31 protein-coding genes (2 of these 31 cut by a window edge) are annotated in these 40,787 nt (G+C 40.9%); 2 read left to right on the top strand and 29 right to left on the bottom strand.

The genetic code is table 11. The annotated features are described in order from the left end of the window. The 25 genes from ligA to B4V02_RS02560 all read right to left on the bottom strand — a co-directional run. Positions 1–1,631, bottom strand: partial view of an NAD-dependent DNA ligase LigA gene (gene ligA / locus B4V02_RS02670; protein ID WP_094153681.1) — the 5' portion only. It extends 385 nt beyond the left edge of the window; only the first 1,631 of its 2,016 coding nucleotides appear in the window; it begins with the start codon at positions 1,629–1,631; its stop codon lies beyond the left edge, outside the window. Positions 1,632–1,719: 88 nt separating this feature from the next. Further along, positions 1,720–4,044, bottom strand: coding sequence for a DNA helicase PcrA (pcrA, locus tag B4V02_RS02665; protein WP_094153680.1), 2,325 nt, complete (start codon positions 4,042–4,044; stop codon positions 1,720–1,722). A gap of 42 nt (positions 4,045–4,086) precedes the next feature. Then, complete coding sequence (gene pcrB, locus B4V02_RS02660; RefSeq protein ID WP_482811889.1) at positions 4,087–4,779, bottom strand: heptaprenylglyceryl phosphate synthase; 693 nt, start codon at positions 4,777–4,779, stop codon at positions 4,087–4,089. A 275-nt stretch (positions 4,780–5,054) separates the two neighbouring features. Further along, positions 5,055–6,455 carry an undecaprenyl-phosphate glucose phosphotransferase gene (locus B4V02_RS02655; RefSeq protein ID WP_094153678.1) on the bottom strand — a complete coding sequence of 467 codons (1,401 nt, stop codon included), beginning with the start codon at positions 6,453–6,455 and terminating at the stop codon, positions 5,055–5,057. After that, a complete protein-coding gene (locus B4V02_RS02650; protein ID WP_094156927.1) occupies positions 6,452–7,360 on the bottom strand; it encodes a glycosyltransferase family 2 protein in 909 nt (302 codons plus the stop codon). The genes B4V02_RS02655 and B4V02_RS02650 overlap by 4 nt, the downstream gene beginning before the upstream one ends. Before the next feature lie 271 nt (positions 7,361–7,631). Further along, complete coding sequence (locus tag B4V02_RS27170; RefSeq protein WP_413782955.1) at positions 7,632–7,688, bottom strand: hypothetical protein; 57 nt, start codon at positions 7,686–7,688, stop codon at positions 7,632–7,634. Between the two features lie 220 nt (positions 7,689–7,908). Further along, complete coding sequence (locus B4V02_RS02645) at positions 7,909–8,895, bottom strand: glycosyltransferase family 2 protein (protein WP_244188440.1); 987 nt, start codon at positions 8,893–8,895, stop codon at positions 7,909–7,911. A gap of 98 nt (positions 8,896–8,993) precedes the next feature. Continuing rightward, positions 8,994–9,869 (bottom strand): dTDP-4-dehydrorhamnose reductase, encoded by an 876-nt coding sequence (rfbD, locus tag B4V02_RS02640; protein WP_094153677.1) that lies wholly within the window; start codon positions 9,867–9,869, stop codon positions 8,994–8,996. Between the two features lies 1 nt (position 9,870). Continuing rightward, positions 9,871–10,890: a dTDP-glucose 4,6-dehydratase gene (rfbB, locus tag B4V02_RS02635; RefSeq protein ID WP_094153676.1), complete on the bottom strand. Its 1,020-nt coding sequence runs from the start codon at positions 10,888–10,890 to the stop codon at positions 9,871–9,873. A gap of 112 nt (positions 10,891–11,002) precedes the next feature. Next, positions 11,003–11,551 carry a dTDP-4-dehydrorhamnose 3,5-epimerase gene (gene rfbC / locus B4V02_RS02630; RefSeq protein ID WP_094153675.1) on the bottom strand — a complete coding sequence of 183 codons (549 nt, stop codon included), beginning with the start codon at positions 11,549–11,551 and terminating at the stop codon, positions 11,003–11,005. 22 nt (positions 11,552–11,573) lie between these two features. Beyond that, positions 11,574–12,317, bottom strand: coding sequence for a sugar phosphate nucleotidyltransferase (locus tag B4V02_RS02625; RefSeq protein WP_094153674.1), 744 nt, complete (start codon positions 12,315–12,317; stop codon positions 11,574–11,576). After that, positions 12,314–13,135 carry a glycosyltransferase family 2 protein gene (locus B4V02_RS02620; RefSeq protein ID WP_094153673.1) on the bottom strand — a complete coding sequence of 274 codons (822 nt, stop codon included), beginning with the start codon at positions 13,133–13,135 and terminating at the stop codon, positions 12,314–12,316. Before B4V02_RS02620 ends, B4V02_RS02625 begins: the two co-directional genes overlap by 4 nt. Before the next feature lie 19 nt (positions 13,136–13,154). Next, positions 13,155–13,970: a sugar phosphate isomerase/epimerase family protein gene (locus B4V02_RS02615; RefSeq protein WP_094153672.1), complete on the bottom strand. Its 816-nt coding sequence runs from the start codon at positions 13,968–13,970 to the stop codon at positions 13,155–13,157. Further along, positions 13,967–14,749, bottom strand: coding sequence for an NAD-dependent epimerase/dehydratase family protein (locus B4V02_RS02610; RefSeq protein WP_094153671.1), 783 nt, complete (start codon positions 14,747–14,749; stop codon positions 13,967–13,969). The genes B4V02_RS02615 and B4V02_RS02610 overlap by 4 nt, the downstream gene beginning before the upstream one ends. 16 nt (positions 14,750–14,765) lie before the next feature. Next, the gene (locus tag B4V02_RS02605) at positions 14,766–15,740 is read right to left on the bottom strand and encodes a glycosyltransferase (protein WP_094153670.1); all 975 of its coding nucleotides are present in this window, start codon (positions 15,738–15,740) and stop codon (positions 14,766–14,768) included. Beyond that, the gene (locus tag B4V02_RS02600; RefSeq protein WP_244188439.1) at positions 15,737–16,858 is read right to left on the bottom strand and encodes an FAD-dependent oxidoreductase; all 1,122 of its coding nucleotides are present in this window, start codon (positions 16,856–16,858) and stop codon (positions 15,737–15,739) included. Before B4V02_RS02600 ends, B4V02_RS02605 begins: the two co-directional genes overlap by 4 nt. A 35-nt stretch (positions 16,859–16,893) precedes the next feature. Beyond that, a complete protein-coding gene (locus B4V02_RS02595) occupies positions 16,894–17,244 on the bottom strand; it encodes a hypothetical protein (RefSeq protein ID WP_094153668.1) in 351 nt (116 codons plus the stop codon). 975 nt (positions 17,245–18,219) lie between these two features. Next, positions 18,220–18,615 carry a hypothetical protein gene (locus tag B4V02_RS25785; RefSeq protein WP_157739699.1) on the bottom strand — a complete coding sequence of 132 codons (396 nt, stop codon included), beginning with the start codon at positions 18,613–18,615 and terminating at the stop codon, positions 18,220–18,222. 105 nt (positions 18,616–18,720) lie between these two features. Further along, on the bottom strand, positions 18,721–21,735 hold the full coding sequence (locus tag B4V02_RS02590) for a hypothetical protein (RefSeq protein ID WP_094153667.1): 3,015 nt from the start codon (positions 21,733–21,735) through the stop codon (positions 18,721–18,723). Beyond that, positions 21,707–22,819, bottom strand: a complete 1,113-nt coding sequence (locus tag B4V02_RS02585) for an acyltransferase family protein (protein WP_094153666.1) — start codon at positions 22,817–22,819, stop codon at positions 21,707–21,709. The genes B4V02_RS02590 and B4V02_RS02585 overlap by 29 nt, the downstream gene beginning before the upstream one ends. A 156-nt stretch (positions 22,820–22,975) precedes the next feature. Next, positions 22,976–25,315: a glycosyltransferase gene (locus tag B4V02_RS02580; protein ID WP_094153665.1), complete on the bottom strand. Its 2,340-nt coding sequence runs from the start codon at positions 25,313–25,315 to the stop codon at positions 22,976–22,978. Positions 25,316–25,324: 9 nt separating this feature from the next. Further along, positions 25,325–26,821, bottom strand: coding sequence for a protein kinase family protein (locus B4V02_RS02575; protein WP_094153664.1), 1,497 nt, complete (start codon positions 26,819–26,821; stop codon positions 25,325–25,327). Beyond that, positions 26,821–27,810, bottom strand: coding sequence for a class I SAM-dependent methyltransferase (locus B4V02_RS02570; RefSeq protein ID WP_094153663.1), 990 nt, complete (start codon positions 27,808–27,810; stop codon positions 26,821–26,823). The genes B4V02_RS02575 and B4V02_RS02570 overlap by 1 nt, the downstream gene beginning before the upstream one ends. A 4-nt stretch (positions 27,811–27,814) precedes the next feature. Next, positions 27,815–29,119, bottom strand: coding sequence for an ABC transporter ATP-binding protein (locus tag B4V02_RS02565; protein WP_094153662.1), 1,305 nt, complete (start codon positions 29,117–29,119; stop codon positions 27,815–27,817). After that, complete coding sequence (locus B4V02_RS02560; RefSeq protein WP_094153661.1) at positions 29,116–29,919, bottom strand: ABC transporter permease; 804 nt, start codon at positions 29,917–29,919, stop codon at positions 29,116–29,118. Before B4V02_RS02560 ends, B4V02_RS02565 begins: the two co-directional genes overlap by 4 nt. A 157-nt stretch (positions 29,920–30,076) precedes the next feature. On the opposite strand from B4V02_RS02560, the gene B4V02_RS02555 reads away from it, so the two are divergent. After that, positions 30,077–32,533, top strand: coding sequence for an O-antigen ligase family protein (locus B4V02_RS02555; RefSeq protein ID WP_094153660.1), 2,457 nt, complete (start codon positions 30,077–30,079; stop codon positions 32,531–32,533). Between the two features lie 70 nt (positions 32,534–32,603). Here B4V02_RS02555 and galU read toward each other — a convergent pair whose 3' ends face one another. From galU to B4V02_RS02535, 4 genes are all read right to left on the bottom strand, one after another. Then, positions 32,604–33,497 carry a UTP--glucose-1-phosphate uridylyltransferase GalU gene (gene galU, locus B4V02_RS02550; protein WP_094153659.1) on the bottom strand — a complete coding sequence of 298 codons (894 nt, stop codon included), beginning with the start codon at positions 33,495–33,497 and terminating at the stop codon, positions 32,604–32,606. A gap of 194 nt (positions 33,498–33,691) precedes the next feature. Beyond that, the gene (locus B4V02_RS02545) at positions 33,692–36,202 is read right to left on the bottom strand and encodes a U32 family peptidase (protein WP_179030779.1); all 2,511 of its coding nucleotides are present in this window, start codon (positions 36,200–36,202) and stop codon (positions 33,692–33,694) included. Positions 36,203–36,968: 766 nt separating this feature from the next. Further along, positions 36,969–38,885 (bottom strand): stalk domain-containing protein, encoded by a 1,917-nt coding sequence (locus tag B4V02_RS02540; protein ID WP_094153658.1) that lies wholly within the window; start codon positions 38,883–38,885, stop codon positions 36,969–36,971. Positions 38,886–38,933: 48 nt separating this feature from the next. Next, the gene (locus tag B4V02_RS02535; protein WP_094153657.1) at positions 38,934–40,181 is read right to left on the bottom strand and encodes a S1C family serine protease; all 1,248 of its coding nucleotides are present in this window, start codon (positions 40,179–40,181) and stop codon (positions 38,934–38,936) included. A gap of 299 nt (positions 40,182–40,480) precedes the next feature. Between B4V02_RS02535 and B4V02_RS02530 the strand changes: the two genes are divergently transcribed. Next, a protein-coding gene (locus tag B4V02_RS02530; RefSeq protein WP_094153656.1) for a nitrite/sulfite reductase crosses the window boundary here: on the top strand, positions 40,481–40,787 show its 5' end (the start). Its footprint extends 1,319 nt past the window's final position; only the first 307 of its 1,626 coding nucleotides appear in the window; it begins with the start codon at positions 40,481–40,483; the stop codon falls past the right edge of the window.

Below are 40,787 nucleotides of genomic sequence, written 5' to 3'. Positions count from 1 at the left end.
AGTTCTTCCACGGTAGCGGACATGACCTTATGCAAATCGCGGTAATGTTCAGCCAGCATGCGTGTTGTCGCTTTACCGGTATTCGGTATACCCAGAGCGTAAAGGAAGGAAGCCAAATCTCTTTCTTTACTCTTCTCAAGTGCTGTCAGGAGGTTATTGGCTTTTTTCTCACCAAACCGCTCCAGCTTCACTAGATCATCATATTGGAGTCTATACAAATCCGCAGGCTCGCGTACTTCCAGTTCGTCATGCAGTTGGATCGCTGTTTTGTCGCTGAATGTTTCAATATCCATGGCATCACGTGATGCGAAATGGGAAATACGGGCCACAATCTGTGGTTTGCACCCCAGCTTATTGTCGCAGAACAAGTGGGCCCCTCGCTGCTGCAATGGAAATCCGCAGGCCGGGCAATGATCGGGCACGACAATTTCCTCCCCATCATTTTCAGATGTCACCTTTCCCAATATCTCGGGAATGACATCATTGGAGCGGCGAATAAATACACGCGTCCCCAATGCGAACTTCAGATTTTTACGCTCGATATCGCCAGCATTGTTCAGTGTACAATTTTGTACAGTGACTCCTGCCAGCTCTACCGGCTCCACCCTTGCCAGTGGCGTGATCTTACCCGTTCGACCTACATTCCACTCGACCGAGTTAAGCACTGTGGTGGTTTCCTCTGCTTCGAACTTATATGCCACCGCCCAACGCGGAAATTTATCGGTATACCCAAGAACCTCGCGTGTACGCATATCCGTAATTTTCAATACAGCCCCGTCAATAAGATAATCCAACCCGGAGCGAGACTCTTCAATCTCAGCCAGTTGCTCCATAGCATCATCAAAATTATCAAAGTAAGTCAGATATGGGTTCACCTTAAAGTGGTTGTTACGCAGGAAAGACATCATCTCCTGGTGGCTATCAAACTGAATACGGTCCGCAAATCCCACATTGTAGAAAAATGCATTCAGTCGCCGTTCCGCTGTCACTTTAGGATTTAAATTACGCAAAGCACCAGCTGCGGCATTACGTGCGTTTTTAAGAGGGTCCACAGCGGTCTCATTATATTTCGCCAGCACGGACAGATTCATAATGCCTTCTCCCTGCACTTCAATGGTACCATCCTGGAAAGGAATCGTAAGCGGTACGGATTTGATTGTCTTTACCTGTGCCAATATCCCTTCACCCACGACACCATTGCCGCGGGTAGAAGCCTGCACCAGCTTTCCATCCGTATAAGTCAGGTTCAGCGTTAGTCCATCAAATTTAAGCTCTATCGCATAGCTTGGGGAAGGCAAAGGCTGCTCCGGGTTCTTGGTATTGTAATCATTGACCAGCTTCACGACACGCGCGTTCCATGCACGCAGCTGCTCCATATTCTGTGCTTTATCCAGGCTCCATAATGGGGACAGATGACGATGTGGCGTGAAGCCCTTTAGCAACTCCCCACCCACGCGCTGCGTTGGCGAATCTGGCAACACCAGTCCGCTCGTCTGTTCAAGGGCTACTAGTTCGTCATAAAGCACATCATATTCTTTGTCGCTGACCATGGGCTCATCCAGTGTGTAATAATGATAGTTATATGTGTTCAGCTCAGCAACAAGCTGCTCCATCCTGTGCATTGGGTTCATGCAGTCGTATCCCTCCGGGAACTCCATCAGGGCAGAAGCTTAGGCCACTCTGCCGCTGTGAGGCTCGAGATTTATTGATGTGTAAGATTTATTCTACTTTTGTGATAGGCGCAAAGCCAGCCAGCAGACGTTTGACCCCGACCGGAGCCGGGAAGGCGATCTGAAGCTCCATATCATTGCCCGTACCTTTGACAGCCACAATGGTTCCCACTCCCCACTTGCCATGCTGTACCTTGTCTCCAGCAGCAAAAATAGAAGGGCCCCCTGCCGAAGCTGCCGGGGAAGGTTTAGGCGATGAAGATGTTGTTACGGTAACACGCGGCGACGCAGAAGCGGTTGAGCCACTACGGCTCATCGAATCAAAGGAACGCTCTCCTCCAAAGTTACTGCCACTGCTTTTACCCAGTCCACGCCCGCCATAAGAGCCACCTACATTGCCTGAACGACGGTAGCGGTCCTGTCTGATGATCGTATCCTCTTTTAATTCATCCGGAATCTCTTCCAGAAAGCGCGACGGCGGATTGGCCGTTGTACGGCCAAACAAAGTACGCATTTGTGCGCATGTAAGGAACAGCTGCTCCTCTGCACGGGTAATACCGACATACGCCAATCTGCGTTCTTCCTCAAGCTCTTCATTATCCAAGAAGGCCCTGCTGTGGGGGAATACTCCCTCTTCCATGCCGACAATAAATACAATCGGAAACTCCAAACCTTTTGCGCTGTGCATGGTCATCAATACAACAGCATCACTTTGCTCGTCTTCATCGTCATTCATGGAATCTATGTCTGCAATAAGAGCAAGATCAGTCAGGAAGGAGACCAACGATTTGTCCTCTGCTCCTTTCTCAAACTCCATGGTTACCGACAGAAACTCATCAATATTTTCCAGACGCGCGCGTGATTCGAGGGTATTCTCGTTTTGCAGCTCCAGTCGATACTGGGTGGTTTCCAGCATTTTTTCTGTTAGCTCCGTGACCGACAGATAGTCCACCATCCGATTTAAGCCTTCGATCATATCGTAAAATTCCACAAGCGCATTGCGCGTACGTCCGGCAAAGCCCAAATCGTCTACTACTTGTAGCACGCGGAAGATCGAAACTCCACGCTCCGCTGCGGCTGCCTGCAACTTACCAACGGTCGTGTCTCCGATGCTGCGTTTGGGCACGTTAATGATTCGCATCAGGCTGATATCGTCGTCAGGATTGGAAAGCAGGCGCAGATAGGCCAGAAGATCCTTAATCTCTTTACGATCATAGAACTTGATCCCGCCAACGATCTGATACGGTATGTCCGATTTGATCAAAATTTCCTCGACGACCCGAGACTGAGCATTGGTACGATACAAAATGGCATGATGGCTATAGGTTTTACCTGCATTAATATTCTTATTAATTTCAGAGGCAATAAAGTAGCCCTCATCATGCTCCGAATCAGCACGGTAAACCTTAATTTTGGCTCCGCCTTCCTTGTCTGTCCATAGCTTTTTCGGCTTGCGTCCTGTATTTTGCGCAATCACTTCGTTCGCTGCATTCAGTATGTTCGAGGTTGACCGATAGTTCTGTTCCAGCAAAATGGTACGTGCTTCCGGGTAGTCCTCTTCAAAGTTCAAAATGTTGCTGATATCCGCGCCCCGCCATCTGTAGATGGATTGGTCACTGTCACCTACTACGCAAATCCGGTGATGCTTATCGGCCAGCATTTTGCACAGCATGTACTGCGCACGGTTGGTATCCTGATATTCATCGACATGAATGTACTGAAATTTCTTTTGGTAGAAATCCAGCACCTCAGGCACTTCTTTAAAAAGCTGAATCGTCGCCATGATCAAATCATCAAAATCAAGAGAGTTGTTATTTTTGAGCCGTTGTTGGTACTTGGTATATACCTTCGCCACAATTCCCTCAAAATAATCGCCAATCTTGCGCTCATACATTTCAGGAGTGACCAGTTCATTTTTAGCCGTGCTCATCATAGATTGAACCGCTTTGGGTTCAAATTTTTTGGTATCTATATTTAGATCCTTCATGCAGCTCCGAATGACAGACAATTGATCCGTGGAATCCAGAATGCTGAAATTGGAGGTAAATCCGATTCGCTCGATATCCCGACGCAAAATACGTACACACATCGAGTGGAACGTGGATACCCACACATCTCTCCCCTGCGGGCCAATCAGCTTGGATACGCGATCCTGCATCTCACGCGCGGCCTTGTTCGTAAAGGTAATCGCCAAAATACCCCATGGAGCCGTCTTGCGGGTCGCGATGAGGTAGGCTATTCGGTGCGTGAGCACCCGTGTCTTGCCACTGCCTGCGCCAGCCATAATCAGCAGTGGACCATCCACTACCTCTACGGCCTGACGCTGAGGAGGATTGAGGCGGGCTACAGCCTCGTGTATATCTATTGATTGCATGCGTGCATGCTCCTTTCTCCGAGCTTCCATAAAATAAACGTTCTATACTTTCAATTTCACAGCCACCGTCTCCAGCGCTTTCGCCAAGTCGCGGTAAATGATATTTCCTACTACAATGGTGTCACAAACGGCAGCCGCTTGTAACGCGGTAGATTTATCCACGATACCTCCTCCGTATAGGACACGAGAGCGCTCTGTGCTGCGATGTATTTTTTGTACCAGTTCCATATCCCCGAAGGTACCGCTATATTCCACATATACAATCGGCAGATGCATGAGCTTGTCAGCAATCTGCGCATAGGAGGCAGCTGATGAAGCACTCAGCGAAGTCTCCGCCCCGGTAAGCTTAGCGACCGTAGAATCTCCGTTCAAAACAATATATCCCTCTGCCACAAGCAAATCCCAAGGAATCATATAACCAAACTGCTCAATCGCACGCTGGTGCTGCCCTACGATCCAATTACTATTCATGGTATTCAGCACCATGGGAATCATATACAGATCAAACCCCGGCACGACAGCCTCCAGATCAGACACCTCTAGCACACACGGCACCTCATAACGCCGAACCCGCGATAGTAAATCCACCGTATTTTCATAGGTAATGCCTGATGAACCTCCTATCATAATGGCGTCCGTACCAGACATACACACGGCGTCCAGCGCCTCATCGTCCAGTTCCTTGTCAGGATCAAGCTTAAATACATGTTTCCAAGATTGAATTGAATCTGCCAACACACATTCCTCCAGCATCCTATGCTTTTGTCATGATCCGTACAATCCGAATTCGATATCCAAAAGCGTTCTATGCTAAGTCTATGACAGTGCTTAAATGGTGTCAATGTTCGTATTCAATGGGAACACTCAGCTTCCCTGACTGACGCAAGCTTTCCACTAGAGCACCATCCGTCTGCACAGTGGCACAAGCTGTGGCACAATAGGTAACTTTTAATTTCAGCTTATATAGACACAAAAACACCCTCCAGCTGAACCGAAGGGCGACTCTGGGATTAATATGCATTTTTGAAACCGTTGCGAATCGTGCGGAAAATAATTTTAATATCGAATAAGAGCGACCAATTCTCAATATAGAAAATGTCATGCTTAATCCGTTCCTCAATGGACGTATCCCCACGCAATCCGTTGCTCTGTGCCCAGCCTGTAATTCCGGGACGAACATGATGCTTCACCATGTATTTGGGAATTTCCTCACGGAACTGATCCACATAATACGGTCTTTCCGGGCGGGGGCCAACGACACTCATATCTCCCAGCAGCACGTTGAAAAACTGTGGCAACTCATCAAGGCTCGTTTTACGGATAAAGGAACCGAAACGCGTACGCCTTGGATCATTAGCAGTCGTCCATCCTGTATCTTCAGTCCCAGGCGGCAGCACCTTCATGGAGCGAAATTTGTACATTCGGAAGGTACGACGATTCAAGCCTACCCGCTCCTGCTTAAAAATGATGGGACCTCTTGATGTAACCATCACACCAATCGCCACGGCCAGCATGATCGGAGCGGTCAGAATAATCGCGAATAAAGAGAAAAAAATATCGAACAGACGCTTAAATAACCGGTTTCCCGCTATATCCAGCGGAATATCCCGTACATTGATCATCGGCATGCCTGCAAAGTTATCAAAATACGGCCGAGCCGGCAAATAGTCGAAAAAGTCAGGAATAATAAGTGTGCGTACCCCAGCCTTTTCACACATATTGATAATTTTAGGGTACTTATCGTGGGCATCCAGTGGTAGAGCCAAAATGACCTCGTCAATCATCAGGCGAGACAGCGTTGCCTCCAATTGATCTAATCCTCCAAGGATCGGACGGAAACGCGCTTCCTCCTCTTCACTCCATTGGCGGTTATCATCCAGAAATCCCACTACTTCATATCCCAAATCAGGATACTGTCCAAGATTATGATAAAACCGTTGGCCCAGAGAGCCTGCCCCGAGAATGAGCATGAATTGCTTATTGTACCCTTTTTGCCGGAGAGCTTTAAGAATTCGCTTCAAAAAATATCGGTAGAACAAAATCAGCAGCACATTCCCAACCATATAGATCGCTAGGTAGGAACGCGAAATATCGATTTGCTTGACGAAAAACATGACACTCAGTAATACAAACAAGCCAACAATATGGATCTGGGTGACGCGAAATACGTCGTCTGCAAATCGCTTTTTGCGTTTGGGCGAATAAAGCGAGAATAGCATACCTAGCACCACGGCAATTAGACCGTAGATTAAGCTCCAGCCTCCATATACTTGAATAGGAAGCGGCTCTTTATAGGTAATCCATTCACTTTCAAATTTAAAGAACCAAGCGATCAGGAAAGATAACTGAATGACCGCGAAATCCGCCACAATATACAATTGGGTTAAAAATCGTTGATTTCTGCGTATCATGCTTTCACCTCGGTACGAGATTGTTCGCCGCTGTCCGGTTTGACCGGTGCAGACCATTTATTTTTCAAAAAGGCCATTCCAAATTTCACCGTAATCCCCGCGTATACAGCCATGTTGGTGATCCAACTGTACTGCTGTTTGTAATGCTTGCGGTGAAATACCCACATGGCTCTATGAAACTCATAAATTATTTTCAGAGGACGACGACGAGCGCTGCCCCCTTTGATATGAACAATATATGTGCGCGGGTAGTAGTAAATGCCCCATCCTGCTTGTTTAATTCGATAACACCAGTCAATATCCTCACCATACATAAAAAAGGTTTCGTCCAGGCCGCCGACCTGCTCAATTGTCTCCCGACGGACCAGCATAAAAGCTCCAACCAGCACATCCACGGGATACTCATCATCCGGGCTTAGATGTCCAAGCTGATATTGGTTATACTTCGGATTATCGGGGTAACGCTTCGACCAGCCAAAAGCATAGTAAAAGGACGCAGACGGCGTTGGAAATCCACGCTTGCATGCCTTATCCAGCGAACCATCCGGCAAGATGACCTTGCAGCCCGATGCTCCCATTTCGGGATGCGTATCCATAAACTGAATCATTGTATCCAGCGTGTCCGGCTGCACCAGTGTATCGGAATTCAACAGCAATATGTAACGTCCGCTGGCCACTTCCATTCCCTGATTGTTTGCCTTGGCAAAACCTGTATTATCTTCATTCGCTATCAGCCAAATTTCCGGGTATTCAGCACGAATAGCCTCAACAGACCCGTCACTGGAATGATTGTCGATGACAATCACTTCATATCGATATTGCGTCTTGGACGCATACACCGACTGCAAACAATCCAGCGTCAATCGACACGTGTTATAGTTGACGACCAGTATGCTTACATCCATCATTCAAAACGCTCCTGACAAATTCAGTAATCTATTCTACTATCGACTATTATAGCATACCCCACAGACTACGGGGCGCAAAAAAGCACATAACTTGTAACTCACACAGCATGCAGGATTTTGCAAAATTCTTGAGGTCTAAAAATCATCGTGGTAAGATATACATGGAAAAAGGGCCGGTGCCAGCCAGCCCCTGCGCAACCGACGCTCCCAAGAGCGGACGGTTTTGGAACAATCAGGCCGAAAATAGACCCTTCCTTGCGGGGGCGGTCTATTTTCGTTTGTTAAACTCTAACAGTGTGACGATTAACGCCCCGAACGTCAGCATTAAACTGAGCGCCTCAAACACTGTCACAGGCTTCACCCCCCTCCTCGGGAGAGTTAGCCGACCGCCCTTGCCAGCCTATATCGGTTGCACCTCTCAATTATACTATATTTTTCCATAAAGGAACATGCATTCGATGGATTTTTATCTAGTATTCATTTGTACCTTTGATTATTTGACGCTTGTATCTGGAAAAAAGTTTCAATATTTTTTCTTCACACCTCTATAATTTCCCCAACAGGAAAACCAGCTTATAAATCCAGTTGTCTAACCTTGACTGTCTGTAAAAGGGAGACTGCCAAATGTATTTCAGCCGAGGGAATAATCCCTTTTGGTAGCTGTTCAGAAATAGTTCAATATCTTTATGCATCTGAGAAGGCAGGTCTTGTCCATAGAGTTGAATAAATTGCTGCGCTTGTTTGCTTAAAATATAGCGGTTTTTCCCTTTTACAAATCTGTCTAGCCTTTTCCTCCACTTGCTAACCCAGCCGTCCGTAGAGCCTCCCAACACATTGTTTTGATGCTGCCGATACCAAATGGAAGGTATAGGGTCAAATACAACCTCACCAAAAGAGGATGTGCATAAATAAATCCACCAGTCATGCATAATAATGTTTTTCAAAGAAGCTGGCATTCTCTTTTTCACGAGCTGAAGTGTTTCTTTATTGATCACCATGGTACAGCCTACACATACATTTTCAATGAGAGCATTATAAAAGGATAAAGATCGGGCTAGATCTGCTGGCCATACCTTGAGAGGTTCCAAAGTTTGAGAGACCATTTGTGTAGCAGAACAATACATCAGCGGCCGGTTTCCTTCCTTTTTTCTGAGTTGGGCTACAGCTCGAGCAAGCTTGTCTGGCATCCACACATCATCTTGATCGCAAAAGGCGTAAAACTCGAAATTCTCGGAAGATTTTTGTATCAAATCAAAAAAGCTCGCAATAACCCCTACATTCCTCTCGGGGTATAAAATAATCTGTTGAGGATAACGCTGCTTCAGCGCATTCAGCTTGGCAACCGTATCATCTGTTGAGCCATCATCACGAACTAGAATCTGAATATTTACGTCTTTCTGATTGATCAGGCTTTCTACTTGCTCATCTAAATAAGCTGCTCCATTATATGTAGATAACAAAATTTGTACACTGGGCTTTTTCAGAATCACGACCTCCTTATAGCTCCATATATGACGAACTGTCTTATACATTATAATACTCATTGAGCTTGATCGACATATGTCTCTACATAATAAAATCTCCCAATCATTAAAATGATGGGAGATCGCTGCAGATATACACCCTACCTCTACCTACTGGAACTTTCCAGATACTCTTTTAAAAAATCCCGTAATCCTTCACGCCAATTGCGCAAATCATTCAGTCCATTGGTTCGAATCGCAATATGCTCCATAACCGAATTACACGGGCGTTCTGCGGGCCTAGGGAATTGTTCCGTACTACATGGGTCCAGTTTCGCAGTAATCTTAACACCTAATAATTCTGCCGCATCCTGAAAAATAGCTTGCGTAAACTCATACCAGGTGCAAGAACCGCTATTGGATGCATGATATACGCCGTACTTCTCGGTTTGAACCAATTCCGCTAAAAAACGAGCCAAATCCACCGTATAGGTAGGCGAGCCCTTCTGGTCGTTTACGACCTGAAGGTGCGGCTTTTCCTGTCCAAGCTTCAGCATCGTTTTCACAAAATTGTTCCCGTGCAATCCATATACCCAAGAAGTACGAACAATAAAATATTTGGAGGAAAGTGTTTGGGCCAGTATCTCCCCGGCCCGCTTAGACTTTCCGTAAATACTCTGCGGATTTGTATTGTCATACTCATGATAGGGCTGCTCCGCTGTTCCATCGAACACGTAATCCGTACTGATATAAACTAGCTTGGCTCCTACTTTTTCCGCAGCCAACGCCATATTGCGTGTTCCCGACGCATTGACTTGGTAAGCCCCATCAATATCAGACTCGGCTGCATCCACTGCCGTATACGCTGCACAATGGATGACAGCATCAGGTTGATACTGTCCCACAATTTTCACAGCCTGCTGCAAATCCGTGATATCCAATTGTTCCCGATCGTAACCAAGGACATCATGCCCTTGCTCCTGAAAAACCTTTACTACATCTTTGCCAAGTTGACCGGATGCTCCAGTAACCAGTACCTTCATCTTACGCATCCCCCAAGCGGGAACCGTACTGCTTTGCATAGTATTGCTGGTATTCGCCAGATTGAATACGAGTCCACCATTCTTTGTTGTCCAAATACCAGCGGATCGTTTCTTTAATGCCAGTTTCAAAAGAGTGCTTTGGCTTCCAGCCCAGCTCATTCATGGTCTTTGTTGGATCAATGCCATAACGGCGGTCATGACCTGGGCGATCCTGTACATACGAAATCAGAGATTCTGGCTTGCCCAGCTCCTCCAATACCGTTTTGACGATATGCACATTTGTCCGCTCATTATTTCCACCGATATTGTATACCTCACCCAGTTTACCCTGATGAATGACCAGATCAATTGCGCTGCAATGATCCTCTACATACAACCAATCACGGATGTTCAGGCCATCCCCGTATACAGGTAGCTGCTGATCACTTAACGCACGCGAGATCATTAGTGGAATCAGCTTTTCCGGAAACTGGTACGGACCATAGTTATTGGAACAACGCGTGATATTCACAGGTAGACCAAAGGTTTCATGATATGCACGAACCAGCAGATCGCCACCTGCCTTGGAAGCAGAGTAAGGACTATTAGGCTGCAGCGGAGTTTCCTCCGTAAACAAACCTGTTTCACCCAGAGATCCGTACACCTCATCTGTCGATACCTGTACAAACTTGGTCACATTATATTTCTTGGCTGCGTCCAACAGTACCTGTGTACCAAATACGTTTGTTTTCACAAACACTTCCGGCTCCAAAATACTCCGATCCACATGCGACTCTGCCGCAAAATTCACCACCACATCAATTCCCTGCTGCATCAACTGGTCAATCGCTTGCGCATCAGTAATATCTGCTTTCACGAAGGTATGATTGGGATGATTTTCGATGGATTTCAAATTTTCCAGATTACCTGCATACGTAAGCGCATCGATATTCACAATTTCGTAATCTGGATGCTGTTTTAACATATACAATACAAAGTTACTGCCAATAAATCCGGCACCGCCGGTGACAAGAAGTTTCATACAGACCTCCTAAAACTCTCACTAATACATATAGAATATGCCACAAAGCCAACAAAGAACAAAGAAATGCCGCCTATTTTATAAATTGAACCTAGCTTTATTTGTCAGTAATCTATTCAAAATTAATATCTGCATCAGCCAGCGCCGGTTGCTTCTTATCCTTTTCCGAAAGGACTGCATGGGAAGTGGGCCAATCAATCCCCAATGCAGGATCATTCCACAGGATACCACGATCATTTTCAGGTGAATAATACTCATCTACCTTATAAAACACCTGAGTATTAGGCACAAGCGTACAGAATCCGTGAGCAAAACCTTTAGGTACCAGTAGCTGACGTCTATTATGTTCACTTAAGATCACTCCAACCCATTGACCGAATGTTGGAGAACTTTTGCGAATATCCAAAATAACATCGTAGATAGCTCCAGAAAGCACACGAATGAGTTTGGTCTGCGCTTTAGGATTAAGCTGATAATGCAACCCTCGAATCACGCCAGCTTCTGCAGACAAGGATTGATTATCCTGAATAAAAGCATGGTTAATCCCGTTTTGTTTCATGATTTGATCATTGTAGCTTTCCATAAAAAAACCACGGTGATCGCCATGAACTACGGGTTCAATAATTTTTGCACCTTCTAGTTTCAAAGGGATTACCTTCATTCGTCCGTATCCTCCCTTTATTTTAAAGCTTTAGCTTTCCAAATTCTTCACCAAAGACAATATCCTTGGCCAATTCATTAGCTCTTGCAAGAGATGGGTGAGTTCCCGCATCCGTCCACCATCCTTGAAGAATATCATATGTCAATGTTCCATTAGCAATATATGCATTGTTAACGTCAGTTATCTCAAGTTCTCCACGAGCTGAAGGTTCTAGCGTTTTTACAATTTCAAACACACTATGATCAAACATATAAATACCAGTTACAGCGTAATTGCTTTTGGGTTCCTTAGGTTTTTCTTCAATAGACACAATCCGTTCCCCTTGAAGCTCAGCCACTCCAAAACGATGTGGATCTTGTACCTGTTGAAGAAGGATCTTAGCCCCCGTGATTTGATTACGGAAATTATCCACAAAAGGGGCAATGTCGTCTTCAAATACATTATCACCCAAAATAACAACCATTTGATCATCACCTACAAATTGCTCAGCCAAATCAAGAGCTTGTGCGATCCCGCCTGCCTCATCTTGAACTTTATAAGTGAATGTTACGCCCATTTCACGACCACTCCCAAGAAGGTTTACAACATCTCCCATATGTTCTTTGCCTGTTACGATAAGAATATCATGGATGTCAGCTTTCTTGAGCTTGGATACAGAGTGAAAAATCATTGGATACTTACCCACAGGCAGCAGATGTTTATTTGTTACTTTGGTTAAGGGATAGAGGCGAGAGCCTGTACCTCCTGCAAGAATTATACCTTTCATTGCTCCTCCTTACTTACTTTCGGATTATTTTTGAAATCATATTTGCGCAAATATAAGTTTAACAATATTTTCATAAGCAGCATATTCCCTCGCAAAGGGCTAATCTTAGTAGGTACCTTTCCCTTTGGATATGAGCGTTCGACAGGAATCTCCGAAACTTTATAGCCTAATTTGGGCGCTTTAACTGACAAATAGCCCAAAAGCTCGTAAGTCTCAAAAACATCTCTAAAAGGATGCAATTGAGGGTCTTTTAAAAATCGAGCAGAATGGGCCCTAAATCCGTTGGTAGTGTCTGTATAATGATATCCTGCAACTAGTGATATAAACGGTGCATGAATAAGTTTAATAGCAAGTTTTCTCGAGATAGGAGTATTTATTTCCTTACCTCCTGGTACATACCTTGAACCTTGTACAAAATCATAGCCTTCATCAAGTTTCTGAATGAACGCAGGAATTGACTCAACGCTATCTTTATTATTCCCATCTACGGTAATGATCCCCTCATATTGCTCTTGCAATGCGTAAGCGAACCCCATCCGTAGTTGTGCACTTAGCTTACCCTTACCTTTTTTAACTAAAATAGCTCTTACATGATTATCTAAAAGAAATATTTCCTCTAAAGAACCATCGGTGCTCCCACCATCTAAAATAATAATATCAACAGCTTCTGCAAGTGATTTTAACTTGTTGAGTTGTTTTTGAATTTTAATTCCTTCGTTAATAACAGGAATGCACACACAGTATTTACTATTCTTTGACTTGAATTCTTTAAGCTCAAAATTAGGAATTTCCCAATTTTTATTTTTGATAACATTCATTGGCGGGATATTCTCCTTATTAAGCGTAAATTTCTGAAGCGTATATTAGAGCTTGTTCAACATTAGCAACATTCGGATTGTCCCCATTTTTCATTTCAATAGAAACCCAATTTCTGTAGCCTGTTTCTTTAAGCACCTTTGCTATCTCCCTATGCGTTGAAACACTTTCCTTGTTCCCGACCTTATTAAGATAAGGTTCGCTAATATGAAAATGACTTAAACAAGGCATGCTTTTTTCAATAGCTGAAGAAATATTCTCGTTATTTAAGGCAAGGGCACCCGCATCCAGATGCAATTGAAAACCAGGGTGGCTGACTTCCCGAACCAATTGTAAACCTTCTTCACTATTCGTAATGAAATCACATCCATATTGAGAGGGATTGGGCTCTATACACAAGGTTACATTTTCTGTAACAGCAACCTCACCAAGCTCCGCAAAAAATGGAATAGCAATGTTCATTTGCTCATTCTTAGATATTCCATTGGAAAGTCGATTTTTAGGTGATCCAAACACCAGGGCTTTAACTCCTATTTTACCTGCTAAGCCCATAATACCGATTATATAATCTTTTAACTTGTTACGAGATTCAATATCTGAAAACAAGGCCAATCCATGCTGTCCAAATAATAATGATTGCATAGCAATTAAATGAATATTTCTTTGTTCCCAATATTGCTTGAATTGTAGTAGTTCACTAGTTTCGCAATCTAATGGGCGTTCCCAAAATTTAGTAGGGGCAATTTCAAGCCCACGAATGCCAAGTCTATTAAGCAACACAATAATCTCTTCATCCTCATTACTATTCCACGCAATATTGGAAATAGAAAGTTTCATTGAAGCGCCCTCTTTTCTTCCTCAATAAATGCTTTAATCTCCTGTAGAACTTCTTCTTTAGATTTCATATATCCTTTATTGTCACTGCCATTAAAAAGATGTGAGTATAGACTTCTCATATCATATGAGACGGGCTTCTTCCCCGTTTCATTGGAAAAGTTAACATCCAGTCCAGCCTGAGCAATTTCTTTTGCACTTACAGGCTCTGTAGCAAAATTTACTAGACTTAGCGAATTAGCAAGCGCTGTTTGAATATCATCCCACAAATGATTCATATTATAAAATTGAAATTCACTTAGATGATGAGTTAAATGTAAAGCATTATCATGAATTAAATCATAAATAAAATTTTTCTTAAGTCCTTTACCGAATAAGCCAGGGAGACGAATAATCAAATGGTCATGAAAAGTGTTGGTAACGAATTGTTCTAAATAAAAACGATGCTTTCCATAAGGCTCTGTTGTTTCTGTTTGTATATTGGACGACTCATCAACTTTGATAGGAGTACTATATACATCGACTGTAGAAATGAGCACAAACTTTTGAGCCTTGACCTCTTTTAAACAAGAAATCAGTTGATTGATATTAGCAAGATCTTCCTTGGGGGCTTGATTAGCCTTCCATTTGACAGCTGGGGCAGCCGCACATACCACTAAATCATATTCCTTACCTTTAATAGTCTCAATATTGGACGAATTGTACAACTCATCAAATGCTGTCTGTGCAAGTAAAGTGGAGCCTACATACCCGGTAAATCCTACAAGACAATTCTTCTTCACAACGATTTCTCCTTCCTTATTGACCCGAAGCACTCTCTTTTTCTTTAATTAATTCCAGTCTTGGCTTTTTCTCTTTATACATTTCTACAGACTTGGTACTGTAAAAAGGACGATTTTGGATCTCAATTAATATGCGTGAAGTGTACTCTCCAATAATCCCCCCTATAAAAAACAACCCTGCAAAACCAAGAGAGATTAAAATCATAAGTGTAGTCCAACCTTGTACCACTGACTGATTAAAAAAGTAATTATATAAAGCGTACCCCCCCATGAACAAAGAAAACAAGAAAAACACACCCGTAAGAAGATGAGCTGCTCTTAACCCAAAATGGGAAAACGACACCAATGCGTCTACTGCTAACGAAATATTCTCCCTGTTTACTTTCCTACCAGTCAGTCTATTGATAGGCTTATAATTTATCAGGGTTTTAGAATAACCCGTAAGCTCATAAAGTGCTTTTCTATACCTAACTTTTTCCCTAAGATTCAGCATAGCGTTTAAAGCACGGCGTGTCACTAAGCGTACAGTCTCTGTAGAAAGAGATAGATTCAAGTAAGACACCTTATTCAGAATTCTATAAAAGATCCGAGATTTCCAACCAGCTTGCCCGGAAGTAGCAGCAACAATATCAAATCCTTTTCCAGTTGCCGTTTTAAACATGTCATACAGCAAATCTAAATTAAAATCAATAAATAGAGACTCAATTTCAAACACAAAGTCCCCCATAGATTTATTAAGCCCAGCCATCATAGCATGCTCAACACCGTGTTTTCTGGACAGATTAATAATTGTAGTATCCCCGTAAATATTCTCGATTGCACTATGTACGTTCTCCAACGTCTTGTCTTGGCTAAAATCATTAACCAGTATAATCTCATAGTGTTGGAAATATGTCATCATGGTGCGATCTAATTCAGTTAATGCCTGCGCAATTTCTTGTTCATTATTGTGCACATACAGAACAGCAGAAACAAAAACCTGCTCTTTCATAGCACTTCCTCCAAATCATAGATGGTGTTAAACTTCCCAGAAAAAACAGAGACAAATCTCGGGTTTTCTGAAAATTCTTTAATAACGGTAGGTCGAGAATCATCAAGCTCCGAAGCACTAATTAGTGCTTTTACAGCAAATAAAGATTTTTTGTAGGTTATTTGAATTTCAGGATTTAGATACTTTTTAGCCAATTGGTTCATTCTTGTCCAAGCAGTGTAAGGTCTAACCGGACAAGTGTTGCAATTGCTTAATTGCGTTACACTACAAGCATCATTGTATTTTTGACAAGAGAATTCAGGTAAAGCGTTAAAAGACGACTCATGTGGAGTATGTCCAACAGACGTAAGAGAATGATACCCACTTTCTCCAAAAGGCATCAAAGAAAAAAAAGGCCCATCCATTACAGTAATTCCTACGTCTTGAACGTTTTTGGTTACTTCCGTCATAATCACTTCACATATTTCATATTTTGTTGAAAATAACTCATAGTCAAACTTACGTAGAATCTGGTTAATACTCGCATATGTTGCATTAAGTATGTTAGAGGCTGTAAAATTGGATCCATCAGTAAAACGAAGTGCATAGTGCTCTTCTTCAGTGCTAACCTTGTCGATTAGTTTATTGAAAACCAGTGATACATTTTTAAAACCCTGTAACTTCTCCATATACCACTTACGAATTAAATTAGCATCATAGCTATACTCCATCGTTTCAAATGCTGCTTCCACTGTTCCCGGATTGAAATATACTCGGCTATTAACCTCCACGGCGGGTATTTCAACATAATCACAAAAATGCTGAAACTGCTCGGCATTTGTCAAGGAATCATTCGCAGAAATCGCGTATATTTTCTTAAATCTATCGTTGATAGCAAAAGAAAAATCACGGACAAATCGTTCATAATAATGAGCAGATTTGGCAGCGGTAGAAACACTTCTTGGGTAATGATACCCGTTGTGAACTCTGGCCTGGTTAATATAACTTGCACGTTGTAAAGGCTTGTCATCAAATTCAATTACAGCTACATTTAGATCCTTCTTTGCCAATAAGTGAGCAGCATATAGACCGTATATCCCAGCGCCAAAGATAACATAATCGTAATTCAAAAAAGTCATTCCCCTTTTGTTAGTGCCACTTTTTGTATTCTTAGTTAATAAAAAATAATGATAGTACCAATGATCAGCAAGATAATACCGACAAATTTAAAAACAGTTATCGGCTCGTGGAAAATCAAAATAGAGACCGCAACAATACCTAGCGTAGTCAATGCCTGCGACACAGGCGAGATTCTCCCCAATTCACCCCGAGACAAAGCAAAGATATAGAACACAAAGCTAACACCATATAAAATTGCACCAGACCATATATAAGGAGAGGTAGACAACTTTAAAAGTGATTGCAAGCTGATCCCGGTAAAATTCAATATATTGATTCCATGTTTTAAGGTGATTTGAGCGACAATGTTAAAAAGCATTGCTAAAAAGAGCAACAATAATAGCATTATAATCCCCTAACAGTATATTTAATGTTTATTCTATCACTTGTAAAATAATTTTTCATTATGAAGAATTATGTCATACTGATAATTTTCAATTTATCAATATCCAAACAAAAATGAAAAATCTCAATTATTTCGCAGTAAACGAATTTGGAAATTTCAATTTTTGAATATCTTTTTCTTTAAGACTAAGTTGGATCCATGGTCCGTTAACGGAAAAATTCAAAATGTGATACTTATTTCCTTATCTATCAATTAAATTTGTTGGTTTTTTCTCTAATATTTGATTAGTTTCTATATTATTCTCAAGTAAAATTATTGAGTTATGACGATGAAAATTCCTGAATGCCAGCTACTATCTGTTAAGTCTGCTGTCGTAATGTTTAAGTCTTGAAAAGATATGGTTATCTCAAAAATGGAGTTTTCATTTTCTTCGGCTATTTTACTATTTAAATGAATGAATCCTTGAGAAGCTATTTTATAAATCGGTAATAGTTTGTTATTCACTTCCAAGCTAGAAACATTATTGTCTGTCAATAATTTAACAACATTATTATCAATTGGAATCGCACCTTCAATAACATTTTTAGGGATTATTTCTACGATTATAATTTCGCTTTAATTTCGGTCATACATTACAGCATTTTTCCATGTGAACAAACTATTTTTAAGAGATTCACCTAAAAGCCACACAATATTTTTATCTTTAAAGACTTGTACGGCACCATCTGCAAGTTCCTTTCTATCTCGTATTTTTTCATGAATTCCCCTGTGTAGCAGTAAATTTGCGTATCCTCTAACATCTTCATTATTATAAAAAACTGCGTTGTGATACTTATAATTTACATATTCAATTAGTCGGTAGCCTTCAAATAGGTATCTCCAACTAATAGAATTCGTAATGTTGCGTGCAAAAAATCGAGCTTCTAAAGAATTGATCAGTGATTCTGGACCAATAAAGATATTAAAAAAATCAAATTAGACAAATATCCTGTCCATTCTGTAGCCGCTGCACAAAAAGACAAAAAGAAAAACAAAAGATACATGTAGTGTTAAGCCGAATAAACAAAAAAATAGATATGGAATGATAAAACCAAGCTGAGGGAAAGAAGTGTAAAAATAATTTCCTTTTTCGTTAGGAACAGCAGCTCCCCAAGAAATATACTTGTTTCCCACTGACCCCAATGAAACAATAGGCAGAAATAAGTGATCTTTGATTGAATTTTCGTTTAATGCATCTATGGTTAGCAAAACATGATATGAAGCATCAATATTATTTATATTAGAGTCTGGTTTTAGGTTAGAAGTTCTTAATAAACCAGAATTCCTAGATATGTAGCGCATAAGAGCATGAATATATAAAGCATGATTCATGCTCTTATGCGCTTTGAAATCACAACCGATGGATAACCGGTCACCAAAGCTTAACAAGCAACGATAATATTGTGCTTATGCCAGTATAGCTCAACTTCTATCTAGTCATTTTACTAGCCTAACCAATTGAATAGAATTAATTCTAACTTTTACATTAGCCTTATCCCCAATGTCAAATCTTAGCTCATTATGAGTGTTTCTTAGCCAGTCTGGATCTGAACCTAAAGGTATTAATAATTGTCCACCAACCACATTGAATAAGAAAGAATGATCTTCATCATATTTCTCACCTTTTCTGTTACTACTATTCCAAAAAAGTTGGCCTTGGAAAGGCTCCTGCGTTCCTATAATATTAAGATCAATTAATAAAAAGTCAGCATCTTTTCCTTTTACAGTATGATCAAGTTTAAAACTCACATATGGATCATTACCGTTGGTCACTATACTCCCATCCGCTTCTTTGACAATCTCATTAGATCCAGACAATGACATATTGTCCGGTGAAGACTGAAATCGATCCCTCATCTCTTTAAAGTTTCTTCCCCAAGCAACCGGTAACGATTTTAAATCCTTTTGATGAAAAATTGTTCTTAATTCGTTTTCACCAGCATTAGTTGTATCTTCATAAGCTTTAGTTTCCAACATTCTCTGTCTGCTCACCAAAAATTGAAGAGAATTATACTGATAATATACGTAGTCTCTTTCTAAAAACCATTTATATAATCTATAGGCACGTATTGATGCAGGGCCTCCATCATGCCGGATTGCTGGACCAATAAAAACTAATGGCGGTTCTTCTTTATCAAGATTTTTTATCATTTTTTCTTGTATCTCTTCATTGGCAGCAAGATAATCAGCAGAATAAAAAGTAGGAACTCTTTTGTTCGTTATTTCATAAAAAAGTGTTCTATTTGTTAAATCCGCGTAAGTCTCCCCTTCTTTCAACATTTTTGCTAGTACGGATTCAAAATCCAACATTTCTTTCCATCTTTCCTTGGCAATAAACCCCTCGCCAACATCAGGAATCCCCTGCTTTGCACCATTCACAAAAATAGCATTGTCTGGAACAAGCATTGGTTGCATTAGTTTTTCAGTAATTCTAAAAACCTGTTGCTGCCCAAAAGTTGCCACAGAACCTAACAGTACTGCAAATACGATTAAATATATATGATAAGCTACACTGTTAAACTTATTTTTAAGAAAAAAGACGTACAAAGCTGGTATTAAAAAAGCAAAGCATATAAAAGTAATTGATCCAGAACGATGCATCGAACCAGAATCTAAGCGACCTAAGCTATACCCGGTGATTAAAATTAGGAAAACAATCGATATAGTACAATACAATATCATAAGATAAGTTTGCTTTTCTCTATTGAAAGAAATCACTTTTTTCACATTGAAAATCGTTACTCCTACAAAAAGAAGCAGAGTAGATACCCATCCTCCAATTCTAATCGACTCCCAGAGTAATCTATTTAGTTTATCGTAAGGGAATGGCTTAGGAAACCAATCAGGAGAAGCTTGGGCATCGGAAAAAAGACTAATTCCATATGCTAGAGTATTAGCGGAGCCATTATCAAGAATAAATTGAACAGTCCCCCATAATGTTGGGAATAACATTGCTAAAATACAAAGTTGGATCACAACTAAACTACAGAATAATAATCTGTGTTCAAAAAACACTTTACTCCATAACTTAAGCTTTATCGACCTATATAACATGAGACCAAATAGAGGTAAAAAGGCCAATGTTAAAGCCGCACCCATGGACGGGTTATATAAACAATGAATTAAAGACATCCAAAAATAAAAAATGACCCACTTTACAGGATTGGACAGTGTATTTTTGTGAAAAAGAATTAGCACGTAAGGAATTATTAAATAAGTTCTGTTCATGCCGGATTCAAATAATATTGGCAAAGAAAATATAATGAATAAAAAAGCCCATTTAGAACCATATAACTTTTTTATAAGCAGCACTACCATGGTGCCTATAATTATAGGAAATGCAACAAATGTATAGTTGATACTTGATAGATTCCCATTAAAAATATAATCATTAACAAGACTATACATTGGACCCATTATTCCCTGTATTGACATTACATCTACATTAAGCTTCATGCCATAATTCAGCATTTGTTGCAAGGGCATGAAAATTTCCCCTAAATGAAAATCATCTGAAACAAAGCCACCATAAACAGGAGTGGAATACAGCATAATGATCGTCAACGGTATTAATGAAGGCCAGCATATGTAATCCCACACATTACTAACTTCAATTCGTCTATGTTTTAAAATCAATAACAACGTGTAAATAAACAATATAGAAGCTATAGAAGCCATAATAGCTAGTGTATAATTGCTTCTGTGCAATTCAATTTTGCTTCCCGTCTGGTATACACCAAACACTAACACCAGTGTTATAAAAGGTAGTATTAATTGGGAAGAATACATTAAGATCTTTGTCAGACTGCTTAAAAGATGCTCAGCATAAAAATAAATCGCGAGTTGAAGCATCCAAATTAACAGAGTTAGTACTTCAGGTAAAATCTGTGCTAATTTGTAAGAAGGGTTTGGATTGAAAAAACTATAAACGAAATGCAGCGTTATAATTGCGAAATAGGAAAAGGTAAGTGATACAATAAAACTTATAAAAATTTGCTCTTTATACATTGTATCCGTTTTTTTACATACAATAACAAAGTATGTTATAAATAATAATATAGCGACGTAAATAAAAGAGCTATTCCCACTAAAAAAATAAAAACTTACTGCATAGAACAACAAAAAGAAGCAAATTAATGCATTTTTCGATAAGAAAAGACCTGATGGATTCATTGGTATTTTTGCTATGCTTTTTTTATTCACAAAATATATTAAGGGAATTAAGAACAAACAGAAACAGAGAATGAAGCAATAGACTATTGAGTAATCTAAACTCTTGAATTGATCAGACCATACGATATTCCCAGCAATGATGTCATGATAAACTTGTTTGCCGTTAGCATAAATCTTCAAGAAAGCCACGGTTGAAACTAGAGATAAAATTACAGCAAGCACACTTGCTATTAAAAGGTGCATTGAGGATTTAGGAAGAAACGACTTCAAATTGCTCATGCTCAGACTCCCTCTTGTTCTTATAAAGTGATTTTAAACTTAAAAATTTCTTTTCAACTAGATGCCAAGATAAATACGAACAAGCCAAACAAATAATGAAAGAAACAGAAAAGTGAAGAAAGGTATTCATCTTGCCACCACCGAAAATCCAAGTAACAAATTGTTGAACAGGAAACGCATAAATATACATACCGTAAGTAAAATCCCCATACTTATTTATTTTATATATTTTTATTTTCTGAGAGTAAGCAAAACAAATAATAAGATAGCTTCCAAAAATCATAAACGTTTCTTTCAAACCACCAAGTTTAAAACTTATTAGTATAACTATAAATGAGCATAGCATTAGTTTTCTCGAAATAATAATTTTATCTCTATAGCAATACATAATTATACCTGCTAGAAAATAGCCTAAGAGATAGTTGGCACTCCCCATACTTATCCCGTAAAAGTTATAATTATCAAAAATATGAGGTGAGAATATATTCAGATATAAGACCAGTACAAATAAAAGGAACACCGATTCGCGAGCCTTATGACTAAAACAGCCTATAGATCCTATAATCAGAACTAATGCATAAAATAGAACCTCATACGGCAGGGTCCACAATGAGCCATTTACAGAGCCAGGATAAATATTGTCAGTAAAAACACCTGGTAATTCAAAGTAAATAGGAAAAAGAAATGAACTTTTTAAATAAACATACGTCTGAGGATTAGTTAAATACTCCCTTAAAGTATTATTTGTGACAACAGCCCCAATAACGAAGGTTGAAAATAGAACAGCACATATCAAGCCCGGAAAAACTCTTAAAATTCTATTAAAAATAAACCGGAGCTTACTTTTGGTTTTATTCAAACTCATACTTATTAAAAAGCCACTAATAACAAAAAAGACAGCAACAGATAGCCCTCCAAGAGGCCATTGGCCATTAGTGATTTCCCCAAAAAACTCATTTGGATTCCCTGATATTGGATAGGAGTGTGAGAGCAATACCATAACTGCAGCGGCAAGCCTTATAAAATCAAAATTATTCTCTTTTGCAATCATACGTTTTTCGAGTAGTTCTGATTTCTGACTCAAATGATCAACTCTTTCATTGAAATTAATAAATTCACCAAAATAAGTTCTGTAAATAATTTAAAAAAGAAAGAATCCTACGTGGGAAAGCAGGATCCATCTGTCCAATTTACCAATAGAATATATATAAAAATGCTAACCCCGATTGATTCTGCTCATTTATCTTTTTATAGCTTTGAATTTAAGAATAAAATAAATTAGCTTCTTCCCCATTTTCAAAGTACCTTTATTATTGTTTCTAAGTTTAGTCAAAACTTTCCATCCGATTGTATTCCTCATATTCATTAGTTCAGTTTCTAATTGATTAAGCTGGTTCTGGTACTCATGAGAAGTTATATTACTATCGTGAGGAAAGTAATATTTTAAGGACACAAGAAGAGCAGCATTATCAAATACAGTTATTGTTTTGGTCAGTTCTTTGGAGACTTCAAACTTACCGTACAATTCTATATATTGAGCTACCATCTCTAATTTTGTTTTAAACTTATACTCTCTAATATTAATTTTAATTCTAGCCAGTTCTTCTTGGCCATCATCAATAATTTCATCCAGTTTCTTCATAACATCGCTTAGTTCAAGTGATTGGGACACCCAGCCACCGCCGACCTTATTAACTCTTTCTTTAAGGGCTCCCATAGGAGTAACTAGGACAGGTACATCATGCAGCCAAGCTTCAGTTAACGTATAAGAAAATGTCTCAGGCCATGGAGATAACAAACAAACCAAATCCAGATCCAATTGTTTTATAATATGGGTCAGTTCTTCTCTTTTGTACTCTCCATGTTTTTGAAGATTATTTTGATTCAATAAATTTAATTTCTGATCACCTAAACCACCAATTAGATGCCATTTAATATTATTTTTAGGATACTTCGTGATCAATTTATAAATCAGATCACTACCTTTATTAGGTGCAAGTCCTCCTAAAAATCCAATATTCCATTCTTTAATTTCTTTTCCCTCTGATTTCACAGATGAAATTTCAGAGTCTGCTAAATTATTCTCAATAGTAACTCCATGTTCAATAGCAAAAATTCTGCTTTCTAATGAAGGAAAGTACTTTATAAATAAATCTCTTGTAAAATCACAAGGTGTAATAAATTGGTCTACTTTACTAATCATATCTTCAACTTTTTCGCTCCATTTCTTAATAAATGGAGTATGAAATCCATAAGCAGCTCTCAAGGAAGAGTTGAATTTTTCTTCTTCATTTCCACTTTCTAAAATATACTTATTATTCTCATCTAACAAATTCACTTTTGGACTGATTAAATAGTAATCATGCAAAGTAAAAATTACTGGTATATTAAATTTATGAGCAATATGAGGGATATCAAAAGAATGTCTGATCAAATGATGTATATGCACAAGGCTGATCTCAAACGTCCCCAAGATTTTTTCTACAATTTCACTATATTCTTGATGATGAAAATGTTGTATTGAGATAGAATCATGTAAAGGAAAATGATATTTTGCAACAAAATTTCCCTTAAGATACTGTTTTAGCACCAACTCATTTCCATTTGTTACTAATACAAATGCATAATAATCCTCTAACTCCGATACGATATCCTTAACATGATACTCTGTACCACCAATTGGCTGTGTGTAGCTCTCGTCAAAAAAATTATGAAGAACATAAAGTATATTACCGCGAGTTTTGTAGGAGTCAACATAATGTGGTAATCTGATGGTTATATTCTCATGTACACGTTTCAATGGATTCTTAACAATAAAATCATGGACATCTTTCTCGTAATAAGGATATCTGGCATTTAAAGTTTTTAGATTTTTGTTTAATAAAGCTAGTTTCTCACCTTTAAAAGACATAGAGCCTTTATGGTATATAAATGTGTGATCATCAAGTACATTTTTATAGCCATGCTCAATAACTCTGCAACAGAAATCATTTTCTTCCGCGTATCCTTTACCAAATGTCTCCTGATCAAACAATCCAATCTCATCGATAATCTCTCTTTTAATATACATACAGAATCCTACTGCGGTAGGTATTTCAGGATATTCTTTTAAAGAGATATTCTCAATAAAATGTGCGAAGCTTTCTACTGTATAACCCTCGGGAATTGAGTTATCTTCTAAAAATTTTGGCACAGAACAAATACTGCCATTGTTTGTTAGCGGTGTAACTGTTGCAATAGATCTATCTGAATATGCTACTTCTTTTATCTTTTCCAACCATCCAGCAGTAACAACAGTGTCACTATTCAACAGAATCACATCCTCCTGCGAAAAGGACATACCTCTATTTACTGTGCCTACAAAACCTAGATTTTCTTCATTTTGCAGAATAATTAAACCTTCCTGATTATCTAGGGTATCGAGATATTCATTTACCCTAGGATCAGGACTGCAGTCATTAATGATTACTATTCTATTTTCCATTAAATTAGTAAAACGAAATAATGAATTAACACATTCCTCTAATTCTTCTGGTGCATTGTACACGGGAATGATAATATCACAGGATCGCACTTCCATTTTTAATTCTCACCTTTTTCTGAATTCTTGAAAAGCTCTAACAAATGGATTTTGATTTAGTTTTTCTTGCAAACTCGCAATAAGCTGTTCATGCTGCATCAACTGCGCTTTCAAATCTTCAAGTGATTGTTCTTTTTGTAAGATATTCTCTTGTAAAACCGCTAAATGATCATCTTTTTCTTTTATTGAATTATGACACAAAGAAATATATCGATTATTCTCCTCTAATTGCTCATCTTTTTCAGTAATTGTAGCATGGCAATGCTCAATATATTCAGTATTTTTTAATAATTCCTTGTCTTTCTCAGCTACCACCTTATGACAATGTTCTATATATTCGAGGTTTTGTGCCAGTTGTAGATCTTTTTCCTGAATTGTGGCTTCGTAATTTGCAATTACATTTTGGCATTTTCCGTACTCAATTCTAACCTCTTCATCAGTCATTTCAACTACTTTACTCTCATAAACAGCCAAATTAACTTCATTATCCTGGATAACATCCAGCGAGATAGTCAACAGATTAGTGGTTTGCTCAACAAAGTCATCATTAATAAAATCAGTTTCATCTATTTGGAGTTGTAAATTACTCAACAAAAATAAAGACATATAATTAAAAAACGATTCTTGCCTATACCCTTCAATAGTAGCCTTAAAAAACTCATGGACTATACTTTGAGTAATTTCATTTTCCACAAAAAAATGATAAAAGCTCGCCTCACATGAAAGACCACGGAACAAATTTAATTCATAAAGTAAATAAAAATAATAAAAACTAAATCTAAACGGATCTAGAAAATAGCTTTTAGAAGGGGTACTGAATTCAAAATCAATAAGTTTGAATTCCTCTTTATCCACCATTATATTTGATGGAGTTAAATCAAAATGCACCATTTTTGTTGGCTGATTGATTCCCTTATAATCTTCAACTATCCTATTTAATTCTTTGAGATTATTATCGGATAAGCTTAACAGAGAAGTTAAAGCATTATAGTTCTCTAGTGCTCTGTGTGCATAGTTATTGCCCTCATCCATTTCGATAATAGGTATCCCTATACTTCCAAAGCCATTCAATAAGACCCCGGTATTACGAAAATCTGAACGAATCTGATCAATAATATCCTCTAAGTTATTTAAAGAAAGTTTGTTGACTGTCCGTTGCAATCTCGACTTAAGGGAAATGCCTGGCTTAAATTCTTCAAATGAAACATATCGATCGTTTATTTTTAACAAATCAAAAGGTTGAGGAGCCCGACCCCAACCACTAATCTTATCAAGAATTTTATATTCACCAACGATCTTCTCCTGGCGTCCCTTACGATCCCTTAAGAATTTTGCAACTAGGGTAGGATTGGCTTCGCGGTCTTTGAAAATAAGTACTGTGCATTTACCATGCGTAATTTTTTTCCCTTGAGGATTAGATAATAAAAGAAATTGAAAACTCGAAGGTTTAATTTCGAAAAATCGGTTCCAATTTGATTCTATATAATTTTTGATATGAGGTATCATTAGTTCTCCTCCTTACGAGCAAAGATACTATAAGAAGCAGGAAATGGGCTTAACTGTTCATATTCGATTAGAAACCTCTCCAAATCATTTACCCGTTCACTAATTGAAGAACTGGATTTTGTGTAACGTAAAAATTCAACTAAATAGCTTGATACATTATTTTCAGACAGGTTGTATAGAAATTCAATTCGTTTGTAATCAGGATGCGGATAGAAAAAATCAACATTTCTGAATCCAGAGAGCTCCAACAATTGCTGATAACCCTGCTTTGTGTACGTATAGGTACTATATTCATTTTTATTCCACTTTAAATTCATTTCGTTGGCTTCTTCTCTGCTCAAATAACTAATGTATTTAATGCCTGTGTGATCGTCAGGTTCTCCAAGCAAATATTTTAGCCCCAGTGCGTTTTCAATCCCAATGTATAGATAGCCTCCAGGTTTGAGTAAACTGTAGGCTATTCTTAAAGCCTCCTTCTGTCTTTCTTGTGGATTCTGTCCCAGATCATTAAGTCCCACCCACTCTAAAACTCCATTAAAGGAAACTAAGTCGAAACTCTCCTCTTTAAAAGGATGTTTAAATATGTCCGCATGAATAACCGTAATATTTTCTATATTCTCTTGCTTTGCTCTGGTAGATAGAAATTGAAGACGGTCTAAGGTCCCATCCAATGCAACAACATGTTTAATATTACGCGCAAGCGGGATGGAAATAGTCCCCCATCCCGCGCCAATATCCAACGCAACTGAATCTTCTGTCAATGGCAATAGATACTGCCAGTCTGCTCTGGATTCATCCGTAATGATGTTAAATAGAAATGGATTATCATAAAAATTCTCTTTAACAGTCTTTCTCCATCCTTTAGAGACACATTCAGCAACTAGTTTACTCATCCTCTTATTATCCAAATCAGAATAATAGTGGCCGCTTTCAGAACATAAGTAAATACCATCATGTACAGGATATATTTGTTTGAACAAATTCTTCATAAGATCACTCCGAGTTCTCTAAAGTTAAGTTATCCATTACTTTACTAATACTTATTTCAACTTTAGGATCTACAAGACCAGCTGCTTTTTTTGTTTCTGCCACTTTAAAAGTTAAAACATCGTATCTTCTGTCCATGACTACGATGTTATCATCAACTAATTCAATAAAGCCCAATGAAACCACATAATCGCCTGCATTTAATATTGTGTTTTGTGTAAAGACGATATTTAAAATATCATTTTTCTTATAATTTGTTAAATCTAGACCCTCAAAACTAGTATTCGTCCCAGTTATTTCAACCCCCGAAACAGTTTTAATTGTGTATGCAGCAAGTGAAGAATAAGTATCCTTATAATACTGTAGCTTAAGAGAGATTGTTATTTTTTCCCCGTGTCTGTATATTCTCGATTTATTCCCATCTTCGCCGTCTAACCTAAAAGATATGATCTTCCCTTGCCCATTACCATATCTATACTCAGAAGGAGCTTGCTCACTATCTAACAATTTTGAATCACCCAAAATCGGGATATCCTTATTTTTTTCTGTTGGCTTAGCGGCTCTAACTCCATTTTCCATCTCAGCAATCAGTTTAGTGTACACATTTATGACATGATTCGGGTGTCCTTGCTCAATAAGCTCTCCTTTATAAATTAGAACAGCTTCATCACAAAATTGTTTAACTAGCCCCAAACTGTGAGTTACGAACAATATAGTGACGCCCTTTTCTTTTAATTCCTCGAACTTCCTAAAACATTTCCTTTGAAAACTCTCATCTCCTACTGCGAGCGCCTCATCAACAATTAAAATATCAGGATCCACATTGATGGCAACCGCAAATGCCAATCTCACATACATCCCACTACTGTATGTTTTAACAGATCTATCAATAAAGTCACCAATTTGAGCAAATTCAATAATTTCATCTATCTTCGTTTCAATTTCTTTCTTCTCTACTCCTAGTATGGAAGCATATAAAAATATATTTTCCCTCCCAGTATAATCCGGATTAAAACCCGCACCAAGTTCTAGCAGTGCAGATATCCTGCCTTTTACGTTAAAAAATCCAGATGAAGGTTGCAGAATTCCTGTGAGGATCTGGAGAAGTGTACTTTTCCCAGAACCATTAGGACCAACTATACCGCATGTCTTTCCTTTTTCCACTTTAAAAGAGATTCCTTTCAAAGCGTTTATTTCAGTATTTCTTTTCCCTAAATTGAAGATCTCCAGTAATCTATGATAAGGCTTATTGTATACTTTATAGGTCTTCGTTATATTTCCAATTTCAATTGCCAAGTCATTTTTCATCATAGTACATCAACAAATCCTTTTTTCGATTTTTGAAATATATATTGCCCCAAACAAAACACTATAATTGAAAATGTATAAAGATAAATAAGTTCCCCGTCCTTAATGAACTGTAATTTAAACAAAGCATCCCTTATTCCTTGTACCACATGTATTAACGGATTCCAGAAAAACCAACCCTGAAATTTTTGTGGTACAACATGTATAGGGTATATAATTGCGCTGGCATAAAAAACGATATTCAAAACTACACTTACAATCTGTCCCAAATCTCTAAAGAAAACATTTAGACTGGCACATAACCAGCAAAATCCTAGAGTGAACAAAACTAAAGGGAATATATATACCAATACATAAAGAAACGAGAGGGCTGAAACAGGTTGCCCTAATAAAAACATTCCGCCAATTAATATTAGAAAACCTATTAGAAAATTTACCGCGTTAGAAAGCAACAGAGAGATCGGCAAAATTTCAGAAGGAAAAACTGTTTTTTTAATTAAGTTACTATTATCAAGCACAACTGAAGTGGCACGGCTAAGGGTTTCTGAAAAGAAAATCCATGGGAGCAAGCCTGCAAACATCCACAGTGTAAAATTATTGGTTCCCAGTTCCATACCTACTCTCATTTTTAGCATCCAGGAGAAAACAAGTGAATAGACTGCAAGAGTTGTCAACGGATGAATAATTGACCATAAGAAACCCATCATGGAGCCTTGATAGCGATTTTTTAGATCCTTGACCATAAAATTTTTAATAAGATATTTATGGTTGAAAATACTTTTTAATGTTGTTCTTAAATACATCCTCAATATCTCTTCTTCCTATAATTAAGTTTTTAATTTAAACGAGTTGGCATCTACTAAACAATTAAATATCTCTCCTTGATATACTACTAGTTGGTTCCACAGCATCATTATGCTAAAATATTGACGTATCTACAAGAAAAGGAGATTGTAAACCTTGTCGAATCCAGTATACGGGAAACAAGCCCAAACGTCGACCCGTGACGATAAAAGGCCGGCTATATTTTGGGTGTTAATTGTTGGCATGATTTTGTTTTTAGCTTGGGCTCCCTTCCAGGCTGCACTTTTTAATGGGCAAATGCTCGACTTTGAAAAGCCTCTGTATTGGGCTTTAATCATCAGCACGATTCTATTGATCCTGGGAATCGTAACTTATTATAAGAAATTCAAGCTGGAAGAGCAAAGGGATTGGCTGGCTGTATTGGTGCTCCTGCTTCCCCTGACTTATGTACTTTCACTGATTTCAGCAGCTTCTCATTATCTGGCTATGAACATGGTAGTAGTGCAGTGCATATATGCCGCCCTGTTTATCATCTCAATCTATCTACTCCAGGATCGCTTAGGCAATAAGATTATTCACAATCTGATTATGACTGTTGCTTATGTCATTGTAGGCTTCGGCTTTATTAACTGGTTTGGACAGTGGGTGCTTGCCGGCAAGCTGGTAGGCTGGCTTAGCCAATATGTGTATCAAGACCGTTATACCAATGCAACCATGACAGATACAAATGGACTCCGACTAACATCGGTGTTTCAATACGCGAATACATATGCCGCTTTTCTAATGGCTTTCCTATTCGCTGCCGTTTTTTGTCTGATGAAGTCAAAATCATGGTATGGTAAGGCTACTCATGGATTCATGTTGGTACCCATTCTGGTCTCGCTGTTCCTGACCTTGTCACGGGGCGGTCTGGTTATGCTACCAGTCGTTTTCGTACTGCTCTTGCTCTTCTTTAAACCAGCACGCCAGATTATATGGATTTTGCATTGTGCCATTGCGGGTCTAGCGTCAATATCTATCCTGGCACCGATTACGAATATGGGATTACAACTCGATAAGGCCTATAACGGCGGTGAGGCTGCAAAGGCTTGGGGATTGCTTATTGGTGTCTCCCTTGCTGTAGCTGTTGTACTGTGGCTTGTTGAACGTTATCTGGCGCCGAAGTTAGAAAGTGCCCTCACAGGTTGGACTTCCCGTAAGTTATCCAATCTGTGGCTGCCTGTCGGATCGGTTGTGGTGATTGGCTTGCTGGCTTTTCTGTTTATTGGAACCGGCCTGCGCAGCGTACTGCCGGAAAACGTCCAGGTCCGGTTAGAAAATATCAATTTCCGGCAGCATAGTGTACTGGAACGACTTGTATTCTATCAGGATGCTGCCAAATTGATTAAAGATCATCCTGTTATTGGCACCGGCGGCGGCGGTTGGGCTACTTTGTACGAAAAGTACCAAGATTATCCTTATACAAGCCGTCAGGCACATAACTTTTTCATGCAGTACCTGGTTGAAGTTGGCATTCTCGGTTTTGTAATTTTCATGTCATTCATCTTATATATTTTCTACAAATATATTCGTAACTATATTAGACAAAATGATGAAGAGCGGGATTCTCACTTTCTGTATCTCATTTTGGCGCTCTCAATCTTGCTTCATAGTTTGCTGGACTTTAATCTGAGTTACGTGTTCATGGGCATACTGGTATTTATGAGTCTCGGTGGTATGGCTGCTGCTATGGACAGCAAACCTCTTAAACGCTTGTCCATGAGTACTTCCGGTTTTCGGATCATGTACAGTGCAGTCATTGGTATCCTGAGCATTGTCGCTCTGTTTGCAGGTCTTCGCTTCGTGCAATCAGCGAATGCTGCCACATATGCCAAGCAGATCATGGCGGTGAGTAAATCATTTGAGGAAATCCAAAGTGCCATAAATAAGGATCTTGAACTTCGTCCTACGCACCCGGATTCGGTTATAAGATTGGCTGCATTGTACAAGAATGTGTATGATCAAACGAAAAAAGAGGAATTTTATAATGCTGCAATAGAGGTACTTAATACGGGCCTGAAGGCAGAACCATATAATAAAACCATGTATAACTCCAAAGTTAACCTTTTACAAGCAAAAGGTGAGAATGAGCAAGCCTTCAGTATTTTGGAAAATAACATTTCCAACTTTAACTGGGACAATGACTGGTACAATATGTTGATTACCCAAGCCTACACTATTGGTAATAACGCACGTGAGCAGAAGGACACAGCCAAGGAACAGAAGTATTTCCAAGCAGGTCTTGCTGCTTATCAGAAGGTTCTGGATGGGGTAGCTCATATTAAGACGGTTCCACCTGAAATTCAATTGACACGTACTTTTGAAGTAACCCCAAGTATTGCCCTCAGTGCTGGCAAAATTGAGTTCATGTCAGGTAAGCCTGCAGAGGCTGCCAACATTTTGAAAAACGGCTTGAAGGACGACCTGAGTGATGCTACGAATCGTGAGGTAGCTCGTTATTATATCGTCGCTCTGCAAAAGCAGGGACAGGATGACAAAGCATTGTACGATAAGCTGATTAAAGCCGATCCGAAGGAGAAGGAGCAAATTGCTCAGTTGAAATCGGAGAAATAACTATACAAAAATAGACTGCCATGATATCACATCATCTGGCAGTCTATTTTTATACTGAGCATGATAGGCTTTACGACTTCACCTGTTTTTGTTGATCGATCTCTTCTATGACCTGTCTCATATAAGCCAGTACTTCATCTTTAATCTCGTTATGCTGCAGGGCATAATGGATGGTTGTTTCAATGAACCCCAATTTCTCGCCAACGTCATGGCGATTGCCATCAAATTCGTAGGCCAGAATCGGATTCTTTTCTCCCAGTTTGGACAATGCGTCTGTCAGTTGAATCTCCCCGCCTACCCCAGCGGATTGCTGACCCAGGATATCAAAAATATCAGGCGTCAGGATATAGCGTCCCATAATCGCCAAGTTGGAGGTAGTTTCTTCCTTCTTCGGTTTTTCTACCAGACGCTCTGCTTCCGAGATTTTGGTGGTAAGTGCATGACCTTCAACAATCCCGTACCGATGAACCTCGTTCCAATCTACTTGCTTTACACCTACAACAGAACGCTGATACTCATCAAAAACATCAATCATCTGTTTGAGACATGGATTCTCGGATTCAACGATATCATCACCCAAAAGAACGGCAAAAGGCTCATCCCCAATAAATTTACGCGCACACCAGATCGCATGCCCCAAACCTTTAGGTTCCTTTTGACGAATATAGTGGATATCTGCCATTTCTGATGGTTTGCGTACTTCATTCAGCAGGTTCCATTTTTCCTTTGAGGTCAGATTATGTTCCAGCTCAAAGGAATAGTCAAAATGATCCTCAATCGCTCTTTTCCCTTTACCAGTAACGATAATAATATCCTCAATACCAGATGCCACAGCCTCTTCAATAATATATTGAATCGTTGGTTTGTCTACGATTGGAAGCATCTCTTTAGGCATTGCTTTCGTAGCAGGCAAGAATCGGGTTCCTAGTCCCGCAGCTGGAATAATTGCTTTACGGATTTTCATAGGTTAAACTCCTTTTTCTTCAATGTAACGGATAGGAATACTGTCTATGATTATAACAGGAAGATAGATGAATTAGATAGGTTAAAGAAGAAGACATCTTCCCTCAAGGAGAACATGTCTTCCAATCTCTAGCTTGTATATGATTATATTATGCTTCTGAGAGCTTTCTTGCTCCAGCACAGATATACAGTTATCTATTTCACCAGCTGCCCACGTGTAACGCCCAATTGGTTCGTCGCTTTGAGCGTCTTCCAAACCTGCGTACCGCTGATTTCTCCGCGCAGGGCACGATTGTAGAGATCGATAACCTCATGCACTTGCTCTGGTGTTTCCTCCAAAAACTCTACGCGATAGCGAGACACACCCAGCTCCATAAAGTTGGACAGGTACTCGGCACCGGATTGCTCGATAGCATTGTATACCGTATTGCGGCAGCCTTCGTCCACGCGGACCGGATGAGACATGCCAATCCGATCACGCAGGGAGGCGCGATGATCCTCACAAGGGCGACCACAGTTGGTGTAGTCTGTGCCTTCACTCATGAAGGTACAGTAGACGCAGTGTTCGGTATGGAACATCGGCATATGCTGCTGGATGACGATCTCCAGCTTGTCTGTGCGTGTGCGTCTCAGCATATCGACCATCTGTTGGATGTTCAGATCATACGACGGCGTAACAAGATCACAGCCGGAATCCAGGAACAGGTCAGCCGCTTTATGGTTGGCGATATTCAGTGAAAAGTCACCAATCAGCTGCGGGTGATGTGCGTCCGGGTTCTCCAGGCGATGACGCATGTAGAAATACAGCGCACCCGGATTGCGCACCAGCACAGCATCCGGCTTCAGGCGCAGGATGTTGTTGTGATAGCCGTTCTCACCCGGCATGTGAATACGCGGGGTCACCAGCGCAATTCGGCGTCCTGCGCCGTGTACAGCCTCTACGGCTGCCGGGAATTGCTTGATGAACTCGAAGTCGGCGTAGATGAACTCCACGCCGGCCTCCAGCGCAGCCTCAACCTGCGGGAGGCTGCGGCACAGCGCGGTCAGCTCCGCCTGACCGCGTACCACAGGCGATGCCGGAACGGATGCATCGCCATACACCTCTACCGCCCGCTTCGTGTACACGGGCGGTTTGGGGCGCTCGCCCGCGAGCAATTCCACCGCCTGACGGCGGATGCTGTTCAGCTCGCGCATCGGCACGATGACGTCCCCATGCAGATGGACGTCCAGTTCTTCCAGCTGGAACACCGTTCCGCCCAGTCGGCCGAACTGCTCTTCGAGCAGTTCGTGCGTCATCGGACGCTTCTGGGCGATTTCAAGTTCCAGCTCGGAATCCACGCGGACCGTTGTGCCCTTCTGCACGTCGGTCCACCAGGTCGACAGCGGCTGCCCTGGGGAGCCGCTGACACGCACATGTACCGGGAAGACGCGGTACGGCTTGTCCGTTTCGTACGACTGGCGCAGACGCTTGTCCAGCGCCGGGTCGTTGGTCTTCCAAATGCGGTCGCCCACGTGTACACGGCGCAGATCGACATCATTGCGTCCCGCTACGATGTCGATGATCCAGCCTTCTCCGGCCTCGCCTTCAATTTTCACGCCCTTGCGGCGGATATCGTATACGCGTCCGCCCTCTTCTTTTTGTGTAGGATCGCCCGCATCAAATACAATACCGTCGCCGCGCTTCAGCGGCGCATCAATACGACAGACTACACCATCACGAAGAATTTGTTCCACCCGGCCGAGATACACCCCCCGGCTTTTCGGGAACGTACCGTCAACCAGCTTTTTGTTATTCGTTCCTTCCAGAAAGCCGTGCGTAAAGCCGCGTGAAAAGCTCTGCTGCAGCTCACGGATATCCTCTTTGCTCGTCTTGGACGTATCGCCATCAAAATACTTATCAATGGCCTTGCGATATTTGCTGACCACATTTGCCACATATTCAGGCGTTTTCAGTCGCCCTTCGATTTTAAAGGAAACCACACCTGCGTCGATCAACTCAGGCATCAAATCAATGGCTGCCAGATCCTTGGGGGATAGCAGGTATGTCACATCGGCCATTGGCTTTTGCTCTCCATCCACCATCAGATCGTAAGGCAAACGACATGCCTGTGCACACTCACCACGGTTAGCAGAGCGTCCGCCCCACATTTCCGAAGTCAGACATTGGCCTGAATAGGAAACGCATAACGCGCCATGTACAAACACTTCCATTGGAAGTCTCGCCTGATCGCCAATTTTTTGAATCTGTTTCAGATTATTTTCGCGACCAAGCACGACCCGCTCCATGTTGTACGGCTTCGTGAACTCTACGGCCTCCGGCGAGGTAATCGTCATTTGGGTAGAACCGTGGATCGGAAAATCCGGTGATATATCACGGATCATTTTCACCAAGCCCATATCCTGAACAATTAAGGCATCGACTCCGGCATCAATGCAGGCATCCACCAGTTCCTTAGCGTCCTCCAGCTCATTCTCAAATACCAATATATTGAATGTCAAAAAGCCCTTGACCCCGTAGCTATGCAAAAACGCCATAATTTCAGGCAGTTCCTCCATGCGGAAATTGTTCGCCCGCGCCCGTGCATTGAACTTTTCAACTCCGAAAAAGATTGCATCAGCTCCATTCGCTACCGCCGCACGCATACAATCCCAGTCACCTGCTGGTGCCAGAAGCTCGACATCTTCTCTTCGCACTGCTGATTTCATTATTGTCCTCCCTATATGCTGAAAACGAATGATCCCCCATTGGATAATCGTTGTTTTCAGGGCAGCTATGCTGCTTGTTTGAATCCTATCTGTTTCTATCATCCTGTCCGATCATCCGCACTCTGAACCATCGGTTCCTCGCATGAATTACATCCAACTCAAAAAATCCGCATCACAAACATCTGCGGCATAATCATTCTTATCTTGTAACTAATCTAGTGTACCAGACTGCGCCCCAAGCTTCTACACTTTCCAAGCGATTCCTTCAAAAATATCATACTAAAAACAAAAAAACACCTCCATATCCGTCGAGCGGTGCTTTGGAGGTGTTAACTATACAAATTTAGAGGTACAAAGCAAACCATACTACTTAACTTGAGAGCAGACAGGCAGGGAATAAAGCACAATTCATAAGGTATAAGCTCGGAAGATTTTCATTTAATTGCTTACATCATTAAAAGCCACCGAATTAGCATCAACCACAGAAGCTATTATCACAAGCAGAAGCCTTTGATCTTCCCTGCTCACCTCACTCTTTAAAAAGATTGGCGATCTTTTGGCGGGTACCAGCGAAGCGGGCCATTTGAATCCGAAGAAGCGTTAGCGTTCGCCTGAAAGCTTTCCGTAGGAAAGCTACTTCGGAAGCATATGCTTATGGGATTCTTACATATAAATCACTTATACAATCCAAGAATCCCGGGTCAACAGCGATCGCAGGATCAAATGGCACGCGCAGCGCTCCCCCACAAACTGCCTAATCTTTTCTCTACTTCACAAACATAAATGAATTGAGCGTCGAATCCAGTGCATTCGACTGCACAGCCGTGTTGTTCGCATCATTTAACGTTGTTGTCACGGTAAATGTTTTCCCATTATGCTCCAGAACGATTTGGTGGCCTGTATAGCCAATGCCTTCCTCCACACGGTGGAATGTAAAGGACACGGCTGGAACACCAGCAAATGTCACGTCCTTAACTTCTTCAACCTTGAGGTTTTTATAGTTTTTACCTTGTTTATCATAGAAGTCCTTGAGCTGGGACACGGTTAACTCAAATGATTGATCATTGTCAATTTTGATGGAAAAACGACCGCCAGTAAACTTGTATTCTACATCGCCTAATTCAAATTGGTCGCTGACCGCTGTCCAAAACCGCGGAATATTGACCGAATATTCATAGGCCTTGGATGTCTTTTTGACCGTTTTCGTTTTGTCTGTCAGATAGTCGTCTTCTTCCAGCTGCCCAAAGTTGCTCGCTACGGTCTGAAAATCAATTTGAAGCGAGGAAATGAGTGCGTTGAACTGGTCATTCCCTTTGCTTACTTTTTCCGGCACCGCGTATTCCGCCAAGTAACGGTATCCATTTTGCTGAATCAGCACGTTGTACTGCTTGACCCATCCATCACCAAAATTATATCGGTACTCCTGGACCAACCCTTCAACACCTGCAACCTTCATTGGATATGTCTTCTGTGCCTCATAAGCTGTGGACACAAATGAATCACTCAGCCATTTTTGCAGCTGCTGACTCCAGCTCTCCAATTTCCCATCCGCAGGAGCTGAGGTTACTTTCATATGGAAGCTTGATCCATCATTGCTCTCATACTGCATCCGCTGATCATCCATTTTCCAGCCTGCGGGGATGCTCAGTGACACACCATAATCCGAATTCCCGGCCTCGCGTGTGCCTCCTACGACGGTGGACAGGTCTTTGATGCTCTTATCCTGCGTATTAAAGGAGGTTTTGAAAGAATTTAATAGTACCGCATATTGGGCCAGATCTTTATAGTTCGTTGCTTTGGCATCGGAAAAATAAATCACATATAATCGTCCGTTATCATAATATTGACGATTTTCCCACAATACGCCGTCCGCATCCTTCGTAATAACACGAGCATAAGGCACCTTTGCTTTCGGGAAGGATTTTCGATCTACGACCGTTTCTCCCGTTTCTTTGGCACTCTGTACCAATTGTTGCAACAGATCATCTGCATTCAGTGGAACTGGCTGTGACGCTGCATGGACTTCCATATAATACGCGCTATTTTCGTCCATAAACGTGGAAATACTCTCATCTCCACCTCCCTGACCAATGACGAGTCCTGTAGGATAGTTCATGGACCATTCGTAGTAACTGTTCCCGATCTGCGTCTTGCCCTCGTCATTATCAATGTTCGGCGTCTCTTCAGCTACCGTACCCGCCTCTTCTTGCGCTTCCATCCGAATGATGATACCTGCACCATTCTTCTCCAGCTTGCCGCCAAGCCCTTCTGCTACTTGACGCAAGGGCACCATAAGGATACCTGAAGACATTTCCGGCGGAGCGGGAAGGGTCACCTTGTGGCCTCTCACCCAGGCTGTACGGCTGCCAATAGTCAGCGATACGATACGAGATCCGCTGCTGATTTTAACTACATTATCCTCAGCCAGCCGAATTTTGCTGTTAAATGCCTTTTTAAACACACCTGCCGGAACCATAAGTCCGCCACTCTTCGAGTACGGCTTCGTAATATTCGCCTTCTGACCGTTCACGATGGCTGTATTGCTGCCGCTTTGCAGACGCAACTCCAATATGGTTTTATCACTACTATCTGCTGCGACTGCAGGCAAAGTGGACAGCAGAAGGGACAATGCGACTGCGCCGACCCCCAGCTTACGCATCATTTTTCTTTGAATATGCTTCACAGTAATCTCCCTTTAGCTATATTTGATGGATTCAAGATCCGTTTTCGTTCACTTTCCAGTAACAGCGGTCTCTTGAACTGACTCTGATGCTTCCTTGGAAGGCGCTTTGCCGCCATCTTCGACAGAATCCGATTCATTCGAATCCTCAAGATCTTCCCCTGACTGAATGGAATCATAGATTTCACCATTATCCTGTGTCAATACCAGCTTTCGCTTCACAATATCACCATCCGACTGCATAAGTACACTCACCGTTTGACCCGGCTGATAGCTTTTAAGCAACTCATTGACGTCGATTGCGGAAGCTACACGCTTTCCGTTAATGCTGTACAGCTCATCGCCTTCCTTGATTTTGGCCTGAACAGCGTTCGCCGAAGTAATTTTCGTAACTTTCAAAGGGTCCTCGGTAGGCAAGCCGACGATAGCTGACCAGCTCTCTTCCAGCCCCAAGCCAAGACTGGCACGCCGAACCTCGCCGTATTTGAAAAATTGGCTGATGACGTATTTTACCGTATCCGCTGGAATCGAAAAGCCCATATTTTCAATACCGACCGCCGAAAATTTCATCGTATTGATCCCGATAACCTCGCCTTTGAGATTGACTAGCGGACCGCCGCTGTTGCCGGGATTGATCGCTGTATCACTTTGGATCAGACGATAAGCAGCGTTGACACCACGGTTCAGTCCGCTAACGACACCCGAGGTTGCTGAATTGCGGAGTGAAAACGAGATCGGTGTACCGATAGCCACTACCTGCTCACCCACCTGCAGACTGTTCGTGGAGGCTGCCAAGGTTGCGGGCTTGAGGCCGCTTGCCTTGATTTTAACTAATGCCAAATCACTGACCGGATCACTGTAGCTGTCGGTGATTCCATAGGATTTTCCGTCCGAGGTTACGACCACGGCATCACCTAATCCTTCGATAACATGCGCATTCGTGACAATCCATCCATCTGTCCGAATGATGACACCCGTGCCGTGAGCCAGATTGTACCGATCTCCTCCCGCTACTGTTTCTCCTGTGGCTGAACGGCCGATGATACCAACCACAGAAGGAGACACATTTTTAATGACCTGCGGCACACGATCGGCCGATAATGTATATGTACCATTCGCACTGTTATATGCGCCGCTAGTTCCCAATGCTTTATTCATATCGCTTACGTTGACATAGACCCCGCCATTAATGACTTTGGCCTTCAGAGCAGCTCCACTGCTGGCTGCACCTGCCGTTCCAGAAATACACAAAGCGCTGCCTAAAGCCAGAACAATCGCTCTTTTCCCCATTTTACGCATACACTCACCATTTCCTCTCTAACATAACCCTGTTCTATCAGTTAGTCCAAATCTACCATAGAGGGGATATGCATACAAACGCTTTAAGCCCTATCTTTTTCTTAAAAGGCGCCGTTTGCCCTCATTTACTATTTATATTATGAAATTACCAAATCCTTATATCAAAAAAATAAGCAAAAACGATAAATAATCGTTATACCGTTTGGGCCATTCCTTCGTTTACGGGCACAACCAATTGTGATACCATCACATTATATCTTAGTTATATTGTCGGAAATAAAATGAAGGAGGTTAACAGGATGGCCTATGAACCAATCTGGACTGCTCATCCAGATAAGCTAAACAAATTTGAGCTGGTCAAGCTGGAAAAAGACGGGCTCGACGTTATACGCACCATTATTGAAAACTATGCAAACGAAGGCTATGACTCGATCTCTGCGGACGATATGGACCGTTTCAAATGGGCTGGTGTCTATCAGCAAAAGCCCAAGGATGGTCATTTTATGATGCGTGTCCGCATCAACACAGGTATTATGACTTCAGCACAGGCACATGCGCTGGCCGACATATCCACGCTATATGGACGCGGTCTTGTGGATGTCACCA

It is taken from the genome of Paenibacillus kribbensis (assembly GCF_002240415.1).
Lineage (GTDB): Bacteria > Bacillota > Bacilli > Paenibacillales > Paenibacillaceae > Paenibacillus > Paenibacillus kribbensis.
The sequence above is the reverse complement of the archived record's forward strand: the minus strand, read 5'-3'. Positions and strand labels throughout refer to the sequence as shown.

Excerpts from the sequence above, each read along its gene's own strand:
- B4V02_RS02625 (WP_094153674.1), bottom strand. The coding sequence starts at position 12,317 with ATGAAAGGTATAATTCTTGCAGGAGGTACAGGCTCTCGCCTCTATCCC.
- B4V02_RS02595 (WP_094153668.1), bottom strand. The coding sequence starts at position 17,244 with ATGCTATTATTGTTGCTCTTTTTAGCAATGCTTTTTAACATTGTCGCT.
- B4V02_RS02605 (WP_094153670.1), bottom strand. The coding sequence starts at position 15,740 with ATGAAAGAGCAGGTTTTTGTTTCTGCTGTTCTGTATGTGCACAATAAT.
- B4V02_RS25785 (WP_157739699.1), bottom strand. The coding sequence starts at position 18,615 with ATGAATCATGCTTTATATATTCATGCTCTTATGCGCTACATATCTAGG.
- B4V02_RS02600 (WP_244188439.1), bottom strand. The coding sequence starts at position 16,858 with ATGACTTTTTTGAATTACGATTATGTTATCTTTGGCGCTGGGATATAC.
- B4V02_RS02535 (WP_094153657.1), bottom strand. The coding sequence starts at position 40,181 with ATGCGTAAAATGGGGAAAAGAGCGATTGTTCTGGCTTTAGGCAGCGCT.
- rfbD (WP_094153677.1), bottom strand. The coding sequence starts at position 9,869 with ATGAAGGTACTGGTTACTGGAGCATCCGGTCAACTTGGCAAAGATGTA.
- pcrA (WP_094153680.1), bottom strand. The coding sequence starts at position 4,044 with ATGCAATCAATAGATATACACGAGGCTGTAGCCCGCCTCAATCCTCCT.
- B4V02_RS02590 (WP_094153667.1), bottom strand. The coding sequence starts at position 21,735 with ATGAGCAATTTGAAGTCGTTTCTTCCTAAATCCTCAATGCACCTTTTA.
- B4V02_RS02645 (WP_244188440.1), bottom strand. The coding sequence starts at position 8,895 with ATGTATAAGACAGTTCGTCATATATGGAGCTATAAGGAGGTCGTGATT.
- B4V02_RS02615 (WP_094153672.1), bottom strand. The coding sequence starts at position 13,970 with ATGAAACTTTCTATTTCCAATATTGCGTGGAATAGTAATGAGGATGAA.
- rfbC (WP_094153675.1), bottom strand. The coding sequence starts at position 11,551 with ATGAAGGTAATCCCTTTGAAACTAGAAGGTGCAAAAATTATTGAACCC.
- B4V02_RS02545 (WP_179030779.1), bottom strand. The coding sequence starts at position 36,202 with ATGAAATCAGCAGTGCGAAGAGAAGATGTCGAGCTTCTGGCACCAGCA.
- B4V02_RS02565 (WP_094153662.1), bottom strand. The coding sequence starts at position 29,119 with ATGATGAAAAATGACTTGGCAATTGAAATTGGAAATATAACGAAGACC.
- B4V02_RS02560 (WP_094153661.1), bottom strand. The coding sequence starts at position 29,919 with ATGTATTTAAGAACAACATTAAAAAGTATTTTCAACCATAAATATCTT.
- rfbB (WP_094153676.1), bottom strand. The coding sequence starts at position 10,890 with ATGAAACTTCTTGTCACCGGCGGTGCCGGATTTATTGGCAGTAACTTT.
- B4V02_RS02570 (WP_094153663.1), bottom strand. The coding sequence starts at position 27,810 with ATGAAGAATTTGTTCAAACAAATATATCCTGTACATGATGGTATTTAC.
- B4V02_RS02650 (WP_094156927.1), bottom strand. The coding sequence starts at position 7,360 with ATGGATGTAAGCATACTGGTCGTCAACTATAACACGTGTCGATTGACG.
- B4V02_RS02580 (WP_094153665.1), bottom strand. The coding sequence starts at position 25,315 with ATGGAAGTGCGATCCTGTGATATTATCATTCCCGTGTACAATGCACCA.
- B4V02_RS02655 (WP_094153678.1), bottom strand. The coding sequence starts at position 6,455 with ATGATACGCAGAAATCAACGATTTTTAACCCAATTGTATATTGTGGCG.
- galU (WP_094153659.1), bottom strand. The coding sequence starts at position 33,497 with ATGAAAATCCGTAAAGCAATTATTCCAGCTGCGGGACTAGGAACCCGA.
- B4V02_RS02575 (WP_094153664.1), bottom strand. The coding sequence starts at position 26,821 with ATGATACCTCATATCAAAAATTATATAGAATCAAATTGGAACCGATTT.
- B4V02_RS02620 (WP_094153673.1), bottom strand. The coding sequence starts at position 13,135 with ATGAATGTTATCAAAAATAAAAATTGGGAAATTCCTAATTTTGAGCTT.